Raw genomic sequence first — 56433 nt, forward strand, 5'->3', positions numbered from 1 at the left:
TGCCTATATCGAGCCCCGGCATCGCTTCGGCCTCTTGACCGACGAGCTGATGAGCAAGATCATCGCTGCACGCAACCAGTTCTATGGAAACCTGCCGGCCGAGCTGGAGAAAGCTGTCGAACGGTTTGACCCTGACAAATACATCGCCGCGGCCACCGTCATGGACAACGTCCTGTTCGGGCGTGTCGGCAACAACCATCCCGACGCGCCGGACCGCATTCGCTCCATCGTCTATGATATTCTTGACGAACTGGGGCTTTATGCCGAGCTTCTGGATGTCGGCCTGGACTTCAACGTCGGCGCCGCCGGCAGGCGGCTGACCGGCGGACAGCGACAGAAGCTCGATGTTGCCCGCGCCTTGCTCAAGCGTCCCGATTTCCTCATTCTCAATCGGCCGCTGTCGGCGCTCGACCAGCGCGTGCAGGACAAGGTGTTGCGGAATGTGCTCGACGAAGCCAGACGCGACGGCCATTCGCCGGCAATTGTGTGGGTGGTGACGAATCCGGCAATGGCGGCGATGTTCGATCGGGTTGTGGTCTTTGACTCAGGCCAATTGGTGGAAGACGGAACACACGAGACACTCTTGGCGGGAAACGGTATCTTCAAGGAACTTGTGTCATAGTCTGGCAAACGCGAATTCAGGAAGGTTTGCGACAATGCTGCTCAAGGATGAAGTTGGAATGCTGCAACGCGTTCCCTTGTTCTCTGGCATCGAGCCGACAAAGCTCAAGCTGCTCGCGTTCACGTCCGATCGCGTGAACTACAGTGCCGGCCAGATTCTTTTCCGGCAGGGCGACGAGGCAGACGCCGCCTATGTCATCCTTTCGGGCAGCGCGGATATTCTGGTCGATTCCGACAATGGGCCGATCAAAGTTGCTGAATTGCTGCCAAATTCGATCGTTGGCGAGATTGCCATATTGTGCAACAGCTCCCGTACTGCCACCGTCAAAGCGGCAAGTGAGCTGGAGGCCTTGAGAATCCGCAAGGACCATTTCCTGAGGCTTATGAAGGAGTTTCCCGAAATGACCATCGAGATATTGCGGGTTCTTGCCGATAGGCTAAGCAGTACGACCGCGGACCTGATCGACGCACGAACGGCCGAGAGCGATTCACAGTTGCACTGAAGCGGCGAGCCGCTCTGTTTCTTTGTTTTGATGCAGTTTCCGGAACCGTGTCACACCTTTCCTGGAACGACTCTGGCAGCAGTTGGTTGGCTACGATGGGCGAAAGGGTGCATGGACGACGATTTCTTCCTTGTCAGGTTTTGGGGCGTGCGCGGCAGCATTGCGGTGTCGGGGCCAGAATTTGCTCGCTATGGCGGCAACACGATCTGCATCGAGATGCAATGCGGCAAGCATACGCTTCTGTTCGACGCGGGCTCCGGCTTGCGGCCTGCCGGCAGGACGCTTCGGGCGGCGGGCGTCACCGATTTCGACCTGTTTTTCACCCATTGCCATTACGATCACATCATCGGGCTGCCGGCTTTCAAGCCTATTTATGAACGAGGCATCAAAGTTACGCTTTGGTCCGGGCATCTGGCTGGACGCATGACGACGCGGCAGATGGTCGATGAATTCATTCGGCCGCCATGGTTTCCGGTGACACTCGGTGTCTGCAAGGCGAGCCTCGACTGCCGCGATTTCGCATCCGGAGACCTGCTTCGGCCACGCGAAGGAGTTGTTGTACGAACCGGTAGTCTTACCCATCCGGGCGGCTGCATCGGCTACCGGGTCGAATGGGGGGGCCGCGTCGTGGCGGTCATCACAGACACCGAGCACGAGCCGGGCAAACTCGACCAGGCGGTGCTCGGCCTGATCAGAGATGCCGACCTCGTCATTTACGACTGCACCTACACCGAGGAGGAAATGGAGCGCTACCGCGGCAACGGGCACTCGACATGGCAACAGGGCGTCAAGCTCTGCGAGGCGGCCGGCGCGCGCGGGCTTGCGCTGTTTCACCACGATCCGGCACGCACCGACGATGAGCTGGACGAGATGGAGAAACTGGCCAAGGACAGGTTTGCCGGCGCTTTTGCGGCGCGGGATGGCCAGACGCTCACATTCCCAACTTCAGTGAACAAAAAGCGCTGAGCTATTTTCCGGCGCTGCGTTCGGTCAATGTGCTGATCGGAAGCCATGCGCAGGCTTCGGTCCGCGCGGTGATCGTGAACAGCCGTTCGAGGAAAAGCCATGCCGATTCATCATGGACGAGATGGTGGGTGAGCAGGCCGACCGGTTCGCCGCCGTCGAATGCACGCTGCAATTGCGCGACGATGGCCTGAACCAACAGACCATGATCGCGGCAGCCGCGCGTGCCATGCCAATCCATGATGTCGACATTGCTGTTGATGACCGCCAAGGAAGCCGGCCTTGGCGGCCCGAACACCGACAATGCCGCAAATCCTATCGATCCGAGGTCGGGTACCAGGCCGGCGTCGATCCGGTTCCAGGGCGGCACCAGCATCGGAACCGCACGTGCGCCGTGCAGGCCGGTTACACGCGACAGCCCGCCGGCCAGCTCATCCAGCACCACCTCGCGTGGCCGATGCGCGCCGAGCTCCTGCTTTTTTTGACCCTCGGGCGCATGATTTCGGTGCGCCCAGCCATGAATGGCGACCGTGGCATGCGGCGCGGCGTCAAGCCGGACGACAAGCTTCCCGTCGGTCTGGGCCGGAATGACGGCCAGAGTGACCGGAACCGCGAAGTCACCGGTGAGGTCGAGCAACCGATCGAGCGCCGGCGTAGGATCCACGGCGTCATCGTCGCGCAGCCAGAACTCTGCCTTGCGGCCCGCCCGTTGCCGGTGCGCCAGCTCGTCCACCAGGGGCTGCCAAATCGGGTCGGATGTCATGACAACGGGATCATCTTGAGAAGTTCCGCCAGACGGGCCTTTGCAGCACCGAGAGAGCGTTCTTCGAGAACGAAACGTCTGGCCTCTGCAGCCATGATGGTTCTTTCGTCATTGTTGGCCAGAAGCCTTGCAATTGCGGAAGCGAACGCCGCTACATCGCCTGGCGGGGTGAGAAACCCGGTCTGGCCATGCCGCACGACCTCCGGCACGCCGGCAACGTCCTGAGCCACCACCGGAAGGCCGGCGGCCTGTGCTTCAAGATAGGCAATGCCATAGGCCTCGCCGTAACCCGGCCAGACGTAGATTCCCCCGCGATAGAGGACATCCGGCACGGCGACCGGCTCAATCGCGCCAAGCCATTCGATACGGTCGGCGGGCAAGCCGGCGAATTGCGCCTTTACCTCGTCACGGGCAGGTCCGTCCCCGACGACCGACAGCGTCCAGGGGAGGTGGCCGATCAACCCGAGCGCCTGCGCCAGCATGCGATAGCTCAAGACCTTGTCGCCCGGGCGCATCATGGCGACGGTCACGAGGCGCGTCGGATAATCCAGTACCGGCATTTCGTAGAATGCCGATGTGTCGATGAAGGGTGAAAGCATACCGAGAGCGGCGTGGGGAACAGCATCCGCCAGCCCCTGGCGATCCCTTTGCGTGAAGCAGATGTTCAGCGCCGCCTGCTCTATGGCTCGCGCCACCAATGCCTGGCTATCGGCCCACGAACCGGCGTTGCGCCGTTCGGAATAGGAGGCTTCGGCCGTCACATAGGGGACGGCAAAGGCCAACGCCAGCTCGGGCCCGATCAGGTCGGGCGCCTTGTAGTAGGGATGATAGGAGAACCAGAGATCGGGCTTGCCGTCGCGGTCCCAAAGCCTTGTCAGTCGCGCGGCTTCGTCCCGGGCCTCGATCATGAGCGCATCGAAACTTTTCGGTTCCGGCTGGCGTAGATAGAAGCGCAACTCCGATGCCAGTTCGACGCTATGCCCGCCATGCTGCAGCGCCTGGACCAGCATCCGTGCCATCTGGCGGTCGCCGGAGACAACGGGATGATTGGGCGACTTCAGCGGGGCGTAGAAGGCAATTCGCATCGCGCGATCCTATCATCGCAAAGCCTGCCCAAGTCAATTTCGAGGCATGATCGACTTCACCTTCAAGCGTTGGAATGTGCTATCTGATGCTTATGGAAACAGCTGTCGCGTCCGACCCGTTCGTCGCTTCTTTGCCGGTCTTCGCAAAGTTCGAAAGCGTTGCCGATATCGACAACTATCGGCCTCTCCCCGATGGCTGGGCGCTGGCCACCGCCGACATCGTCGGCTCGACCAAGGCGATCGAAGCCGGGCGCTACAAAACCGTCAATATGGCCGGCGCCAGCGTCATTTCGGCGCTGCTCAATGCACTGGGCCGGCAAGATCTTCCCTTCGTCTTCGGCGGCGACGGCGCGCTCGTGGCGTTTCCCGGCTCGGCGCTGGAGATCGCCCGTAACGCGCTGGCTTCTGTCCAGAGATGGGTGGCGGACGAACTGGACCTGACCTTGCGTGCCGCAATCGTGCCGATAAAGGACATAAGAGCGCAAGGCCTCGACGTTCGCGTGGCGAGGTTCCAGGCCTCTGAAGCAGCCTTCTATGCCATGTTCGCCGGCGGCGGCGGCAGTTGGGCGGAAGCCGAAATGAAAGCCGGGCGCTACCGCGTCGACCCCGCCCCGGCCGGCGCGCGGCCGGATCTGACCGGCCTCTCCTGCCGCTGGAACCCGATCGAAGCCCGGCATGGCGAAATTGTCTCGATCATAGCCGTGCCCGGGGCATCGCGCGACTTGCGTGGTTTCCAGTTTCTGGCTTCCGACATCATCACCCTTGCCGGCAGGCAGGAGCGCGATGGCCACCCGGTGCCGGTGGACGGTCCGGCCTATAGTCTCTTGCCCGCCGGTCTCGATGTCGAGGCACGGGCCACGGCGCCGCCGGGGCGGCGGTGGCTGGCCAAGCTGTGGGTGATCTTCCTGATGACGCTTACGGCCGTCACCGACAAATTGGGCTGGACGATCGGCGGTTTCGATCCGAAGGTCTACAAGCGCGAGGTGGCCAGCAATTCGGATTTCCGCAAGTTCGACGACGGCTTGAAGATGACCATCGACGTCGACGCGGATGTGTTGCAGCGGATCGAGAACCGGCTGAAACAAGCGGAAGAGGCCGGCATCTGCAACTATGGCCTGCACCGCCAGAAGTCGGCCTTGATGACATGCCTCGTCATCTCGCCGCTGCAGCGCGATCATGTTCACTTCATCGATGGCGCCGCCGGCGGCTATGCAATGGCTGCCGCAAGCCTGAAGGCGAAGGCGCCGGTCTGATGACGGCTTGGGGAATCGATTTTCCGCAATGCGCCGCGGCCATGGTTCTTGGGACCCGGCGAGCCCAACGGTGCCTGAGCCGACCAATTATTTGCGCGATGTCAGGATCGGGATTGCACTTCGCCGGCAGCCTCGCCACATAGTGTTGCAGGTGATTTGTGCGGTCGACGTCTGCTTGCTTCCTGCAAGGACAGTCATTCGGGATATTCTTCGCCGGCTTCTGCCCCCGAAGCCGGCTTCATTGACTTCGAGAATTTTGCGGATCAAAGGAGATGGCTCGTCTTCGACGGGTTTCGAGATAGCATGAGCACAGCGCAAGCAGAAATTTCCAACATTCTCATGGATAAGGTTGCCGATTGGCTGACCCAATCGGCGCTGGCGGGCGACGACCTGGAAACATTGGTCAAGGGTTTTTGTGAACGGCTGGCTGCTGCCGGCCTGCCGCTGAAGCGGGTGCATTTGAGCTTTTCGATGCTGCATCCGCTTTATGACGCGCTCGGTTTCACCTGGATTCGCGGCCAAGGCCTGGAAGTGGAAGGCTTCCGGAGTGAGAACGGCGTCCATTCCGACAGATTCCTAACCAGCCCATACTACCATCTGCTCAGCAACAAGCTCGACCATCTGCGGCGCCGGCTCGACCCGTCGGTGCGGTCGGAGTTTCCTGTTTTCGATGAGCTCAGGCTTATGGGCGTCACCGATTACATGGCTTTCGTCCATCCCTTCAATGGCGATACAAGTCAGGGCATGTTGGGGTCCTGGTCCACCGACAGTGCTTCAGGCTTCAGCGACAGCATGATTTCGGCGCTGCTGCGGATCCAGAACCATCTCGCCATAGCAAGCAAGATGGCGGTGCTCACCAAGCTCGCCGACAACATGATGACCACGTATCTCGGCGGTGACGCCGGCAGGCGCGTGCTGGACGGCCAGATCAAGCGCGGCGAGGGCGACACAATCCGGGCCGCGCTGGTGATGGGCGATATGCGCGGGTCGACAAGGCTCGCCGAAACCTCCGGCCGCGAAGTCTATATCGATACGCTGAACCAGTTTTTCGATGCCATCGCAGCACCATTCAATCGCAAAGGCGGGCAGATCATGAGTTTCCTGGGGGATGGATTCATTGCCGTCTACCCCTGCGAAAGGCACCGCGCGCAGTCAGAGATCGCCTGCCAGGCTGCTCTTGCGGCTGCGCACAAGGCCAGCATGCGCATGATGGAGCTCAATCTGCGCAGAAAAGAGCAAGGACTGGGCGACATAAAATTTGGTATCGGCCTGCATGTCGGCAATGTGATGTTCGGCAATGTCGGGCTTACCGACCGACTCACATTCTCGGTCTTCGGCTCGGCTGTAAACGAGGTCCAGCGTCTCCAGACCCTGACCAAGAAATATCCGCACAGCGTTCTCGCCAGCAAGGACTTCGCCGGCTATTGCGGGGCCAACAGTTGGCTGACGCTCGGCGAGGAGGAACTGGCGGGCAGCAAGCAGAAGCTGACGGTGCTTTCACCCGATCTGTCGGGTGCTCTCGCACTCGATGAAGACGCTGCGCTGCAGCCGTTTCACGATCGGATATCGGACGCCGAGCAGGTCATGCTGCTTCATCGCGATGCCGCGCGGCTGTCGGCGGGCGACCGGAGGAAGCTCCAGTAGTCACCACCATCCGATCTGGACGCCCTGGTATGCTGTCCGGCCGCCGGTCGCCGGGGAATTCGTTTCGAATCCAAGTTGCTCTGCGCTGACAATGCGCTAGTCTTGCTTTTTTGGGGCCGGTCGGGAGGCGCCAGATTGGGGCTGGTGTGGGAATGGATGCAGGCGTTGATCTGCTGCGGATCGAGGATGTTGGCATCTCTTTTGCCATTGTCGGGGGACCGTTGCATGCCGTCAGGCGGGCAAATCTTCGCGTCCTGCCCGGCAAGGTCACCGCACTTGTCGGTGAGTCCGGTTCCGGAAAATCGGTTCTCAGCCAGGCCGTGATGGGCATCTTGCCGAACACGGCCCATGTTCGCGGCCGTATCCTGTTTTCCGATCCCAAAAAGCCCGGCACGACGCAGGATATCCTGCAGATGCCGCGCGACGGACCCGAAATCCGGGCGTTGAGAGGCAGCCGCATCGGCAAGATCTTTCAGGAGCCGATGACATCGCTGTCGCCGCTGCACACGATCGGCAACCAGGTCAGCGAATCCCTGCAGATTCATACGCACATGGATCGGACGGAGCGCAAGGCACGGACCGAGGAAATGCTCGGCCTCGTCGGGTTCCCCAATCCCAAGCGCGCCTACGACATGTATCCGTTCGAACTTTCGGGAGGATTGCGGCAACGCGCCATGATCGCCATGGCGCTTATCTGCCGGCCCGCTCTGTTGATCGCCGATGAGCCGACGACGGCGTTGGACGTCACCATCCAGGCGCAAATCCTGCAATTGCTGCGCGGGCTTCAGACCAAGCTCAACATGGCAATGCTGCTGATCACGCACGACCTCGGGGTGGTTGCCAATGTCGCCGACGAGGTGGTGGTCATGTACCATGGCGAGATCATGGAAGCGGGCCCTGTGGAGGCAATATTCCGCCGGCCAGGCCACCCTTACCTGAAGGGCCTCATGGCAGCCGTCCCGCATTTCGACCTGAAGCCTGGCGAAAGGCTGAAGGCGCTCCGCGAGGTGCCGGTGAATGTCGGGACCCTGCTGGGCAAGCAGACGGCGCCGGAAGCGAAGGGGCCGGACGACATTCTGCTGTCGGTCAGGGATCTGAAAAAGGTCTACACCATCCGCAACTCCGGATGGTTCAGCGGGAGCCATCAGACCTCTGTTCGCGCCGTGGACGGCGTCAGCTTCGACATCAGGCGAGGTGAGTGCCTGGGCCTGGTTGGCGAAAGCGGCTGCGGCAAAACCACCGTCAGCAAGATCCTGATGCGGGCCGTCACCCCTACCGGCGGCTCCGTGATCTTCAACGGCCGCGACGGACCGATCGACGTCCTGGAAGCCGAGGGAGACGCCCTGCGCTTGCTGCGGGCGAAACTCCAGATGGTTTTCCAGGATCCGGTCTCGTCGCTTTCGCCTCGCATGACCGTGGAAAACATCTTGAGCGAGCCGCTGGAAATCCATCAACGTGGCAATGCCGCGTCCCGGCTAGCCACGGTCAAGAGCCTGATGCAGGCAATCGGGCTCGATCCGCGCTTCATCCAGCGTTATCCCCACAGCTTCTCCGGCGGGCAGCGTCAGCGTATCGGCATCGCGCGCGCGTTGGCGCTGGGGCCTGAACTGCTGATCTGCGACGAGCCGGTTTCGGCGCTCGATGTCTCCGTGCAGGCGCAGATCCTGAACCTTCTGAAGGACCTGCAGAAGGAACTGGGCCTGACCTACCTGTTCATATCCCACAATCTGGCGGTGGTGGACTACATGGCGGACCGCATCGCGGTGATGTGCGGCGGGCGTATCGTCGAGCTTGCACCGCGCGAAATTCTGCTCAGGAAACCGATCCACCCCTACACGCGCTCACTGCTCGCCGCAGTCCCCTTCCCCGATCTCGACCGGCCGATGGATTTCAAGACGCTGAAGCTCGGCGGCGCTTCCGACACCAGCGCATGGGGCCCGCAATTCCGCGACGAGGGCGAAGAGGATATGCTGTCGCCGCTCGATCTCGGCGGCGGCCATCTCGTGCTGGCCCGACGTTCGGCCGATGTCAGCGAGTTACGCCATTGATCAGCCGCCGCACTGTCCTTGGTCTCATGGCTTCGGCATTTCTGCCGGGCACGGCGCGCGCCGGCGATCTGGAGCCGGATTTTCTTCAGCCGCAGCTGAAAGCCAGGGCTCTGCCGCCACTCGCGGAGCGCCTGCCCAAAAGCCCGCGCGCGTTGAACCTCGCCGCGATGGGCCGGCAGCCCGGCCAGTATGGCGGCACGCTGCGTACGATCATCGGCAGCCAGAAAGATATCCGGATGATGACGATCTACGGGTATTCCCGGCTGGTCGGCTATGACGAAAAGCTTAACTTTCAAGCCGACATTCTCGAAAGCTTCGACGTAAAGGATGATCGCGTCTTCACGTTCAAGATTCGGGAAGGCCATAAATGGTCAGACGGCAGCCTGCTGACGCCGGAGGATTTTCGTTATTGCTGGGAAGATGTGTGGCTGAACGAGGAGCTTTCGCAGGGCGGGCTCGCCCCTGCCCTGCTGGCGGACGGCAAGCCGCCACGTTTCGAGATCGTCGATCCGTTGACGGTGCGCTACAGTTGGGATGCGCCCAATCCCGACTTCCTGCCCAAGCTTGCCGCTGCTTCGCCGACACCGCTTGTTTTGCCGGCCGCCTATCTCAAGCAGTTCCACAAGAAATATCAGGATCCATTCCGGCTCGCCGGCCTGATGAAGGAGAACCGGACCGCAAAATGGACGCTCCTGCACATCCGCATGTCGCGGCAGTATCGCCCGGAGAACCCGGATCTGCCGACACTCGACCCCTGGCAGAACCGGACCAAGCCGCCGGCCGAGCAGTTCATCTTCGAGCGCAACCCGTTCTTTCATCGAACAGACGAGAACGGCCGGCAACTGCCCTATGTCGACCGGATCATCATGAATGTCAGCTCGTCGGCGATCATCTCCGCCAAGACCGGTGCGGGCGAGAGCGACCTGCAATGCATGGGAATCGACTTCAGCGATTACTCCTTCCTGAAGGACGCGGAGAAGCGCTACCCGGTGAAGATGCATCTGTGGAAACGCACACAGGGTTCGCGCCTGGCGCTGATGCCCAATCTGAATTGTGCCGACCCGGTGTGGCGTGGCCTTTTGCGTGACGTGCGCGTGCGCCGCGCCCTTTCGCTCGCTGTGGACCGGCGCGAGATCAACATGGCCGTGTTCTACGGATTGGCGCAGGAAAGCGCCGACACGGTCTTGCCGGAGAGCCCGCTCTACCGGCCGGAATTCGCGAAAGCCTGGGTCGCCCACGATCCCGACCAGGCCAATGCCCTGCTTGACGAGGTCGGCCTTCAGGCCCGTGACGATGACGGCCTGCGGCTACTTCCCGATGGACGCCCGGCGCAGATCATCGTGGAAACGGCCGGCGAAAGCACGCTGGAAACTGATGCGCTCGAACTCATCACTGATCACTGGCGCAAGATCGGCATCGCTTTGTTCATCCGGACTTCGCAGCGCGACATCTTCCGCAGCCGCGCGCTGGGCGGCCAGATCCTGATGTCGATGTCGTCGGGCATCGACAATGGCGTGCCGACCGCCGACATGAATCCATACCAGTTGGCCCCCACCATCGACGACCAGCTGCAATGGCCGCTCTGGGGCGCTTACTATCTGTCGCATGGCAAGATGGGTGAGGCGCCCGATGTTCCTGAAGTGGTCGAGTTGATGGCTTTGCTCAAGCGCTGGAACGGATCGACCCAATCCAGCGAGCGCGCCGAAATCTGGAACTCGATGCTGTCGATCTACACCGATCAGGTGTTCTCTATCGGTACGGTGAACGAAACACTTCAGCCGATTCTGGTATCCTCGCGGCTGCGCAACCTGCCTGACAAAGCACTCTACGGCTACGACCCGACCTCCTATTTCGGTGTCTACATGCCGGACACATTCTGGCTTGGAGGCTCCTGAGCGTGCTTCGATATCTTGTCTGGCGCATCGCTGTGATGGTTCCAACGCTGCTGGTCATATCGGCGCTGGTGTTCACCATCATCGAACTTCCACCGGGCGACTATTTCGACAGCTATGTCGCCGAGCTTCGGGCCCAGGGCGAAGCGGTGGATTCCGACCGCATCCAGATGATGCGCAAGGAATATGGTTTCGACCAGCCGCCGGTCATTCGCTACTTCTACTGGGTGGGCGGGATGCTGCACGGCGATTTCGGCTATTCCTTCGAATATGAGCTGCCGGTTCGCGACGTCGTCGGCGACCGAATGTGGCTGACCGTGCTGGTTTCCTTCGTCACGATCATCTTCACCTGGCTCATCGCCTTTCCGATCGGCATGTACTCCGCCACGCATCAATACAGTTGGGGCGACTACGGCCTGACTTTCTTCGGCCTTCTCGGCCTTGCCATTCCGAATTTCATGCTGGCGCTGATCCTGATGTATTTCGCCAACATCTGGTTCGGCACCTCCATCGGCCATCTCATGGACCAGCAATATCTCGGCGAGCCGATGAGCTGGGCCAAGGCGAAGTCGATCCTCGCCCATCTCTGGATCCCGGTCCTGATCATCGGCACCGGCGGCACGGCGAGCATGATCCGGCGGCTGCGCGCCAATCTGCTCGACGAACTGCACAAGCAATATGTCGTGACGGCGCGCGCCAAAGGCCTTCATCCGTTCAAGGCGCTGGTCAAATATCCGCTGCGCATGGCACTCAACTTCTTCATTTCCGACATCGGCTCGATCCTGCCGGCCATCATCTCCGGCGCTGAGATCACGGCTATCGTTCTGTCTTTGGAAACGACCGGGCCGATGCTGATCAAGGCGCTGCAAAGCCAGGATATGTATCTGGCAGGGTCATTCCTGATGTTCCTCGCCTTCCTGACGGTTATCGGCGTGCTGATTTCCGACCTGGCGCTGGCGCTGCTTGATCCACGAATTCGTTTGCAGGGTGGCAGCACCAAATGAAGCAGGACTCGCCGCTGCCCGCTCCGGGTGCTCCACTGCAACACTACATTTCCGGCGCGCCCTTCGACCTGCAGTCGGTCGAGGCGATGACGCCGGAGCAATCGAAGGTCTTTCAGGCATCGCAGTTGCGGCTGATGTGGTGGAAATTCCGCAAACACCGGCTTGCGCTTATATCCGGCATATTCCTGGCAGTGCTGTATTCCGGGATACTGATCTGCGAGTTCCTGGCGCCCTACAATCTGCACTCGCGCAACATGGACTACATCTATGCGCCCCCGCAGCACGTGCATCTGTTCCACAATGGCGAGTTCGTCGGGCCGTTCGTCTATGGCCGCCAGATGACGCTGGATATGGACACGCTCAAGCGGAACTACATCGAGAACCACGACGAAGTTCAGCGGCTCCGTTTCTTCTGCCAGGGCGACACTTATCGGTTCTGGGGCCTGATCGAAGGTGACAGGCATTTTGTCTGTCCTGCCGAGAACGGCCAACTCTTTCTGGCCGGCACCGACAGGCTGGGGCGCGACGTGCTCTCACGCATGATCTATGGCGCACGCATTTCACTGACTATCGGCCTCGTCGGCATCAGTTTCAGCTTCCTGCTCGGCATCGTCATCGGCGGGCTGGCCGGCTATCACGGCGGTATCTTCGACCTGATCGTCCAACGGATAATCGAAGTCCTGCAATCGATTCCCAGCATTCCGCTATGGCTGGCCCTGGCGGCGATCATGCCGATAACCTGGAGTCCGATCCTGATCTATTTCGGCATCACCGTCATCCTCGGGCTGCTCGACTGGACCGGACTGGCGCGGGCCGTGCGTTCAAAGCTTCTGGCCTTGCGCGAGGAGGATTACGTTCTGGCCGCGCAGTTGATGGGCGCCGGGAGCAGCCGCATCATCAGGCGGCATCTCATTCCCGGCTTCATGTCGCATCTGATCGCGACGGCGACGCTCTCCATCCCTGGCATGATCCTAGGCGAAACGGCGCTGAGCTTCCTCGGGCTCGGCCTGAGGGCGCCGATAACCAGCTGGGGCATCCTGCTCACCGAGGCGCGCAGCGTCAGCGTGATCGCGTTCTATCCATGGCTGCTTTTGCCGATGCTGCCGGTCATCCTCGTCATCATGGCGTTCAACTTCCTCGGCGACGGCTTGCGGGACGCCGCAGACCCCTACAAGTGATATCGCTGTTCCACCGCGCGGCCTGCCGAACACTCCACCCGGTATGACGCTTGTCGGTGGCCGGTTGCGTTATTGCAGGGTTCGTCGTTCGCCTTTATATGCAGCAAGCCTCGATCGGGGCTGCTGGTTCAGGACACACAATCGCATATGAGTCGCCTCGATAATTTCATCAGCAGGATGACCGCGCAGCGCGACATTCTCAATCGAATCTGCCCCGAGGTGGCGAAGATGGAGGGGCTTGTGCTTGAACTCGGCCTCGGCAATGGCAGGACATTCCACCATCTGCGCGAGCTTCTGCCCGGGCGCCGGATCGTGGTGTTCGACCGCGAAGTTGGCGCGCACACTAGCTCAATTCCCGAAGCTGAAAACCTCGTGCTCGGCGAAATACGCGAGACGGGCCGCAAGTTCATTGGCATCGAAGCCGCCCTTGTTCATGCCGACATCGGCACCGGCTATGACGATCGCGATGCAGTGACCGCTACCTGGCTTCCCGATCTGATTGCGAGCCTGCTTCGCGTCGGCGGCTTCGCGGTCAGTGGCACGCCGCTCGATCACCCGCTGCTGCAACACCTCCCGGCGCCCACTTCGGAGCCCGCCGACCGTTATTTCCTCTGCAAGCGCGTGTGAGCGGTAGAGAACTCTTCAGGGGATCGTATAAACCGCAATCTCCCGCTCGATGCCGCGCAGCGAGACCTCGTGCGGCACGGGCGTCAGCGCGTTCCTGTGCAACAGATCGGCGGTGAGATTATCGTCGACCACCGCACGCGTGGCGAAGATCGCCTGTGCGTTGGCGAGGTTCTGGACCCGCGAAGCAATGTTGACCGTCTGGCCGAAATAATCCTGCCGCTCGTTCATGGACACGGCTATGCAGGGGCCGGCATGAACACCGATCTTGAGCAGAAGGTCCTCGCGCCCGCTTTTGTCATTGAGCGCCCGCATGGCGTCGCGCATCCGCAGCGCCGCGGCAATCGCACGGTCAGGCGTCGCGAAGGTCGCCATCACCGCATCGCCGATCGTCTTCACAACCGCCCCTGCCTCCGCCGCGACGATCTCGTGCAGAACCTGGAAGTGCTCGCGTACGAGATCGAAGGCTGAAAGATCGCCCACCCGCTCGTAAAGCTCGGTCGATCCGCGCAGATCGGTGAACAGGAAGGTCAGGCTGGTGATCTTCAGGCGCTGGTTGATGTCGAGCGTATCCGTGCGATAGAGATCCCGGAACGTCTGGTTGGTGAGCAGGCGCTTGGCGGTCACGAAGGGCCGGCGCTTGCCCAGGAAATCATGCAATACCGGGCAGGCGATGAAGACCGTCGGCAGCACGCGCGTGTCGGTCCTGTTTTCCAGCGAAATGCGCAATGGGCCGGGTTGCATCTCCAGCGTCTGGCTCTGGACATGGTCGCGGTCGAAGGCCAGAGAGAGGTTTCGCCGCTCTTTTGCCGGTTCGCCCTTCGCGTCGATGAACTGGGCCGAATGCGTGACCGGCTCGAAGATGATGATGAATTGAGGCGGAAGCTGGATGTGCAGAACCGCCTTTTCACCGGGCGCAAGCTCGATATCTTCCAGCGAGAACGCTTCCATCTTTTCCGCCAGATCCTCGTCCGGCAGATCGGCCCCGGACGCCCAGTAGATCTGGCGGTAATATTCCACCAACGGCAGTTCGTGTGGATTGTGGGCGGCAATCCTGCGCACGCGGGGACTGACGGTGAATGTCACCTCGACCATCTCGTCGAGGGTCGGCGAATAGCCCTGGGAGCACAGCGCGCAGGTGTATTCGTCCTTCTGCATGGTTTTCAGCGTGGCGTTGGTGTCGAGCACGCCGCCACAGCCGGGGCACAGAACATTCCAGGAAATGTCGAAGATGCCCACCCGCGCCGCATGGAGAAAGGCGCTTATGGTGCGTTCCTCGTCGAGGCCACGCTTGCTGGCGAAGGCCAGCGCATTGATGCGGCAAAGTTCGCGGTCCTTGCCCTCGGCGATGGTTTGCCGGATTGCGTCGATTGCCTGCGGATCGACATCGGTCGATTGCCGCAGAAGCGAGAACAGATCCTGAGCTTCGGTCATCGTGCAGGCTCCGGAAATTGCGCCGCTAGAGCATGATGCCGAAAAGTGCGAAGCGGTTTTCGGACGACATCATGCTCTATTTCCTGATTTAGAGGCGGATTCAGATTTCAGGTCGGACAGACCTGAAATCATCCGGCTCTAGGCGTGTTGGCCGAACCGATCTTCGACCCGAACGCTCCATCATACTGCGAAACGGACCGTACGGCCATTCGAATGGACAAGCCTGGTGACAGGTCAATTTCCATTTGTTGAATTCCAAACTATGATAGCCCATGGGGCATTCATCTCTGGGGTTTTCTCCATGCCGACACGCGACAACCCGCCATTTCCGGCGGCCCTGCGCCTTTTCTCGGCGGGGGTCATCATCGTCCTGATCGTCGGGGCCGGCCTGTTTTTCGCGCCCGCGCTGGTCAAGCCGCGCTGGCCCTGGGCCGTCACGCCGTTCAATGCCCGCTTCCTCGGCGGCTTCTACACCGCCGAAATGGCAGTGATGGCGGCGCTGCTGGTCTGGAATCGCTGGTCGCCCGGCAGGCTTGTGCTGGTCATGGCCTTCATCTTCACCGTCATCGTGTCGGCGGCTTCGTTCATCAACCTTGGCTATTTCAACTTCGAGCGCAAAGCCCCCTGGCTCTGGTTTCTGGTCTATCTTGCGTCAGCCGCGGTATCCGGGCTGTTCCTGTGGCGGGCAAGGGCCCGCCCTTCTGCAAAAGGCGTGATCTTGAACCCCGCATGGCGCGCCTACCTACCGGTGGAAATGACGATCCTCGGGGCCTACGGCGTCGGCCTGTTGCTGTTTCCCCTGACATTCGGTGGTTTCTGGCCATGGCCGATCGATGCCTTCCACGCCCAGGTCTACAGCGCCATCTTCCTCGCCGGCGCCGGCGGCACCTATCTCGTCTGGAGAAGTGCACCGCGTGAGGAATTGCTGGTGCTCGGCCTGGCGCAGTTTCTGGTTGGCCTGCTTGCTGTTCTTGGCCTCTTCATCACCGACGCTGCCGTGCACCGGATCGACTGGACGGCGGCCGGGACATTGTGCTGGCTCGCCCTTTTCGGCTGGATCGGCATCAGCGGTATCCTCAAACTCTGCGCCGCCCCCCGGCATTTTGCCGCGCAATCGGCATAGGTCGCAGAGACGGCTGGATTTTCAGGTGACCTCCGGTGCATCGTGCCGGGCATATTGCCTCTGTCGCTTTGTTCTGACGCAATTCCGGACGGAAAACCGCTCACACTTTTCCTGAAATTGCGTTAGGCGGAAAAGCCATGACCAGCACGACCTCCTTATCCGAGAAAATCCAGCCGCAGCTCCGGGCCGTCCGGCCAAGCGATGCCGAGGCGCTGTGCGCTATCTTCAATATGCCGGGGTTCCGCTGGGGCACGCTCAGGATGCCGTTCGAGATGGTGGAGCAGGTGGAGCGGCGCATCGCCAAGTCCGGCCCGGAAACCACCTGGATCGTTGCGGAGCTGGACGGCAAGGTTGTCGGCCATGGCAGCCTGGTCGCGCAGGGTTCGCCGCGCCGCTCGCATATCGGCGAGATCAATATCGGCCTTGACGATGGTTTTGTCGGCAGAGGCATCGGCTCTGCCATCCTAGGCGCGCTGCTTGACGTGGCCGACAATTGGCGCGCCCTTAAGCGGGTCGAGTTGACTGTCTATGCCGACAACGAACCGGCCATCCGTCTCTACACAAGCCATGGCTTCGAGGTCGAAGGCCGGCATGTGAAGGCCGGTTTTACCGACGGGCAGTACCACGACCTCCTGAGCATGGCCCGGCTGCGGTTCTGATGACCACCGTCCCTGCCCTTGCCCCTCCGGTGGACATTTTGGCCGTGCTGTCGCTGCTCTGCCCGGAGGTCGTGCGTGACATCGAGCAGAACTGGAATGCACCGGTTTCCGATTATGCCCGCCATCTGTGGCGGCCGGTGGCAAGGCCTGGATCGGCCCCGTCGATTGCTGCCCGCTCGATCCTGCGCGACGTCCTGCAGCAGCGCCTCGGTGCGATCATGCAGCCTGAAGCGATCGGCAAGGCCCTCAACGAATTCGACCACAGACCGGTTATCCAGTCCGGCCTGCACTGCCTGCTTCTGATGGATCGCATCACCTTCGATGCCCTGCTGCTTGCCTGGCTCGGCGCGGTCGAAAACAGGCTGTCGGCTTTTTTCGGCTTCATGGGAACGACCATGACCATGGAGACAACCGGCCGGGAGGGGCCGGGATGGCTCGATGTCGGCGACGACAAGGTCAATTTGTTTGGCATGGGGCGCCACAAACTGTGCCGCAAAAGCGCCTGCGCGGCCGGTCCCGTCGCCCTCAACGGGCGCGCGCTCGAAACGGTGGGCAATGAGACGGATGCCAGAAGCTGGCTGGGCACGCTGCTTGCCAGCCAGGACAAGGTCTTTGCAACCGCCGCCGATGCGCTGACAGAACTCAACGAGGATCTGGTCGCCGATTGGGATCGTTCCGGCATGGCTCGGCCGGTTTTCATCGATGATAGGCTGGCCGCGACTGTCGTGTCGCGGCATCTGGAAGATGAAGGCAGCCTTCTTTCCAGGCTGCTCCTCGAGCCCGCAAGGCGCCGGCGTCTCGACCATGCCTTGCAAGAAGCCGCATCGGGCCCATTTGGCAGGTTCCTGCCCAATGCCACGGACTATTTCTGGGGCATCCGCGAGCAGCGCGTGCGCAAGCTCGTCCTCGAGAACGGGCGGCTGATCGAGCCTGACAGGCCGCATGGTCTTTCCATCCCGTTCGAGCGGCCGCATCTCCAGCAGGCACTGCTGGACGGCCTGCTTTTGCCGGACTTGTTCCTGATGTTCCTTGCCCTTGCCATATTGCCGCGCGTGCGGGTTGTGGGCGGCCTGAGACAGATTGGCTATGTCGCGCTTTTCCACTCGATCCTGCTGGCTGCGCTTGATGAAAACGCGCCAGAAGAGCGCGATCTGGCCGCCGAGCTGCAGGTTCGGGAAAATGCCTGGGGCATGCGGGTCATCGATGAAAAGATCTCGGTCCGCGAGCAGCTTGCCGGACTGCCGGAAGGGGCGCTGTTCCCGGACCTGCTGCGGCAATACCGGTTGCGGACATTTGCCGAGACGACCGATGACCTGAAACCGGTTCGCGAAAACGCCCGATGGCGCAAGATCGGCCGGGCCTCGGGCCTCTGATCCGGCCGGGCTTTAGCCCGTCATTGCACCACGCCGGCCTTGCGGAGCCCCTCTACCATCAGTTCGAAATCGGCAGGGTTCTTGTAAGGCAAGACCTTGCGACGGTGTTCCAGCGAATAGGCGGGATTGACGCGAAGCAGGTCCTGCCATGCCGTATGGGCCTCCTCCAAACGGCCCAGATGGCCGTAGCATGCGGCCAGAAGCGCACGCGAGACGTCGGTGACAGCGTTGCGAGCCAGCCGTTGCAGCAAGAGGTCGACGGCCTCTTCGTACCTTCCCAGTTGAAACGATGTCAAAGCCTGGAAGTGCAGAAGCACATCCGGAAAGTATGGATTCAAGGTCTTTCCCCGGGCGAAACTCTCTAGCGCCTCCGCGGGTCTACCCGAATAATACAGCGCCTCGCCGCGGGCGACGTGCGCTTCGGCGAAGTTCGGATTGAGGGCTATCGCGCGCTCGACCTCGCCGATGGCTTCATCGTGCCGCCGTGTGTAAAGCTTGGCCGATGCCAGCGCCCAGTGCGCCCAGGGATCGCTGTCATCCAGCGTTACCGCTCGCGTTGCTGCCTCTTCCGCTTGCGCCATCGAGTCCGACGCACCCCACCTGTTGAGGTAATCGAGCCCGTACGTGAGGGCTAGGAAAGCGTGGGCAGAGGCAAATTTCGGGTCCAGTTCGATGGCCCGCTGCAAGAGCTCGCGGGCCGCGACGTTCGTGTCCTTCGTCAGCCGGTGCCACAGCTCCCGGCCCCGCAGGAAACAGTCATACGCCTCCGGGTTGCGCTGGTGTTCGGGCGCCAGCCGCAGACGGTCATCCTCGGTCAGATTGAGCGCCAGCGCACCGACGATGTGCTGCGTCACGTCATCCTGCACGGCGAATATGTCAGTCAGATCGCGATCGAACCGCTCCGCCCAAAGATGGCCGCCTGAGATTGCATCGATGAGCTGCGCGGTGATGCGTACCTTGTTCCCCGACTTGCGTACGCTGCCTTCAAGGACATAGCGCACGCCGAGCTTCGTGCCGACATCCTGCACATGGACGTTCTGGCCCTTGAAGATGAACGACGAATTGCGAGCGATGACGAAGAGCTGTGACAGTTTGGACAGCGCCGTGATGATGTCTTCGGAGATGCCGTCGGCGAAGTAGTCCTGTTCGGCATCACCGCTCATATTGGCGAACGGCAGCACGGCGATCGACAGTTTCGGCGGCGCTGCCGCAGCCGGAGGGCTCGTCGGGGTTTGCGAGGTCACGGCCACCTTGGCCCCGGCGCCGACCTGCAGCGAATACACCCGGATCGGCTCGGCGATGTTCTTGAGCTGTGTGCTGCCGAGATCGCTGACCGAGAGGTCAAGCCTGGCCTTGACCTGGCGATAGGCATCCTCGGACAGGCAGATGGCGCCGGGCGCCGCAACGCCCTCCAGACGCGAGGCGATGTTGACGCCGTCACCCATCAGGTCGCCATCGCTCTCTTCGACCACGTCGCCCAGATGGATGCCTATCCTGAACTCGATGCGGCGCTCCTGCGGTACGCCGGCATTGCGCTCAACCATACCGTTTTGAATCTCAACGGCGCAGCGCACGGCATCGACCACACTGCGAAACTCAACCAGTGCCCCATCTCCGGTACGCTTGATAACCCGCCCGTGGTGCACTGCAATGATCGGATCGATCAGGTCGCTGCGCAGTGCCCGCAACCGCGCCAAGGTACGATCTTCGTCCGCGCTCGCGAGCCGGCTGTATCCGACCACATCTGCAGCCAGGATTGCGGCCAGCTTACGGTTCTCGCTCATGGGTCGCCTCCTCATCTCCATCATAGCAGGAAGACGGCGGGACGAGGGAATTTTCGCAAATCACGGCCACGCGGCCGCCCGTATCGGCAGTGCTCCACCGCCGAACCCAGACCGATGCCCATTTGCGCTGCCGCTTGCCGGTTGACGACTATCGGTTCATCCTTGTGAATACCCCGGCCGTGACGAGCGTGGCGAGATCACGCGTCATGGCCCAAGGTCAAAGAGATAGAGCATGATGTCGTCCGAAAACCGCTTCACACTCTTCGGCATCATGCTCTGGTGAGGTGTCCATGAACTGCTCGGGCTGCGGTTTCGAGATCGAGGGCGGTTACGCCTTCTGTCCGAAGTGTGGCCGCCGCCAGCCCGTGCCATGCGCCAGTTGCGGCTACGCCTGCGCACCTGATTTCGAATTCTGTCCTAAATGTGGGGCAAGCGTCGGTGCGTCCGCAAAAGCTGCCGAACGGCCTGCTCCGACACCAAGCCGCACCATTGCGCAGCCCTCTCGAGCTCCGTCGCCGAACATCGAAAGCGAAGAGGGGCCGCATTCCGTCTCCGACGCCGATCGACGAACGGTAACGGTGCTGTTCGCCGATCTCTGCGGCTTCACGACACTCAGCGAGCAGCTCGACCCCGAGGTCATGCAGGCGCTGCAGAACGAACTGTTCAAGGAATTGACGGCGGCCGTGCAAGGCTTTGGTGGTTTCGTCGACAAATTCATCGGCGACGCTCTGCTCGCCTTGTTCGGTGCGCCGGTCGCGCATGAGGACGATCCGGAACGTGCGCTTCGAGCCGCTCTCGACATGATCGCCCGGACGGCGCGGCTCGGTGAAAGCACCCGCCACTCCGGCTCGCCGCTGCTGCTCCACATAGGCATAAACACGGGTCCGGTCGTTACTGGCGGATTGGGCATCGGCACCGCCAAATCCTATTCGGTGACCGGCGACACGGTGAATACGGCGCAACGCCTGCAATCGCTGGCTGCACCGGGTGAGGTGCTGGTGGGCGAACTCACGCACAGGCTGACCCGGCATGCCTTCTCGTACGAGTCGCTGGGCGATGTCGTGTTTCGCGGCAAGGCTGGCAGTGTGCTCGTCCACCGACTGGATGCACCGCTTGCGGCGCCGCGTGCAGCGCGCGGGCTCGAGGCGCTCGGCCTCAGTGCGCCCATAATAGGTCGTGATGCGGAGCTCAACAGAATGCTGGCGAGCCTTGACTTGGCGTGCGGCGGCTCGGCCCAGCTTGTCCGCATCGTCGGCGAAGCCGGTATCGGGAAGTCGCGGTTGGTGAAGGAGTTCGTCGCCCGCGTCGGCGACGAGGATCGTTTTCGCAACGTCGCCGTGCGGCAGGCCACGTGCTCACCGCTGGGTGAACAATCATTTGGCGCCTTGGGTGCAGTGGTGCGCAGCGCTGCCGGGATGATGCAAAACGACAATGGGGACGAAATGCGGGGCAAGCTCGCAGCCTTGCTTGCCGATCTCGGCCTGCAGGGCGAGGAGGCGAAGCGGCTGATGCCTTTGCTCTACCATGTGCTTGGCCTCGGCGACCCCCATGCCACCTTGCAGCATGTCGAGCCCGAGCAGCTGCGGCGGCAAATTCTCTACGCGGTCCGCACAATCATGGAATGGCGGCTTGCGTTGTCGCCGCTGTTGATTGTCGTCGAAGACCTGCACTGGGCCGACTCCGTCTCGCTCGAGGCACTGCGTTTCGTGATGGACAGACTGGAACGCACGCGGCTGATGTTGCTGGTCACGCATCGTCCGGCGTCGGACAACGACCAACTCGACTCAAGTCGGGTCAGCCACACAGCGCTCAGGCTTTCGCCGCTCGACAGCGATGACGGACGCCGCCTGGTGGCGGCGCTTTTCGGCGATAACTGGGTAAACGCCGCAAGAGGGCTTCTCGACCAGATCCTCGAGCGCGCGGGCGGCAACCCGCTTTTCTTGGAGGAGATCGTTCGCGGCCTTATCGATCGCGGTGTATTGGTGCGCGAGGGCCAGCAATGGCGGACCGTGGCAGGCGAAGTCGCAACCGGCATCCCCGCCACGATCCAGGCAATGTTGCTTGCTCGCGTCGACCGGCTGCCGCAAGGGGTGCGCCGGTTGGCCCAGGAAGCCGCGGTAATCGGCCCGCGCTTCGATGCCACGCTTCTGAAAGCCGTGGCAGCCGACCCCGGCCGACTGGAAGCGGGCTGCGAACTGCTTTGCGATGCGGAAATCATCGAGGAAGTTGCCGGATCAGGCTCGGTCTCGTCGCAAAGCTACCGCTTTACACAAACATTGCTGCAGGACGTGATCTACCAGAATCTGCTCCTGCAACGCCGGACCGACATCCACGGCCGGGTAGGTGCCGCCCTGGAGCAACTGTGCGGCGACAAGCCGGAACGGTTCGAAGATCTGGCCGTGCTCGGTCACCATTTCGCTCAGAGCGCCGAGCGGGAGAGGGGCGCGCATTACCTGCAGGCGGCGGGAGATCGCGCTCGCATGATATACGCCAATGACGACGCCCTTCGTTTCTACGAGCGAGCACTGACTGCGTTGGGCGCGATCGGGCAAACACCGCTCAAACTGGCAATTGCAGAGCGCATTGCCGATTTGAGCGGCCCGGCAGGCCGCCGCGAGATTGCACACCGCCACTACGAGGCGGTGCTGCAGGCCTATCGCGAGTCAGCCGATCGTGTCGCGGCGGCGCGCGTTTTGCGCAAGATCGGTCGGCTGTTTTGGGACGTGGGCAAGCGGGACGACGCGGAATCGCGCTACGCTGAAGCGGCAGCGCTCCTCGATGGAGCGGATGCCCCGATCGAGCAGGCGCATCTCTGGCAAGAACGTGGCCGACAGGCGTTCCGCAGCGGAGATCACACTCTCGCGGCAAAATGGGCAGACGCGGCGCTGGATTGCGTACGCTCTCTGACAACGGAACATGTCTCCGATGATGCCACCCTCGTGACCGCCGAGGCACTTAATACCAAGGCTGTTGCGCTGGCTCGCCTTGGGCGAAACCATGAAGCCGTGCGTGAGGTTGAGCGCAGCATTGAATTGGCCGAAGCCGCCGGTCTGCTGGGCGCGGCCTGCCGCGGCTACACCAATCTCGGGGTGCTCTACACGACCATCGATCCGGCGAAGGCGATGGAGGTCTGTCGGCGCGGTCTTGAAGTGGCGCGCCGTATTGGCGATTTGGGTTTCCAGGCGCGCCTCCTCGCCAATCTGGCGGTAGCTTGTTGTACTTTCACGGATCGCTGTCCAACGGAGGGCGTGCCTGCTGCCGACAAGGCCATCGAGATTGACCGGGCGCTCGACCAGCGCGAGCACCTGCCAGTGCCGTTGATCGTGCTTGGGCAGATCCACCAGTGCAACGGCCATCCGGAACTGGCGATCGGCTTGTTCCACGAAGCACTGGAGGTAGCCCGCGAAACGGGCGAGCCCCAACTGCTGTTTCCGTGCTATGATGGACTCGCAACGCTTAATCTCGACCTCGACAATCTGGCCGAGGCCGAACGCTACTTTTCCCTGGCGCAGGGTATATGCGCCCAGCACGGGCTCGACCCGGAAGCGCTTGTGGTGCTGCCTTTTCTCGACTAGCCGGGATAGGGGGTTGGACATGTCCGCGCCTAGTGGATTGATACCGCTTCAACCGGGCGACCGGGCGCCGAACCTGATACTCGACGCCATTACCCAGGAAGGCAAGATTGCGCTTGACGACTTTCGCGGGCAAAAACCGGTGCTGGTCGGCCTGTTTCGAGGTCTGCATTGTGCGTTTTGCCGGCGCCACATCGCCGCTCAGGCGCGTCTCGATCCGGAGCTGCGCGAAAAGGGCGTGGAGAGCCTGACGGTGGTCAACACGCCGATCGAACGGGCGCGGCTCTATTTCCGCTACCATCCAATGCCGAACCTGCTTGCGGCGTCGGACCCGGAACGCGCTTCACATCGTGCTTTTGGACTGCCCAATCTCGAATTCACCGAGAACGAGACGAACTGGCCGTACAAGGTCGCGATGGCAGCGGCACAGGACATGCGGGTCGACATACCTGGCGAATTGCCCGGTCCCATGGATCCGATGACAGCCGCCGCAATCCTCGACAAGAAGGACCACTACGAACTGACCGAAGCCGACGAGCAGATGATGGCCACGGGACACGGACAACTGGTTGGTCAGTTCCTGCTGGACCGGCAGGGGATCGTCCGCTGGAGCTTCACGGAGGTCCCGGAGGGTGGGCGATACATGTTTGGCGCCCCAAACCCGAAGGAGCTGATGTCAGCCGTGTCGCAAGTCGCCCAATAATGAACTGACAAGTTCACCGTTTATCCGAGCACGGCCTCCACAGTGGCGACAAAGTCATCGAGCGAGCGGTCGCCGCGAATCTCGATGCGCGGAAGGTCGATGAGATCGCTATCGAGGTCCGCCGGCCCGTGCCTGCGGCCGAAGCCTACTCGATAGCCGCACTCCCTGGCCAGCCGGCCAAGCCGTCGGTCGGTGACGGAGAAGGGTGCCGCGAACGCCGTGGTTGGACGGCCGGTCCAGCGTTCGATGAACAGACGAGAGCGCAGGAGCTCGGCGGCCAGGTCAGCGCTCGACAGACCATCGATGGCGCGATGCGTCGCCATGTGGCTGCCGAAGAAGGCGCCTTCGGCAGCGAGGCGTCGCACCGTCCCGGCGCCCATAAGCGGCGTCGGCGGACCGATGTCGGTGTCCCACTTTGCACTTTCGCCCACCAGGTCCGTCACCAGGAACACTTCCGCGTTCAGGTCGTTGGCGCGCAAGATCGGCCAGGCATGGTCGGCGAAGTTCTGGAAGCCGTCATCGAAGGTGATGAGCACCGGGCGGCCGACGAAAGGCTGACGGTTGGCGATGGATGCTTCCAGCTGCTCGGAGCCAATGGCGTGAAAGCCATTGGCGCGCAGCCATCCCATCTGGCTGGCGAATGCGGCGGGCGTGAGCCGAAAGCGAGCGAGCGCGGCCGGACCTTCATCGGCAACGCCGTGATACATGAGGACAGGGATATGCCGGCGCTGCTCGTTACGTGCGACGTCGCGGCGCAAGGCTCGCGCCCCACCCCAGACGATATTTCGCGCGACGCCGATTTCGATGGGCGCGCGGATCGGCACATGATCGATCACCGGGTCCGTCGCCACATCGCCCGGCGATAGGCGGCGGAAGCGGTCTATGCGGTAGAGCTCGGTCTGGATCGATTGCTCGAGCACCAGGCCTTCGGTCGCTGCCAGCGTCTCGGAGATCGCCTGGGCACCGAATGTGTTCCAGTCGAAGCCGGTCTTTTCGACATTGTCACGCAGCACGAATGCGTGTGCGCTGATGAAACTACCGCCAGGCGCCAACGCCTCGGCAAATTTCTTGGCGATGCGCCGCAACTCGGCGAGATCGTCCAGATAGTAGAGCACCTCCGAACAGAAGATCAGATCCATCTCACCCGGCAGCGTGTCGGCAGCGAAATCGAGTACGCCGAACTCGACATTCGCCTGATTGTTGCATCGGGCGCGGGCTCGCTCGACGGCTATGGCGGAAATGTCGGTTGCGGTCAAATGGCCGACGCGAGGCGCCAGCTGCCGCGTGAAGTGGCCCTCCGCGCAGGCCAACTCGAGCGCCCGCCCGATGGGACCGGGAGGCAGGATTTCGAGCTGGCGCTCGTATTTTTCCTGCTCATAGGACGAACCGTAGTTCCACGGATCCTCGGTCGCGAAATAGCTGTTCCAGAACGCCGTGCGATCCTTGTCGTGCTTGTCCGCGACCCGTGCGCGGCGCGGCGTAACAGGCTCTGACGGTTCAGCGCTCGACCGAACCAGGTCATGCGCCTGTGCGGCCAATTGCGCGAGTTTGCCGAAGTGGCTGTCCTGATCGGGCTCGCTTCCCGCCATGGCAAACGATACCTCGGCTGCAGGCGTGTTTGACGTGGTCGCGCCGGCGCCCTTTTGCGGTCCAGGCGATCCTCCCGCAAGCCGCTCAGCAGGCACTACATCCAGGATCAATTCAATCCAATGATCGCTCGTCACCGTCCCGAGTGCACCGAACTGCACGACAGCCTCGATCCGGCCATCCAGCATCAGATGGGCATAGATCTGATCGATGCCTTCCGGCAGTTCGGTCGCGGTCGGATTGCGAGCGTCGACGCGAATTCCGAGCGTTCGCGCCAGCCTGCGCGGCGTGGCAAGATCGTCGGGTTCGAGAAGCATTTGCTCAAGCTGGTACTGGACGCGGCGAGCCGCTGCGGGATTGTCCCAGTCCTTGCCGAGTTCGATGATCAATGCGGTGGTTGCGCTGCCGAACCTCGCCCATCCGGCAGCCAATTGTGCCGGCACCGACAGGCTTCCTGCCATGAGGCCATCGAAGATTACCTTGGCAATCTCATGCGCCCACTTGCGTCCCGCCGGGAGTGCGCGCAGGGGCTGCGGGTCGACCAAGCGCGAGCCTGAGCCGCATTCGGACGCGGCGTTCCGCAACGCCAGCCAAGCAAGCGCTTCGGATGCGCTGCCGCCGTTCGCCGAACTGGAAACCAAGGGATTATGCGCCACGCCGTACTACCCGCGCCTGGTTCTGAGGGAGAACAAGTGTCCCGCAACGCGCTTACATCGCCGGTCTGGAAAAAGCAAAAGGCGCCCCGAAAGGCGCCTCTTCATCGCTTGATTCCCCTAGAGGAAACTGGAGCGGGTGAAGCGATTCGAACGCTCGACCCCAACCTTGGCAAGGTTGTGCTCTACCCCTGAGCTACACCCGCTCACACGGCCCTTTGGCCGCAAGCCGGGCCTATATGGCTGAAGAGCGCGGCGATTGCAACAGGGAAATGACGGGCTTTTTGGTCGCGCCAAATCGCTTGGCGGAACCTTGTCGGCCACGCGGGTGGTTCATCGACTTCCCGCATGACGGTCTTGTCTCGGCGGCATCATTGGCCGTAAACGGCTTTGTCGCGCGCCGATACAGGGGAAGACCACCAATGCCGAAGACCGAAGCCGAGCTTTTCGCCTTTCTTGCCGATCTCGGCATATCAGTGTCGACCGTGCGCCATCCGCCGCTCTATACGGTGGCCGATTCGCAGTCGCTGCGCGGCGAGATACCGGGCGGGCACACGAAAAATCTGTTTCTCAAGGACAAGAAGGACAATTTCTTCCTGGTCAGCGTCGGCGAGGAGGCGGTCGTCGACCTGAAGCAGATCCACACGATGATCGGCGCCGCCGGCCGGGTGTCGTTCGGCAAGCCGGAGATGCTGATGGAGCTGCTCGGTGTCATTCCGGGCGCGGTCACCGTGTTCGGGCTGATCAACGACACCGAAAGACGGGTCAAAGTGGTGCTCGACCAGGATTTGATAGCACATGCGACAGTCAACGCGCATCCGCTGACCAATGAGGCGACGACGTCGATCGCGTCCGCCGACCTCATCAGATTCGTCGAGGCAACCGGACATGATGCTGCTATCTTGAAAGTCTCGGCTTGATCGCCACATGGATGGCGAAAACTGACCTCTAGTTAAGGACGTCGCGCTGCTCCGCTGGGCGCGACCGGAAGGGCGACGACATGAGCGACAACAACAATCCGTTTGGCGGCCAATTCGGCGGCAATTCGGGCCAATACATCACTTCCGTGCAATATGGCGGCGCCGAGCCGGCCAAGTCGGCACTTGGCCCGACACCCGGCGCAGCACCTGCCGCTGGCGAGCTGATCAAGGACACCACGACCGCCACTTTCGCCGCTGACGTCATCCAGGAATCGCGCAAACAGCCGGTACTGGTCGATTTCTGGGCGCCGTGGTGCGGGCCCTGCAAGCAGCTCACGCCGCTTCTGGAAAAGGCGATCAGGGCCGCCGGCGGCAAGGTCAAGCTGGTCAAGATGAACATTGACGATCATCCCTCGATCGCCGGCCAGCTCGGCATCCAATCGATCCCGGCGGTCATCGCCTTCAAGGACGGCCAGCCTGTCGACGGCTTCATGGGCGCCATCCCCGAGAGCCAGATTGCCGAGTTCATTACCAAGGTCGGCGGCAAGGGCAATGGCGCGCCGCCCGTCGCCGAAGCACTGGCCGCGGCGGCGGAAGCGCATGCGGCGGGCGATGCGCAGACCGCAGCCGACATTTACGACGCCATCCTGGCGCAGGCGCCGGAGACGATCGAGGCGATTGCCGGGCTGGGCGAGCTTCTGTTCGAGGCCGGCGACAGCGACGGCGCCGAGGCGCTGCTGGCAACGGCGCCGGAGGCCAAGAAGAATGCGCCGGCACTTGCCGCGCTGCGTGCCAAGATGACGCTGGCTGCGGAAGCGGCAGCACTTGGCAATCCAGCTGAATTCGAGCAGCGACTGGCCGCCAATCCCGGCGACCACCAGGCGCGTTTCGACCTCGCCATGAGCCAGAACGCCAAGGGCGAGCGCCATGCGGCGGCCGACAATCTTCTGGCGATTATAAAAGCCGACCGCACGTGGAACGAGGACGGCGCCAGGGCGCAGTTGCTGAAACTGTTCGAGGCCTGGGGCATGACCGACGAGGCGACGCTGGCGGCACGGCGCAAATTGTCGTCGCTGCTGTTTTCCTGAGCCGTTTGCCGGCGAAATTACCGGCGGAACGGCTGTCGGGCCTTGCGGCCGGCGGCGGCTGCGCCAGATTAGGGCGATGCTGAAGATGCCGGGCTGCGGTGGGTCGCATGCCACGAAGCGATCGGAGGACTTAAGTGCAGGTCGGAAACGCATACTACCGGGTCGGCAAGGATCTGCCGTCGACCATCCCGGTGTTTCCGCTTGCCGGTGCGCTGCTTCTGCCCGGTGGCCGCATGCCGCTCAATATTTTCGAGCCGCGCTATCTCCAGATGGTGGATGAGGCGATCGCCGGCGCGCGGCTGATCGGCATCATCCAGCCCAGCCTCGATGGCGCGTTGCGCGCCGACGGCGAGCCGGAACTGTGCAATGTCGGCTGCGCCGGGCGCATCATCTCGATGGCCGAGAGCGGCGATGGCCGCTATCTGATTTCGCTGCAGGGCGTCTGCCGTTTCCGCATCACCAGCGAATTGCCGGTGAAGACGCCGTTCAGGCAATGCAAGCTGGCGCCGTTCCTCACCGATCTCGCCGAAGACCAGGCGGCAAGCGAGATCGACCGGCCGGCGCTGTTGAAAGCGTTTCGCGCCTATCTGCAGGCCAACGATCTCGAAGCCGATTGGGAAAGCGTCAGCCGCGCCGAGAACACCATGCTGGTCAATGCGCTGTCGATGATGGCGCCCTACGGACCGGCCGAGAAACAGGCGCTGCTGGAGGCGCCCGACCTGAAAGCCCGCGCGGAGACGCTGATCGCCATCACCGAAATGGCGCTGGCGCGCGAGAATGAGGACTTTGGTTCCAGCCTGCAATAAGGGCTGAGCCGATGGCTGAAGGGGGATCCAATGGCTGCGGATGGGCGTGACGGCAAGTCGGTCAATGTCGATCCAAAATTGCTGGAGCTGCTGGCCTGCCCGCTGACCAAGGGGCCGCTGGCCTGGGACCCGGTGCGCGGCGAGTTGATCTCGCGGCTTGCCAAGCTCGCTTATCCCGTGCGCGACGGCATCCCGATCATGCTGCCCTCGGAGGCGCGGACTATCTCGGCGGAAGACGTGCTGTCGCCGCCGCGATTGGGTGGGCCGGGCTGAAGGGCCAGGGGTGGTTCAAACGGACCTCAGCCTAAGAAGCCATTCTGTTGGCGATCCTTCGCGCCCCCCTCTGCCCTTGCCGGCATTAATGTCAAGGGCTCCCGACCGCCATGCACTTGCCTACTGAAAATTCCGCCCCTTGGGCATGACCCTTTCAGCTTTGTCCGAGAGGGTGGCAATGTCGGGCCGGGCAGCCGGCGTCATCTCTTCCAGCAGCACCGTCAGCCACGGCGTCAAATCCTCGATCTTCTCGGCGACGATGTGGATGACGTCGGATTCCGACTGCAGCTTGCCGGTGACCTTGACGAAGCGCGCGCCCATGACGATGGGCCGGAAACGGGTAAAGGTCCGCTCCCAGAAAATGACGTTGGCGACGGCCTTGTCGTCTTCCAGCGTCAGGAAGATCGCATTGCCCTTGCCGGGCCGCTGCCGCACCAGCACCAGGCCGGCGACCGAGACCCGCCTGCCGTCGCGCACCGAGCCGAGATTGGCATTGGGAATGACGCCGGCGCGGTCGAGCCGCTCGCGCAGGAAGGCGACCGGATGCGCCTTCAGCGACAGGCCGAGCGCGCGGTAGTCGTGGATGACGTGCTCGCCGAGCGGCATTGTCGGCAGTTTTGTCTCGGGCTCGAGTTCGCGCAGCCGGATCGCCGGCTGGTCGAACAGCGGCAGCCGTTCGGCGGCGCTCTTGCCATCCAGCGCGCGCACCGCCCACAAGGCTTCACGACGGTCGAGGCCGAGCGAGCGGAAGGCGTCAGCCTGCGCCAGTCTTTCGATTTCGCCGACATCGAGGCCCGAGCGCAGCCACACATCCCTGACGCTTGTATAGCCGGCGCCGCGCCGCGCGGTGAAAGCTTCCATACGCTTCTCGGCCAAGCCCTTGATCTGACGGAAGCCAAGCCGGACGGCGCACCGGGTCTTGATGACACCGCGCATTTCGGCATGGCGCGCCAGGATGCGGCCCGGATCGAATTGGGCTTTCTCCAGGGTGCAGTCCCAGTCGGAAAAATTGACGTCGACGTCGCGGATATCGACGCCATGGTCGCGCGCGTCGCGCACCAGCTGGGCCGGCTGGTAAAACCCCATCGGCTGCGAATTCAGGATCGCGGCGCAGAACACGTCGGGATAAAAGGTCTTGAACCAGCAGGAGGCATAGACGAGCAAAGCGAAGGAGGCGGCGTGGCTTTCGGGAAAGCCGTATTCGCCGAAGCCTTCGATCTGCTTGAAGCAGCGCTCGGCGAAGTCCTTGGTGTATCCCTTGCCGACCATGCCGTCGATCATGCGCTGGCGGTAATTGCCGATGGTGCCGGTGCGCTTGAAGGTGGCCATGGCGCGGCGTAGTTCGTCGGCTTCGCCGGGTTTGAAACCACCGGCGACGATTGCAATATTCATCGCCTGTTCCTGAAACAGCGGCACGCCGAGTGTCTTCTTGAGAATAGCCTCCAGCTCTGGCTTTTGATATTCAGCCGCTTCCTTGCCCTGCCGACGGCGCAGATAGGGGTGCACCATGTCGCCCTGGATCGGGCCGGGCCGCACGATCGCCACCTCGATGACCAGGTCGTAGAATTCGCGCGGGCGTAGACGCGGCAGCATCGACATCTGCGCGCGCGATTCGATCTGGAAGACGCCGAGCGTGTCGGCGCGGCAGATCATGTCGTACACGTCGTTCTCTTCCGGCGGCAGGGTGGCCAGCACATAGGGTCGGCCGTAATCATCCCGGGCCTTCGGATAATGGTCGGTGAGCAAGGTGAAGGCGCGCTTCAGGCAGGTCAGCATGCCAAGCGCCAGAATATCCACCTTCAGGATCTTCACCGCGTCGAGATCGTCCTTATCCCACTCGACCATCTTGCGCGCCTCCATCGCCGTCTTGACGATGGGGACGATCTCGTCGAGCCGGTCGCGGGTAATGACGAAGCCGCCGACATGCTGCGACAGATGCCGGGGAAAGCCCATGATCTCGTTGGCGTGGGCGATCACGTGACGGGTCGAGGTCTCGTTGCGGTCGAGGCCGCCGGCATGCGCCTCCTTCTCGCCGAGCTCCGAGGTCGACCAGCCCCAGATCGAACTGGAGAGCGCAATGCGGACATCGTCCGACAGGCCCATGGCCTTGGCCACCTCGCGCAGCGCCGAGCGGGCGCGATAGCTGATGACGGCGGCAGCCAGCGCGGTGCGCTTGGCGCTGTATTTGGAGTAGATGTACTGGATCACCTCCTCACGCCGCTCATGCTCGAAATCGACGTCGATGTCGGGCGGCTCGTTGCGCTCCTCGGAAATGAAGCGCTCGAACAACGTGTCGATGCGCTCGGGGCCGACCTCGGTGATGCCGATGCAGTAGCAGACGATCGAGTTGGCGGCCGAGCCTCTGCCCTGGCACAGAATGCCCTCATTGCGGGCGAACTGGACGATGTCGTAAACGGTCAGGAAATAGCGCGCATAATTCAGACGCTCGATCAGAGCGAGCTCCTCACTGATGCGCTGCAAGACGGAAGCGGGGACGCCCGCCGGATAGCGCGTGGCGGCCCCCTCCCTGGCCAGACGCTCTAGCTCGGCCTGCGGCCCAAGCCCTGATTGCGTCGGCTCGTCGGGATAATTGTACTGGAGGTCGCTGAGCGAGAAGGTCAGTTCGCCGGCAAAGCGCAGCGTCTCGGCCAGCGCCGGTGGATGGCGGCGGAAGAGACGGGCCATTTCCAGCGGCGGCTTCAGATGGCGCTCGGCGTTGGCCGTCAGCTCCAGCCCGACCTCGGCGACCGGCAAATTGAGGCGGATGGCGGTGAGCACATCTTGCAGCGAGCGGCGCTCGGCGCTGTGATAAAGCACGTCGTTGGTCGCCATCAGCGGCACGCCGGCGATGTCCGCCATGCCCGCCGCCTGCTCGATGCGGAAACGGTCATTGCCGCGATAATCCGGCGCCATGCCTAGCCGCAAATTAGCGCCGAAACGGTCTTTCAGTTGACGGACCAATGCCAGGGGATCGTCGGCATTCGCCGAGAGATCCGGCAGCACCGCCAGCGACAGCAGGTCGCCCCATTCGAGCAGGTCGCTGCGCTGGAGAAGGGTCGCGCCCTTCTCGTTTTCATCGCGCAAATTGGCTTGCGTCAGCATGCGGCAGAGATGGCCCCAGCCCTTGCGGTTCTGCGGATAGGCGAGAATGTCCGGCGTGCCGTCGCCGAACACCAGGCGGCAACCGGGGTGATAGGCGAGCTTCTCGACCTTGGCCTGCTGCCAGGCGCGCACGACGCCGGCCACCGTGTTGCGGTCTGCCAGTCCGATCGAGGAAAAGCCGAGGAATTTGGCCGCCACCACCAGCTCCTCCGGCTTGGAGGCGCCGCGCAGGAAGGAGAAGTTCGACTGGATGCCGAATTCCGCATAGGGGATGACGGTCAGCGCGTTCATGCGAAGACCCCATGCATGAACCAGCGCGGCGGCACCTGCGGGTTGCCATAGAGGCCTTGCCGGTAGAGCCAGTAGCGGCGGCCGTCGGCATCCTCGATCCGGAAATAGTCACGCGTCGATGTGAGCGGATCGCTTGACGTTTCACGCCACCATTCCGGCGCGATGCGTTCCGGCCCCTCGGCGCGCGCGACCCGGTAGAGCGCGCGGCGCCAGCGGAAATTCATCGGCGGACCCTCAGGCATTTCGGTGGCCGGCACCTCGATCGGCTCGGGCGAACGGAACAGCCGGATCGGCCGTTCCGGCGGGAAGATGGTTGCGCGCGGCGCGTCTTTCGAGCCCGGCTTCCTGAGCGGTGTTTTGCGTTGTGGCGCTTCCGAGAACGGGATGGTGGCAATGGCGCGCTCCGGCAGATGGCTCTCGAGGGCGACCGGTTTCAGCACCGCACTGTCGCCGAGCCTGGCGCGGATGCGGTCGGCAAAGAGTGCCATGTCGGCGCCGTAATCCTCGGTCTCGCCGGTCAAATCGGCCTGCTGCATGTCGAAGCCGGCGGCCGCCAGCACCGAAAGCCGCACCAGGTCGAAGCCGTAGCCGGCATCGATGTCCTGTTCGAGCGCGGCCAGCCGCTCATGGAACAGGCGCTGGATAAGCTTGGGTTCGCGCAACGGTCGCGAGGTACCGACAGCGATGCGGCTGACGGCGCCGTCGACGCGAAACAAAAGCAGCGCCAGCATCCTTGCGCCTTCGCCGCGGCGTTCGAGATCGGCCTTCAGCGTCACCGCCAGCAAGAGCACCAGCCGTTCGATCTCGGCGGTCAGCACGACCGGCTCGGCCAGGTGGCGTTCGACCGAAAGCGGGGCCACGGGCAGGCGCGGCGATACCGCCTCGTCGAGGCGGCCGAGCGCCTGGTCGAGCCGCAACAGCAAGGTCGCGCCGAAGCGACGGGCGAGCGGCGCGCGCGGCGCTGCCATGACCGCGCCGGCGGTCCGCAGGCCGACGCTTTCCAAGCTGGCGCGGATATCGGCCTCGATGCGCAGTGCCGCCAGCGGCAAGGGGGCGAGCAGCGCTTCCTCCTCGCCGGAGACAACGATGCGGTTGCCGCAGAAGCGCGCCGCCGCCCAGGCTGCACCCGGCGTCGCGGCCAACCCGGCGCGGACATCGAAACCCTGCTGGAAAAACCGCGCAAGGATGTCGTCCAGCATGGCGCGCTCGCCGCCGAACAGATGCGTGCAGCCGGTGACGTCGAGATAAAGGCCATCAGTACCGTCGAGCGCCACCAGCGGCGTATAGCGATCGCACCAGTCGGCGAGGCCTTCGAGCAGCCGGCGATCGGCGTCCGGATCGGCCTCGACGATGTCGATCGAGGGATGCATGGCGCGCGCATCGGCAATGCCCATGCCAGGCTTCAGATGCAGCGCCTCAGCCCGCTCGTCGAGGGCCGATATGCGCTGGGCGTTGCGGTCGCGATGGCTGATCACGAGCGGTGGGTGAGATGGCGGCAGATGATCCGAAGGCCGGGAACGCCACGACCGTCCCAGGCGCTGGCGCAGGATCCGTTCTGCCGCCAGATGCGGGAACCACAGCGACAGAATTCTCTGCCCGTTTTTCGCGGGGCTTTCTTTCTTCGAATGCGTGTTCATCGGGGTTCCACTCCAGTGTGAATTGTCCAGGCAGAGCGGTGCGGCTCTTGCCGATGCTGACGGTGAAGGCAGGGTGGCCGATCGAGCCGGCAAGCGGCCCGGCGATCGTCCGGCGCGATTTCGCTGGTGCAGCCGACACGATGAGGCGCACCGGGGCGGCGGTCGGCTCGGCTTCGCCGGCCTGGCGCAGCAGGAACACCGGCCGGCCGGCGTTTTGGGCGCGCGCGTGCAGCCGGCGCGTCGCGGTGAGGTCGAGCCGCTGCGGGCTGCCACGGATCTCGAGAATGATTGCGGCGAGCGCCGTCATCTTGGCGGCCTCCTCGGCTACCCACAGCGCATCGGTGAGTTTCGGCGCCTCGGAAAACAGCAACTGCTCCGGTGCGATACCGAACATGCCCTGCAATCCCCTGGCATAGGGAAAGCCGGCCTCGCGAAAAATCTCCGATGTGCCGATCCACAGCACGGGCAAGGGCTGGCCCTTGAGGATCAGGCTGACCAGCGACAGTACAAAGCCGGCGACGGCCCCGGCATTGCGGGTCTCAAGGCCATGGATTTCGCTCAAGGCGGCTTTCGGCAGGCCGCCGCTCAGCGCCGCATCGAGGTGCTCGACGCCGGTCGCCAGGAAAGCATTCGGCGAAGCCACGGCAAGCCCGCGCCGGATGATGGTGACATCGGCATTAGGTTCGGGCGCACCGCCGATAGCGCTGTCAGCGCGCGCACGAGGTCGCTCGCCGGCCGGCGCGGCCAGGCGCTCGGGCAGCGTTCCCTCGATCTTCGCGATCTGGCGGCGCAGGGCAAAAACAGTCTCCCGCGCCACGGCTGATGTCGCCATGACGGTCAATTTCTCTCATAATTGTTCCTGTTATGTTCTTATAGATTCCAGAGGGTGCCGAAAGAGTCAAGCGGAGTCAGAAGGAATTTATTCCTTGATCAAAGGTGGCGAGGCCAACCTTGGACTTTGGTCGCAGCCATTCGGCGCAAAGAATTGGCCAGGTACCCGTCCATTTGCCGAGTCCGGAGGGAAAGCCTATATGCCGGATCAAAGGACAAAGCATGGCCCGCATCTACAAGACCCGCACCTGGCACGATGAACTCTCGCCTTCGATCGAGGAGATCGAGTTTCTGGCGCTGGAGGCGTACGCACATCTGCCCGACGATTTTCGCAAGCTGACCGGCGAGATCGTCATCATGATCGCCGAATTCCCGACCGACGAGATCATGGACGATCTGTCGCTGGAGACGCCGTTCGACCTGCTCGGCCTGTTCGAGGGCCGCGGCATCGCCGAGCGCTGGAACCCGCAGACCGGCGAAGGCCCGAACCGCATCACCCTCTACCGCCGCGCCATCCTCGACTACTGGGCCGAGAACGAAGAGACGCTGGGCGACATCGTCACCCATGTGCTGATCCACGAGATCGGTCACCATTTCGGCCTGTCGGACGACGATATGGAAAAGCTTGAAGAGGCGGCGGAGTAAGGCTGTGCGATATTCAGGTGGCGAGCCTGCTTGTGAAATTATACAAGTTTTGATATAAAGCCTGTATGCCCACCAAGCGACTGGAGTTTCTTGGAGATTCTCTTGCCAAGCTCCGGGCTTTTCCAGAGGCGGTGCGCAAGGAAACGGGCGTTCAACTGCACAAGGTTCAACTCGGATTTGAGCCAAGCGATTGGAAGCCGATGACGACGATAGGCCTAGGCGTACGGGAAATCCGTGTCCGAGACGATGCTGGCGCGTTCCGGGTGCTTTACGTCGCCAGCATAGGTGACGCCGTCTTTGTCTTGCACGCCTTCCAGAAGAAGACGCAACAGACGGCGAAACGAGACCTGGCTCTTGCCGCATCGCGGTTCAGGCAAATTCAGTGAGACATGCTCATGGAACGTCAAAGCTTTGAAAATGTCTGGGATGCGCTGGAAGACACCCCGGCTCAGTCCGCCAACATGACTATGCGCTCCAATTTGCTGATCGCGATCGAACAGCGGGTGCGGAGTTGGGACGTTACCCAAGCCGAAGCAGCCAACCGACTCGGGATTACCCAGCCACGCCTTAGCGATCTTCTGCGGGGCAGGATCGCGAATTTTAGTCTGGACACCTTGATCAATCTGGCCACACAGGCCGGACTTACAGTGCGTCTTGATATTGCCGAGGCAGCCTAGCGCTGTCTTAGACAACAGGCTGGCAAAGCTCGGCTACCAATCACTCAGCTTCGTATCCGGCCCGTATTCCTGGCCGTCGATATCCTTCACCACCGCCTGGCCGCAGCGCATCGATTTGGTCTTCTTGTCGTAGGCGTAGGTCGGCGAGCCGTACAGGTGCCAGCCCTTGTTCAGCGCCGCGGTCACCTTGTGGCAGAAGGTTGAATCGTCGGGGGCGGACAAAAAGCGGTAAAGTCTCATGGGTCAGATCCTGTCGTGAGTTCGTCTTTTCGGGGCGGATCATGCGCCGATGGCGGCGGCCTTCGCCAGCAATTTCTCGGCCTGCGCCAGGTGCAGCCGCTCGACCATCCTGCCGTTCAAAGCAATCACGCCCTTGCCGGCATTTTCTGGCAAGGCGAAGGCATCCTTCACCGCGCGCGCCTCGGCCAGAGCTTCGGGCGCGGGCGCAAAGGCTCGGTTGGCGGTTTCGATCTGGGCGGGGTGGATCAGCGTCTTGCCATCGAACCCCATGGCAGCGTCTTCCGTGCATTCGCGCGCAAACGCGTCGAGGTCGCGAAAATCGTTGGAGACGCCGTCGAGCATGTCGATGCCGCCGGCCCGCGCCGCCAGCACCATCTGCATCAGCCAAGGCACGAGGTAGCGCCGATCAGGCGTCGCCAGAATGCCGGTTTCCTTGACCAGATCGTTCGTTCCGGCAACGAAACAAGCTAGGCGCGAGGCCGGGTCGCGGCCGAGTTCGGCAATGGCGCCGATGTTGAGCATGGCCTTGGGCGTCTCGATCATCGCCCAGAGCTTGACGCTGTCGGGGGCAAAATTGTCGTCGAGCACGTCGCCGACTTCGAGGATATCGCGCGGCGTGGCGACCTTGGACAACAGGATGCCGTCGGGCTCGAATTTTGCCGCGGCGAGCAGGTCTTCAGTGCCCCATTCGCTGGACAGCGCGTTGACGCGCACGATCATCTCGCAGCGGCGTTTCGGTCGGCTGGCGAAAATGCCGGCCAGTTTGTCCCGCGCGGCGATCTTGTCTGAGGGCGCGACGGCGTCTTCGAGGTCGATGATCACGGCATCGCAGGCCAGCGTCGCGATCTTGGCCAGCGCCTTGTCGTTGGAGGCGGGGACGTAAAGCACCGAGCGGCGCGGGCGGTAAGGTTCGCTTGTCATGGCCGATCTATGCCGCGTGGGGGCGGGTGAGGCAAGCGTCCGACCGGTACCTGATGACGAGCCAACCGCGAAAGCGTGCACTGCCCCGCCCGTCCCGCAGCAGTTGCGGAAGGGGGGCCTTTCCTCTCCCCCGTCGATCGGGGGAGAGGTGTCGAGCGAAGCTCGACGGAGCGGGGATCGACGGAGTGGATGTCGACCCTTGGGGCGCAAGGCGAGGCGATGTTTGCACCGAATGCCCTTCCTGTGTCCGTTCGCGGCGATTGCCAGGTGGTTCCCCCACTCCGTCTCGGCTTCGCCGAGCCACCTCTCCCCCCCTCCGGAGGGAGAGGAAAGGAGCCTGGCTGGGACAGCGCCAACGTCCGGAAAGATGGCGGGCAGCGCCCCGGCCGTAAGCGCAGGTCCTGCACGAAAACTGCACATCCCTGCGGAAAACCTCCTCCGCTCCGCCCCGCCGTTTCCATGCGAGCCCGCGACAACAGCGGCATGCAACAGCGAAACGCTCACCGTTGGTCCCTGCCCTATCGCCTGCGCAGCGAAAGCTGGTGGTTGGTGGATCCGCCCCGGACGGAGGCCCGCCCTTACCTGGAAGCGAGCCTGCTCCCTTTTATCCGCCCACCGGCCGAGCGGACCAAGCCCGTCAGGAAAATCCGCGCATGACATCGTTTGCAAGCTTTTCCAGCCGCTTTGGCATCGCCGTCCTGCTCGTCGCCCTGGCGGATTTTTTCTTCTATGGCCAGCCCGCCGGGATCACTGTCCTGCTGTTTGCCATCCTGATCGCCGGCGCGGTGGTCGCTGTGCATCCTGCCGCGCTGAATTCCACCCGACCCTTGCTCAAGCCGGCCGCTTTGTTCGTCGCGCTGCTGCCGCTGGCCGAGAACGTCAGCCCGCTGTCGGTGGCGATAGCTGTCGTGGCGCTGGTGGTGTTTGCGCTGTCCCTGTCCGGGCGGCTACGGCACGGCATCGCCCGCATTGCCGGCCAGGTCGCGCTGTTCCTGCTGGCGGCGCCGCTGCGCCTTATCCGTGACTTTTTCCACTGGCGCCGCACGGTGCGCCGGCTTGGCGGCCGCCGCATCCGCCTGGCGTCCATCATCGTCTGGGTCATGCCGGTGACGCTGGGCGCGGTGTTCCTGTTCTTGTTCGGCGCCGCCAATCCGGTGATCGAATACTGGCTGTCGCTGATCGACCTGATGAAGCTGCTCGATCTCATCCAACTGGCGCGGATCGTCTTCTGGCTGTTCGTGATCGCCGGCGTCTGGGCTTTCCTGCGGCCTCGCCTGCCGCGTTTCCCGCGCCGCCTTCCACCTTTGACGCCGCCTGCAGCCGTGGCCGCACCGGCCGCGACTAAACCAGCGACAACGATCGAGGCCGTCGTCTTCGGCAAGGCCGCGGTCCTGCGCGCGCTGATCGTCTTCAACGCCTTGTTTGCGCTGCAGACCGGGCTCGACGCAGCCTATCTCTGGGGTGGGGTCGCCCTGCCGGACGGGTTGAGCTATGCCGCCTATGCGCATCGCGGTGCCTATCCGCTGATCGCCACGGCGCTGCTGGCCGCCGGCTTCGTGCTGGCGGCGCTGCGGCCGGGCAGCGAAACCTCAGGCGATCCGCTGATCCGCCGGCTGGTCTATGCCTGGGTGGCGCAGAACATCGTGCTGGTCATCTCGTCGATTCTCAGGCTCGATCTCTATATCGGCGTCTATGCACTGACCTACTGGCGCATCGCCGCCTTCGTCTGGATGGGGTTGGTGGCGTCAGGGCTTGCACTGATCATTGTCCGCATCGCGCTTGGAAAATCCAACGAATGGCTGCTCTCCGCCAATCTTGCGACGCTATCGGCGACGCTTTATGCCTGCTGCTTCATCAACTTCGCCGCAACGATCGCCAATTTCAATGTCGACCATTCCCTTGAAGTGACCGGCGACGGCACGCCTATCGATACGGAATATCTGCGCTCGCTCGGCGCTGCCGCCATGCCGGCGCTGGACCGCCTCTACATGCACCAATTCGGAAACCAAACCACCTATCTGGCCGACCAAATGATGATCGACGACACTATCGCCGAGCAGAAGCAGTGGCGCGCCTGGAGCTTTCGCGGCTGGAGGCTCGTGCAGGTTCTCGACAAGAGAGGTCCGCTCGTGCTTCCTCCACCTACCCAGCCCTCGCAACCTTCAGTGCCGGACCGTTAGATCCATGCCGCATCAGATCCTGGTCGCCGACGACGATCCGCACATACGCGAGGTCATCTGCTTTGCGCTGGAAAAGGCCGGGATGAAGACGCAGGCCGTGTCCGACGGCGCCGCGGCCCTGCAGGCGATCGAGCGCCGCGTGCCCGACCTCGTCGTGCTCGACATCGGCATGCCGGAGATGGACGGGCTGGAAGTCTGCCGGCGGCTGAGGCAGCGCTCCGACGTGCCGGTTCTGTTCCTGTCCGCGCGCGACGAGGAAATCGACCGCATCCTCGGGCTCGAAATGGGCGGCGACGACTACGTGACGAAACCGTTCAGCCCGCGCGAACTGGTGGCGCGCGTGAACGTCATCCTGCGCCGCGCCCGCCCGGTGGCGCCCGACCCGGTCGACGACAAGAACTTCGCGCATGGCAAGCTCAGCCTGGTGCCGGCCAGCCACGGCGCCAGTTTCGACGGCAAGGCGCTGGCGCTGACGGCGATCGAATTCTCGATCCTGAAAGGATTTCTGGCGCGGCCGGCGCATGTGCTGGGGCGCGACCTGGTGGTCGCTAGCGCCTATGCCGCCAACATCCATGTCGCCGACCGTACCGTCGATAGCCACATCCGCAACATCCGCGCCAAGCTGGCGGCGGCAGGCTGTCTCGACGCCATCGAAACCGTGCATGGCGTCGGTTTCCGGCTTGGCCGATGCGGCGCCTGAGCGACGCCAAATGGATCGGCACCAAATGGCGGCCAAGGCTGGCCACGGTGGTCCTCGCCATCCTCATCATGGTGCTGGCGCTGCCGCTGGTCGGCTTGTTCTTCTTCCGGCTTTATGAAAACCAGCTGATCCGCCAGACCGAGGGCGAGTTGATCGCGCAAGGCGCCGTCATCGCCGCCATCTATGCGCAGAATATCAGTGACGCCGCCATTGCCCCGGAGAAGCTTGGGGTGCCGATGCAGGCTGACAGCGGCGAAGCCAGCCGCGGCGACGACACGCCTTACCAGCCGATCGAGCCTACCCTCGATCTCGCCTCCGACTATTTGCTGCCGACCCGGCCCGCCGGCGTCGCTGCCGCCACCGATCCGGCCTTTGCAGCGATCGGCGCGCGGCTGTCGGGCATTCTCGACACCACGCAGAAAACCACCCTGGCCGGCTTCCGGCTGCTTGACCCGCATGGCGTCGTCATTGCCGGGCGCGACGAGGTCGGCCTGTCGCTGGCCCTTGTAGAGGAGGTGCGCACCGCCCTTACCGGCCACTATGCCAGCGCGCTCAGGCAACGAATTCCCGACCAGCCGCCGCCGCCGCTCTATTCGGTCAGCCGGGGCACCAAGGTCCGCGTCTTCGTCGCCATGCCGATCGCGGTCGACGGCCATGTCGCCGGCGTGATCTACCTGTCTCGAACGCCGAACAACATCGTCAAGCATCTCTATGGCGAACGCGGCAAGGTGACGCTGGCGGCCATCGCCATGCTGTTCGGCACGCTGCTGATCGCGCTGGTCTTCCTGCGCACCGTCAGCCGGCCGCTCTACGCGCTGATGGAGCGCACGAGGCGCATCGCCGCCGGCGACCGCGACGCGATCCGGCCGCTCGACCATCACGGCACGCGCGAAATGGCCGAGCTGTCCGCCGCCTTCCTCGACATGGCCGAAAAGCTGCAGGCGCGCTCCGACTCGATCCAGACCTTTGCCACCCATGTCTCGCACGAGCTCAAATCGCCGCTGACGGCGATCCAGGGCGCGGCCGAACTCTTGCGCGATTCCGTCGAGGCGATGGACGCGGCAGAGCGCAAGCGGTTTTCCGGCAACATCGTCAACGATGCCGGAAGGCTCAATCTGCTGGTACGGCGCCTGCTCGATCTGGCGCGCGCGGAAAACCTGGCGCCGAGCGGCGAAAGCACATCGCTCGATGCGGCGCTGGCATTGCTGCCGGTGGACGGCAGGCTGGCTGTGACCATCGAGACGGGCGGCGAAACCGGTCTGCGCATCTCGGCCGAGAATGCGGCGATCGTGCTTGCCAACCTGATCGACAATTCCGCCAGGCACGGCGCGACCCAGGTTTTGCTGGCGGCTGCCAGCGCCGACGGCAAAGTGACGATTGCGATCAGCGATGATGGCGCCGGCATTTCGCCGAGCAACAGGGCGCGCATTTTCGAGCCGTTTTTCACCACGCGGCGCGAGTCCGGCGGCACCGGCCTGGGCCTCGGCATCGTGCTGGCCCTCCTGAAAGCGCATGATGGCACGATCGCGCTGGTTGACTCCGGGCGCGGCACGCGCTTCGAGATTTCCTTGCCAGCCGCGTGAGGGCTGGTGGATCGGAGAACAAAGTGCGCTACGACATCGTCATCATCGGCGGAGCCATCGTCGGCTCCTCGGTCGCCTACTACCTTCGCGAGGAAGGCTTTTCCGGCTCCATCGCGCTGATCGAACGCGACCCGCAATTCGCCCATGCGGCAACGACGCTGTCCATGGCCTCGATCCGTCAGCAATTCTCGATTCCGGAAAATATCCGGCTGTCGCAGTTCACGCTCAACCTGTTCCGGCGGCTGAAGGAGACCTTCGGCACCGACGCCGATATCGGTTTTCGCGAAGGCGGCTATCTCATCCTGGCCGGCGACGCCGGGTTGCCGATCCTGAAAGCCAACCACGAGGCGCAGGTCGCCGAGGGCGCCGACATTCTGCTCGAGGACGCCGACCAGCTGGCAAAGCGCTTTTCATGGCTGTCGACCGAAGGCATCAGCGCCGGCGCCTTCGGCCGTACCGGCGAGGGCTGGTTCGACGCTCATGCCATGTTGACGCTGTTTCGCAAGGCATTGCGTGACAGACAAATAGATTTCATCGCCGCCGACGTCACCGGCATTGAGAGGCAGGGCAACCGCGCCACCGGAGTGGACCTCGACAATGGCGAAAGACTGCAAGCCGGCATCGTCGTCAACGCCGCCGGGCCGAATGCCGGCAAGGTGGCCGGCATGGCGGGGCTCGTGCTGCCCGTCGAGCCGCGCAAGCGCAACGTTTTCGTCTTCGAGGCGCGGGAAAAATACGTCGACATGCCGCTGCTGGTCGACCCATCCGGCATCTATGTCCGGCCTGAAGGCTCGGTCTATCTCACCGGCGGCGCCGAACCGGAGGAGGGCGATGGCCCCGCCGACCCCAGGGATTTCGACGTCGACTGGCCGCTGTTCGAAGAGGTGATCTGGCCCGTGCTGGCAACCCGTATCCCTGCCTTCGAGGCGATCAAGCCGACACGCGCCTGGGCCGGCCACTACGACTACAACACGCTCGACCAGAATGCGGTGATCGGCCCGCATCCCGAGGTCGGCAATTTCATCTTCGCCAACGGATTTTCAGGCCACGGCCTGCAGCAGGCGCCGGCCGTCGGCAAGGCGCTGGCGGAGTTGTTGGTGCATGGCGGGTATCGGACGGTGGATTGCTCGGCGTTTGGGTACGCCAGAGTGGCTGAGGGAAGGGCGTTCCGGGAATTGAATGTGATTTGAGGCGGCAAAAGCTCACTGTCGAGTTCCCGCCCACCCCCCTCTGCCCTGCCGGGCATCTCCCCCGCAAGGGGGGAGATTGGCAGCTTCGGCGAAGGCGCCATTCTTGCAACGTCGGCGATTGGCGAAAGCGGTCGCGGCATCTGATCTCCCCCCTTGCGGGGGAGATGGTCGGCAGGCCAGAGGGGGGTGCTGTCCCGCGAGAGTCTAAGCAACCATCGCACTGACAGCCATCGCGTTGCCCAGTGCATGCCCGGCGGCCGTGTTGTCGAAAATGCCCCAGACCTCGGCACCGGAAGCGGCCGCTGCTTCCACTTGCCGCGCAAACCGGTCTAGCGTTTCGGCATCGTAACCCGAATAGTAGATGCGCGGCGCGCCGTGCCAGCGGAAATAGGCAAGGCCGGGCGAGCCACCCGGCCCTGCTGCCTCCGGAACCGAAGCCGGGTCGGCGGCGACCCGTGCGACCTGGTGACCGGCGAGCAGTGCGTCCGCCTCGGCACCGAACCAGCTGGGATGGCGCGGCTCGCATGCCAGCCTTGCCAGGCTACGCCTGCCCAACATGTCGAAGAAGCCGCCGGCGACCTCCGGCTCGAAGGGCAGGCTTGGCGGCAGCTGCACCAGAAGCACGCTCAGCTTTTCGCCGAGACCTTCGACCTGCCCGAGAAAGTCCTCTGTCAGCCCCTCGCAATCGGCGAGGCGATGCTCATGGGTCATGCTCTTCGGTGCCTTGACCGCGAAGCGGAAGTGCTCCGGCACGGCGTGCGCCCAGCGCTCATAGGTCTCGCGGCGGTGCGGTTTGTAGAAGGAGGTGTCGATTTCCACGACCGGAAAGCATTTTGCGTAACGTTCGAGATGCGACCCGGGCTGCGGAAAGTCAGCCTTGTATCGAGACGGAATTCCCCATCCGGCGGTGCCTATCAGAGATCGGCGATTTCCCATGCTGCGGATTTGGACCGGATGAAGCGCGGGTCAAGGGCGACAAGGAGGCGTTGCTCCGCGGGGTCCTGAACACCGTTCCGCATTGCCCGAGAACCTTGCCCGCCGCCCGGTCCCTATCGGCGATTGCTTCTGACGCGACGTCAGCCCTTGCGTGAGAACCAGAACGCGTCGGGCATGCGCTTCATGCCGATACGCTCATAGAAGCCGACGGCGTCAGGCATCGAGATCAGGCTGATGGCGACCGAAGGCCCAAGCTGCCGGCGGGCCTCGTCCATCAGGCCCTTGCCGATGCCGACGCCTTGCGCCGATTGCGACACGGCGAGCTCTGAGACGTAGCACACCCAGGAAAAATCGGTGATGGCCCTGATAACGCCGATCAGCGGCCTGCCTTCGATGTCGAGCCGCGCCGTGAGCACCAGGTTCGCGCCCGAAAGCATCGCCTGCAGCCGGGCGTCGTCATCGACGGGGCGTGTTTCGCCGAGCGTGGATTCGACCAGCACGCGGCGGAACTCGGCGACGTCGAGCTCAGGCTCCCTGGCATAGATAATCTTCGATTGTGCGGTCATGGGCGCAAGGTGCACCAACGGCAGCCGGTTTTAAAGACGTTTGCCGCCGATCTTTCGATCGGGCCGCGCACCAACAGTTGCCTTTTATTTGCCGGCGGCTTTGTGTAAACCGGGCGCAGCAAACCCTGACGCAACGAATTATCGATCAAGAACGGGCAAAAGCCATGGAAAAATTCACCAAGCTCACCGGCGTCGCCGCACCGATGCCGATCGTCAATGTCGACACCGACATGATCATCCCCAAGGATTATCTCAAGACGATCAAGCGCACCGGGCTCGGCAGCGGCCTGTTCGCCGAAATGCGCTACAAGGACGATGGCTCGGAAAACCCCGACTTCGTGCTCAACAAGCCAGCCTACCGCAAGGCGCAGATCCTGGTCGCCGGCGACAATTTCGGCTGCGGTTCGAGCCGCGAACACGCGCCGTGGGCGCTGCTCGATTTCGGCATTCGCTGCGTCATCTCGACCTCGTTCGCCGACATTTTCTACAACAACTGCTTCAAGAACGGCATCCTGCCGATCACCGTCAGCGCCGAAGACTTGGAGAAGCTGATGGACGACGCCTCGCGCGGCTCCAATGCGACGGTTTCGGTCGACCTCGAGGCCAAGGAAATCCGCGGCCCCGACGGCGGCGTGGTCACCTTCGACCTCGACGACTTCAAGCGCCACTGCCTGCTGAACGGTCTCGATGATATCGGCCTGACCATGGAGAAGGCCGGCGCCATCGCCTCGTTCGAGAAGAAGAACGCTGCCGAGCGTCCTTGGGCCTGAGTGGTACGAGATGGCCCGGCCGCCACAAAGCCGGGTTCGTGGCGGCTGAACGGAGGGGACAGTCATGACACGTTTTCTTCTTGCCGGCGCCTGCGCGCTGGCGTGGATGCTGATGCCGGTGGCCGGCGCGCAAGCACAGACCGACACGGTCCTCGTGCCGGCAGAAGATCCGTCCGCCGCCGATCCGGGCGCGTCGAGCAATGCGGCCCTGGCGGACGATGACAGCCAGGGGCCGGTCCCGTTCGAGGGCGGGCAGCTGACCATTACCGAGCCAGAGCAGGATGGCGAAAAGGTGCTGGCCTATGACGGCAAGCAGCTGGCCAGCAATTACGACGTGTTCTTCGACAGAACAGTCAAGGTCGGCGGCGTCAACGTGGCGCTGGTCGATGTCGGCGACGGCGGCAACCAGTGCGGCCCGGCCAAGGTCATCGTCTGGAAGCCGGAAGGCGGCGAGATACAAAGCCTCAAGGTCGAACAGGACGAATGCGGCGCGCCGCCGGCGGCGGTGGCCGACAACGCCATCTATTTCGTGCCGTATCTGTTGCCGGGCGATACGAAGCAAGCGCTGCAATGGTCACCCAGCGACGGGCTGACGATCTCGGGCGACCTGACCTACGCGCCGGAGCCGGGTACGGACTAGAAGGACGTCGATCCGGCCAAATACCAGAACATCATCGACGCCTTCCACAATGAGGCCGTCTACAAGGCGGCGCAGACGCTGCTCGGCGACACCATGCCCGACATGGCGACCAGCCTGCTGGTCGGCGGCGGCACCGAAAAGACGGCGTCGGGCGCCTTCTACGCCACCGGCTGCGTGCCGCACGCATGCGGCAGCAATGACGGTTTCATGGCGGTCGACCCGGCCAAGCACACGCTCTACTTCGCCCGCCGCGGCGACAATGGCGAGCCGCAGGCCTGGCCGCCGGTGGCGGACTGGCCGGCGGATGTGAAGGAAGCAATGGACAAGGCGCAGGAGTCGGGGAACTAGGGTTTGCGGCAGCGCGGCGAACACTCGGTGTTCATGCTTGTTCCGTCGCGATCCGTCACACCCCCCTCTGCCCTGCCGGGCATCTCCCGCTCAAGGGGGGAGATCAGACGTCACTCTGGCTTTCGCCAATCGCAAATGTGGAAAGCGAGAAAGGCGTCCGAACTGCTAATCTCCCCCCTTGAGGGGGAGATGGCCGGCAGGCCAGAGGGGGTGCTGTCCCGCCGACGACCAAGATTTGCACCTGACTTGGCCCATGGTCTGGCCGGCTCTTTTCCTGCAAAGTGTCCGAAACCACAGCGAGGCTCCATGCGCACACTCATCTCCACCGGTTCGCCCTTCGAAAAAACCGCCGGCTATTCGCGCGCGGTGGTGCAGGGCGACTGGTGCTTCGTCTCGGGAACCACCGGCTATGACTATGCGACGATGGCCATGCCGGAAACGGTGGAGGCGCAGACGCGCAATTGTCTGGCGACCATCGCCGAGGCGCTGAGGGATGGCGGCTTCGACATGGCCGATGTGGTGCGGGCGCATTACTACATCACCGACCAGGCCTTCGTGGACGTGGTCTTCCCCATCCTCGGCGAGGCTTTCGGCGAGATCAGGCCGGCGGCGACGATGATCGTGTGCCAGCTCAACAAGCCGGAAATGAAGATCGAGATCGAAGTCACGGCGCTGCGGCGTACGGCTTGAGGAGGCAAAGCCATGACGGTCCGGCGCATCGTGGCCAATATCGGGACACCAGACGCGGCAGCGGCGAAACGCTTCTATCAGGACGTGCTTGGCCTCGATGTGCTGATGGATCAGGGCTGGATCGTCACCTACGGGTCCGACGAACGGATGCAGGTGCAGATCAGCTTCATGGCCCAGGGCGGCTCCGGCACGCCGGTGCCGGACCTCTCCATCGAGGTCGACGATGTCGATGCGGCGCTGCAAGGCATGAAGGCCGCCGGCTTTGCCGTCGAATACGGTCCGGCCGACGAACCCTGGGGCGTACGGCGGTTTTATGTGCGCGATCCGTTCGGCCGGTTGGTGAATATTTTGTCGCACAAGTGATTTGTTCCTCTCCCCCGCCTCTGGCCACGGCGAGGAACCCAGGTCTTGAGACGCGGGCGCCGTCGTAGCGTTCTTCATCCCCTTGCGCCGCAAGCTCTTGGCGTTTAGCAAGGCCGCGGTTTCTCCAACAGCATTGGGACGGTTCTCCATGGCTTCGAAAAATCTTCTCCTGCTCGCCGGCGACGGCATCGGCCCCGAGGCGATGGCCGAGGTGAAGAAGCTGATCGCGGCCATGAACGCAAAGCTCGGCAGCGGTTTTGCCACTGATGAAGGCTTGGTCGGCGGCTGTGCTTACGACGCGCATGGCGCGGCGATTTCCGACGCCGACATGGCAAAGGCGATGGCTGCGGATGCGGTTCTGTTCGGCGCCGTTGGCGGGCCGAAATGGGACAAGGTGCCTTACGAGGTGCGTCCCGAGGCCGGGTTGCTACGGCTGCGCAAGGATATGGAGCTGTTCGCCAATCTCCGGCCCGCCATCTGCTATCCGGCGCTGGCCGCGTCCTCTTCGCTGAAGCAGGAGGTGGTCGAAGGCCTCGACATATTGATCGTGCGCGAGCTTACCGGCGGCGTCTATTTCGGCGAGCCCAAGCAGATCATCGATCTCGGCAACGGCCAGAAGCGCGGCATCGACACGCAGGTCTACGATACGTTCGAGATCGAGCGCATTTCGGGCGTCGCCTTCGAGCTGGCGCGCACCCGCAAGAACCATGTGACATCCATGGAGAAGCGCAACGTCATGAAATCCGGCGTGCTGTGGAACGAGGTCGTCACCCAGACCCACACAGCCAGATATGCCGACGTCAAACTCGACCACATGCTCGCCGATGCCGGCGGCATGCAGCTGGTGCGCTGGCCAAAGCAGTTCGACGTCATCGTCACCGACAATCTGTTCGGCGACATGCTGTCCGACATCGCCGCCATGCTGACCGGATCGATCGGCATGCTGCCGTCGGCCTCGCTCGGCGCGCCCGATGTGAAGACCAGGAAGCGCAAGGCGCTGTACGAGCCGGTGCATGGCTCGGCGCCCGACATTGCCGGACAGGGCATCGCCAACCCGATCGCCATGATCGCGTCGTTTGCCATGTGCATGCGATATTCCTTCGGCATGGTCGATGAGGCCGACAAGCTCGAAGGCGCAATAGCCGCCGTGCTCGACGACGGGCTCCGGACGAAGGATATTTTGTCCGAGGGCATGACCGAAGTCGGCACTGTCGCAATGGGCGATGCCATCATCGCCAAGTTCCTGGCTTAGCGGCCGACTCAGCGGATCTCGCCGGCCAGCCGTTTCAGCAGGCCGACGAGTTGCGCCTCATCCACGGTTGAGAAAAAAGCAGCGTCGGCGGCTTCGACGGCGACGATAGCGCGCTGGACTGCGGCCGTCCCCGTCGTGGAGACGCGGATCACCTTGGCGCGGGAATCCCGCGGGTCGGTGTCCCGCACAATCAGTCCCTTTGCCTCAAGCCGGGCGACGACGTCCGACGTCATCTTCACCTCGGTGCCGGCCTGCGCGGCGAGTTGGACCTGGTTGGGCGGCTCGCCATAGCGGCCGAGCCACATCGCCGAAGCCAGCAGCACGAACTGGACATGGGTAAGGTCAAGCGGGGCCAGCGCCGCCGTCATGACGCGCTGCCAGCGCATGGTGGTTCGCCAGAGCAACAAGCCGGGGCTCTCGGATGGTCCGCTGAAGCGCGTTTGCAGATCCCCCCGATCAGCCACCGTTCGCCAACTCCCTTGCCTGCTCGAACAGTTTGGCCATCGAAGTGTCGAAATCGCCGCTGATCTGCGGCCCGAGCTCTGGTCCGACCTCGGCGGCCGATGGGCCGGAAATCTCGAGGCGATGAGTCACTTGAGTGCCACCCTCGACCGGCGTCAGCGTATGCCTGAACAGCAGTTTCGTGTCGCCGAACGAGGTCTCGTCGGCATAGGTTACAGCGTCGACGAGGTCGACGACCGTCGATTCGAAGGTGTCCTGCCCGACGGGCGTTACAGAGACGCGGGTGCCCTTGGCGAACGGGCCGTGCAGCACGAAGGTATCGGACCCTTCGTAGGTGAGGCGGCCTTCGTGCAGCGCCTTGAGCGCGTTCCAGATGGCCTGCGCCGAAAGGGGGGAAATTGCGGTGTACTCGTTGGTCCACATTTGTCTTGGCTCCATCATCCGTTTTCGATCGTCGATTTGATGAGTGCACAGATTATCTGTGTGCAGACTAAATGGCAAGAGAAATATTTTGTTCGTCCGGTCAAAACAGCAGCTGCCTTCCTGGCTGCGACCTAAGCCATTGTTAAAGCACGGCTGTCCGCAAACAGCCGGCAGTTCATTTCTGGTGCGGTCTAGGCTCCGCCTCCTCCAGGCACCGGCCCCCACTGGTTTACGTGGGCCTGGGTCGGGATCAATCCGAGGATCAGCGCGAGGATCAGCGTAGCCGGAGCGAACATGAAGGTGATTGCGAAGTAAGGTATTGCCAGCCAGCCGGTCAGGCCGATGTCGTGCAAGCGGCGCACGACGAGCCCGACCCAGGGCAGGAACGTCGCTAGCCAAAACAGCCCCCAGACGCCGATCATCACAATCGGCCAGTTGCCGGCATCGAAATTGCCGACGGCCTGGTCGGCGAGGGCGCCGGCAATTCCGACCAGGATGAAGCTGACGGTCCAGAACAGGCAGTAGCCCCAGAATTCCTTGCGGCGGGCGCGTTCGGCGAAGTTGATGTAGTTGCGCGTCACGCCTCGCCAGAAATAACCCGGCAGTCCGCTATCGCGAACCGCGCCGTCTTCCGCCAGGCGGCCGAAATGCTGTGGCGCGGCTGAAGCGGCAGCCGCCTTGGGCGGCGCGGCGCTTGCCGCTGGCGCAGCGGTGGCGGGACTGGCGGGCTGGGCGCGGATTGAAAAAACGTCGCGCGCCTGACCGCTTGCCGGCAGAAACTCGACCACTGCGCCGTTCGCGATCACGGTATCACGGCGCAGATCCTCGCGCGCGAAGGTGTAGCGGTTGCCGTCCGCCCCGGTGATGAAGCCGAAACCCTGGGCCTCGTCATAGTGAAGAACTTCGCCGCGCATTTAGCCTCGCCCCCGTGCAGGCACAGACTGTTCAAAGTTGCGGCGGACTGCAAGGGGGTGGACGAAATGGAGGGCAAACGGTTCAGGCATGAGTTGCTTATTTTCCGGTGCGTTGGCGCTGCCCCTCACCTGCCTGCCGGCATCCTCTCCCGTATAGTGACGGGGAGAGGGGTCGCTGTTATCGACGATTCCGCCAATCACCAACGCTGCAAGAAGAGCGCCAAGGCTGCGGTCCGCCCTTTCTCCCGTCACTATACGGGGAGAAATGCCCGGCAGGGCAATGAGGGGCAGCGCCTGCATTTGTAATTGGCCGATAAGAGCCTCAAACCGGCCGCTTCTTCGGCTTCTTGTTCTTCGGCCGTCCCGCCTTGTCGAATTTCGGTTTCCCGGCCCAAGGCTTTGCATCGCCGGCGGGCCGTTCCCGCTTCTCGAATTTCGGCTTGTGTGCGCTTTGCGGCGCCTCGAACGGGCGCTTGCCGCGATGCGGTTTCTTGTCCGGCTTCGGCGCCTGGTAGCCGGCCCGCGACAGGTCGGGCGTGCCGTCCAGGCGCTTCACCACGATGTTGCCCTGCAGCTTCTTGTCGGGGCCGATGGCGGCGAGGAAGCGATCGGCCCAGTCGGCCGCGATCTGCACGTAGGTCTCATCCTGCTGCATCTTGATGGAGCCGATCTCGCGCTTGGAGATGTTGCCGGTGCGGCACAGCATCGGGATCAGCCAGCGCGGCTCGGCATTCTGCTTGCGCCCGATCGACAGCGAGAACCAGACACTGTCGCCGAAATCGTCGCGCCGGCCTGGCGCTTCATCGCGGCGCTCGAATTTTTCGCCCGCCGGTTTGTCACGCGAAGGCGTGAACGGTGCGACCTCCGTCAGTTCCTCGGGCGCCGAGCGGCTGGCGCGGCATTGGCGCACGAAGGCGGCGGCCACCTGTTCGGCGCCATGCCTGGCCAGAAGCGCGTCGATGAAGCCGCGCTCGTCCTCGGCAATCGGCTCTTCGAAGGCTGGATCGGCAAGGATGCGCTCGTCGTCGCGCTTGATGACGTCGTCGGCGGAGGGCGGGCTCGCCCATGTCGCCTTCAGCCCGGCATTCTGCAGCAGCCGTTCGGTGCGCTTGCGGGCGCCGTTGGGCACGATCAGCGCGCTGACGCCCTTGCGTCCGGCTCGGCCGGTTCGGCCGCTGCGGTGCAGCAGCGTTTCGGGATTGGTCGGCAGATCGGCGTGGATGACCAGTTCGAGATTGGGCAGGTCGATGCCGCGCGCCGCGACATCCGTGGCAATGCAGACCTTGGCGCGGCCGTCCCGCATCGCCTGCAGCGCGTGGGTGCGTTCGTTCTGGCTGAGCTCGCCCGACAGCGCCACGACGGAAAAATTGCGGTTGTTGAAGCGCGCCGTCAGATGATTGACGGCGGCGCGGGTGTTGCAGAACACCAGCGCGTTCTTCGCTTCGTAAAACCGCAGCACGTTGATGATGGCGTTCTCGCGGTCGGGATAGGCGACATTCAGCGCCCGGTACTCGATATCGAGATGCTGCTTTTCCTCGCCGCCGGCCGAGATGCGTACGGCATCGCGCTGGTAGCCCTGCGCCAGCGTGGCGATCGAGCGCGGCACGGTGGCCGAAAACATCAATGTACGGCGCTGGGTGGGTGCGGCATCGAGGATGAATTCGAGATCCTCGCGAAAACCGAGATCGAGCATTTCGTCGGCTTCGTCCAGCACCACGGCCCTCAGCGCCGACACGTCGAGGGAGTTGCGGGTGATGTGGTCGCGCAGACGGCCCGGCGTGCCGACGACGATGTGGGCGCCGCGCTCCAGCACGCGCCGTTCGGAGCGCATGTCCATGCCGCCGACGCAGGACGCGACGGTGGCGCCGGTCGGCGCGTAGAGCCATTGCAATTCGCGCATCACCTGCAAAGCGAGCTCGCGCGTCGGCGCCACGGCCAGCGCCAGCGGTGCGCCAGCCTGGTCAAAACGTTCGGCGCTTCCAAGAAGGGTCGGCGCCAAAGCGAGGCCGAAGGCGACGGTCTTGCCTGAGCCGGTCTGCGCCGACACCAACGCGTCGGACTCGCCGAGCTCCAGCACGGCCTTCTGCACTGGCGTCAGCTCGGTATAGCCGCGTTTTTCCAGCGCTTCTGCCAGCGCAGGAACAATAGCTTCGAAATTGGACATCTCACTCTTTCGGAATTCAGGGTCTGGGCTCATCATGGAGCACATGCCGGGGCTGACGCACGCCAGCCAAACACTATTTGGGCGTTCGTACTTCTTGCGGCCGCCATTGTACAGGGCAGGCGTGTGCCTGGCCGCAATTGACTCCTGACGCAAACCGCGTAAAAGCCGGCATCGAACGGGATCATTTTCGATGCGCGGCCTTCTGATGGCTCTTCTTGCATTCGACTTCCCCGGCCACAATCATGGGGCCGGGCGCGTTGGCGCGTCTTACCGTTCCAGCAAAACTATGGCCAAAACCACCACCAAAACGGTGTGATTCCCTTGGCCTAACCACCCTCTCCCGGGTCCGGCCCGGGGGACGAAACCCGCATTGGCCGGCGGGTTTTCTCCAAAAACCAAGCGGAGAGGGACAGGAGATTTCTGATGAGTTTCAAGGTTGCGGTAGTCGGCGCCACGGGCAATGTGGGTCGCGAAATGCTCAACATACTGGAAGAGCGCGGCTTTCCGGTAAGCGAAGTCGTGGCGCTGGCCTCGCGGCGCAGCCAGGGCACCGAAGTGTCGTTCGGCGACCGTTCGCTGAAGGTCAAGACGCTCGACCAGTATGATTTTTCCGACACCGACATCTGCATCATGTCGGCCGGCGGCAACGTCTCGAAGGAGTGGTCGCCGAAGATCGGCAAGCAGGGCTGCGTCGTCATCGATAACTCGTCGGCCTTCCGCTACGACCAGGACGTGCCGCTGATCGTGCCGGAAGTGAACCCGGATGCGATCTCGCTGTTCACCCGCAAGAACATCATCGCCAATCCGAACTGCTCGACGGCGCAGCTGGTCGTGGCGCTGAAGCCGCTGCACGATGTCGCCACCATCAAGCGCGTCGTCGTCGCCACCTATCAATCGGTATCCGGCGCCGGCAAGGAAGGCATGGACGAACTCTTTACACAAACCCGCGCGGTGTTCGTCGCCGATGGCGTCGAGGTCAAGAAGTTCACCAAGCGCATCGCCTTCAACGTCATTCCGCACATCGACGTCTTCCTCGACGACGGCTCGACCAAGGAAGAGTGGAAGATGGTCGCCGAGACCAAGAAGATGCTCGACCCCAAGATCAAGCTGACGGCGACCTGTGTGCGCGTGCCGGTGTTCATCGGCCATTCCGAAGCCGTCAACATCGAGTTCGAAAAGCCGATCACCGCCGACGAGGCGCGCGATATCCTGCGCGAAGCGCCAGGCTGCCAGGTCTTGGACAAGCGCGAGGATGGCGGCTACATCACGCCGCTGGAATCGGCCGGCGAGGACGCCACATTCATCTCGCGCATCCGCGAGGATTCGACCATCGACAACGGCCTGTCGATGTGGATCGTCTCCGACAATCTGCGCAAGGGCGCGGCGCTGAACGCGGTGCAGATCGCCGAGCTGCTGGTCGAGCGCGGCCTGATCCAGCCGAAGAAGAAGGCGGCATAGTTTATTCGCTCACGGGCCGTATCGCCGCTGCCGCGGCGGGCCCTCCGCGGGGGCGCCGGAAAGCCGGCGGCCCGCAGTCGCGGGCTCGGCCTTCGGCCGAAGCCTTCCTTCTCCCCGTTCACGGGAGAAGGTCCCGGCAGGGGATGAGGGCAGCGCTGACCTCTGTTGAGAAAAGCCTTTGAACGATCCCACCAAAATCGTGCTGCGCCCCGCCACGGCTTTGGATGCCGCGACCATCGCCATTGTCATGCGGGCCGCACTTGGCTCGTTCTCCTGGATGCCGGTCATCCCGCGAGATCGTGCTGTCCCGGCAGCAGGTGACGGTCGCCGAGGCCGGCACCGGCATTGTCGGCTTCATTGCCCTGAGCGGCGATTGGGTGGAACAGCTCTATCTCGACCCCGCCTGGACGGGGCAAGGCATCGGCAGCCGGCTGCTGGTGCAAGCGACCGCCGCGCTACGGATCGTCAAACTGCATTGCTTCCAGGCCAACACCGGCGCGCGTCGCTTCTACGAGCGCCATGGCTTTCGCCCCGAGGTGTTCGGCGAGGGCACCACCAACGAAGAAGGCCTGCCGGATATCCTCTACGTGCGTCGAGCTTGATACTCAGCCGTCGCTGTCCTTGGCCAGTTGGCGCAATAACTCCATCGCTTCCTCGGCCCGCTCAGCGGGCACGAACAGATGGTCATGATAGAAAGCAGAGACCGGATTGACGCCCATGCCGGCGGCGGCCAGCCGGGCGGTGATGGCGGCGAGGAAGCCGACGGCTTCCAGCGAGGAGTGGACGTTCAGGGTGATCATGCGGCAGCGGAAGGCGGCCTGCAGCCCGGGGGCCTGGTCTTCGGGCAAGATCAGCGTCGTGCCCTCCTTCTCGCGAAACAGCATCACCGGATTGAGCGTCTCGGGAACCGGTGCACCGGGGACCAGGGTGGCGAAGACATGGACGCCGGGAAGCAGTTCCGGCGTCATCGCCGCCAGCAGCTTTTTCAGATCAATCTCGCCGGCCATTCGCTCGTCTCTCGCCCAGCCCTACCAATAGCCGTGACTGGTGGATGTCGATAGTCCGTCAAGGTCGAGGGACAGCACCCCCCTCTGCCCTGCCGGGCATCTCCCCCGCAAGGAGGGAGATCGGCGGTTTCGATGCTCCGCTCATTCATGGAACATTGCCGAAGCGGTCGAGCGTGTAATCTCCCCCCTTGCGGGGGAGATGGCCGGCGGGCCAGAGGGGGGTGTGAAGGATCGCCACGCAGCGGCTTTTGCTTGCTGCTACCCAAAAAGAATCCGCACCCTGTAGGATCGCCGCCCCATCGCTCGTCCTTGGTCCGAAGCCAGCAAACGGTTCGAACCGCTTAGGAGGGAACACCCGTGAGTATTTCTCAAACCATGCCCGTCTCATCGGGCGCCCTGTGGACCGGCCGCGTGCTCAGCGGCCTCATCATCCTGTTCATGATCTTCGACGGCGTCATCAAGCTGCCGCCGCTCGATGTCGTCACCCAGACCATGGTGCCGCTCGGCTGGCCGGCCGATGTCAATGTCGCGCGCACGCTCGGCATTATCGGGCTGATCTCGACCGCGCTCTATGCGCTGCCCCGCACCTCGGTGCTCGGCGCCATCCTGCTCACCGGCTATCTCGGCGGCGCCATCGCCACAAATATGCGCGTCGGCAGCCCGTTGTTTTCGCACACGCTGTTTAGCGTCTATCTCGGCATCATCCTGTGGGGCGGTCTCTATCTGCGCGACCCAAGCGTGCGCGCCCTGATCCCGTTCAGCCGTTAAGCGAGGAGAAAAACATGCTCAGCACCATTCTCATCCTCCTGGTCGTCATCATCGCCGCCGTGCTCATCTATGCGGCGACGAGGTCGAATGATTTCGTCACCGCCCGCACCGCCAGGATCAAG

Annotated in this window: 51 protein-coding genes, 1 tRNA gene and 1 pseudogene (2 of these 53 cut by a window edge); 35 read left to right on the plus strand and 18 right to left on the minus strand. The window is 63.2% G+C overall.

Annotation, left to right across the window (positions count from 1 at the left end):
• The 3 genes from NKI96_RS23310 to NKI96_RS23320 form a co-directional block, all read left to right on the plus strand.
• Window positions 1-622: the end of an ABC transporter transmembrane domain-containing protein gene (locus NKI96_RS23310; RefSeq protein WP_023698117.1), read on the plus strand. It extends 2093 nt beyond the left edge of the window; the window shows 622 of its 2715 coding nt (coding positions 2094-2715); its start codon lies beyond the left edge, outside the window; the stop codon is at window positions 620-622.
• A 34-nt stretch (window positions 623-656) separates the two neighbouring features.
• Window positions 657-1124 (plus strand): cyclic nucleotide-binding domain-containing protein, encoded by a 468-nt coding sequence (locus tag NKI96_RS23315; protein WP_023672144.1) that lies wholly within the window; start codon window positions 657-659, stop codon window positions 1122-1124.
• Between the two features lie 111 nt (window positions 1125-1235).
• On the plus strand, window positions 1236-2090 hold the full coding sequence (locus NKI96_RS23320) for an MBL fold metallo-hydrolase (protein ID WP_023692895.1): 855 nt from the start codon (window positions 1236-1238) through the stop codon (window positions 2088-2090).
• Between the two features lies 1 nt (window position 2091).
• On the opposite strand, the gene NKI96_RS23325 is transcribed toward NKI96_RS23320, so the two are convergent.
• Window positions 2092-2850, minus strand: coding sequence for a polysaccharide deacetylase family protein (locus NKI96_RS23325; RefSeq protein WP_023687625.1), 759 nt, complete (start codon window positions 2848-2850; stop codon window positions 2092-2094).
• Window positions 2847-3935 carry a glycosyltransferase family 4 protein gene (locus NKI96_RS23330; protein ID WP_023732840.1) on the minus strand — a complete coding sequence of 363 codons (1089 nt, stop codon included), beginning with the start codon at window positions 3933-3935 and terminating at the stop codon, window positions 2847-2849. Before NKI96_RS23330 ends, NKI96_RS23325 begins: the two co-directional genes overlap by 4 nt.
• 74 nt (window positions 3936-4009) lie before the next feature.
• Here NKI96_RS23330 and NKI96_RS23335 point away from each other — a divergent pair, with 74 nt between their 5' ends.
• The 7 genes from NKI96_RS23335 to NKI96_RS23365 all read left to right on the plus strand — a co-directional run bounded on the left by NKI96_RS23335 (window position 4010) and on the right by NKI96_RS23365 (window position 13581).
• Window positions 4010-5188, plus strand: coding sequence for a DUF3095 domain-containing protein (locus tag NKI96_RS23335; RefSeq protein WP_027050460.1), 1179 nt, complete (start codon window positions 4010-4012; stop codon window positions 5186-5188).
• A 303-nt stretch (window positions 5189-5491) separates the two neighbouring features.
• Window positions 5492-6832 carry an adenylate/guanylate cyclase domain-containing protein gene (locus NKI96_RS23340; protein WP_023672139.1) on the plus strand — a complete coding sequence of 447 codons (1341 nt, stop codon included), beginning with the start codon at window positions 5492-5494 and terminating at the stop codon, window positions 6830-6832.
• 152 nt (window positions 6833-6984) lie between these two features.
• The gene (locus NKI96_RS23345) at window positions 6985-8880 is read left to right on the plus strand and encodes an ABC transporter ATP-binding protein (RefSeq protein WP_023672138.1); all 1896 of its coding nucleotides are present in this window, start codon (window positions 6985-6987) and stop codon (window positions 8878-8880) included.
• Window positions 8877-10775 (plus strand): ABC transporter substrate-binding protein, encoded by a 1899-nt coding sequence (locus NKI96_RS23350; protein ID WP_023736728.1) that lies wholly within the window; start codon window positions 8877-8879, stop codon window positions 10773-10775. Before NKI96_RS23345 ends, NKI96_RS23350 begins: the two co-directional genes overlap by 4 nt.
• Before the next feature lie 2 nt (window positions 10776-10777).
• Window positions 10778-11776: an ABC transporter permease gene (locus tag NKI96_RS23355; RefSeq protein WP_023672136.1), complete on the plus strand. Its 999-nt coding sequence runs from the start codon at window positions 10778-10780 to the stop codon at window positions 11774-11776.
• The gene (locus NKI96_RS23360; RefSeq protein WP_031249370.1) at window positions 11773-12954 is read left to right on the plus strand and encodes an ABC transporter permease; all 1182 of its coding nucleotides are present in this window, start codon (window positions 11773-11775) and stop codon (window positions 12952-12954) included. The genes NKI96_RS23355 and NKI96_RS23360 overlap by 4 nt, the downstream gene beginning before the upstream one ends.
• A 147-nt stretch (window positions 12955-13101) precedes the next feature.
• Window positions 13102-13581, plus strand: a complete 480-nt coding sequence (locus NKI96_RS23365) for a class I SAM-dependent methyltransferase (RefSeq protein WP_023672134.1) — start codon at window positions 13102-13104, stop codon at window positions 13579-13581.
• Between the two features lie 15 nt (window positions 13582-13596).
• On the opposite strand, the gene NKI96_RS23370 is transcribed toward NKI96_RS23365, so the two are convergent.
• Complete coding sequence (locus tag NKI96_RS23370) at window positions 13597-15012, minus strand: adenylate/guanylate cyclase domain-containing protein (RefSeq protein ID WP_023692889.1); 1416 nt, start codon at window positions 15010-15012, stop codon at window positions 13597-13599.
• A gap of 301 nt (window positions 15013-15313) precedes the next feature.
• Here NKI96_RS23370 and NKI96_RS23375 point away from each other — a divergent pair, with 301 nt between their 5' ends.
• The 3 genes from NKI96_RS23375 to NKI96_RS23385 all read left to right on the plus strand — a co-directional run bounded on the left by NKI96_RS23375 (window position 15314) and on the right by NKI96_RS23385 (window position 18167).
• Window positions 15314-16135 carry a hypothetical protein gene (locus NKI96_RS23375; RefSeq protein ID WP_023685079.1) on the plus strand — a complete coding sequence of 274 codons (822 nt, stop codon included), beginning with the start codon at window positions 15314-15316 and terminating at the stop codon, window positions 16133-16135.
• 137 nt (window positions 16136-16272) lie between these two features.
• Window positions 16273-16794 carry a GNAT family N-acetyltransferase gene (locus NKI96_RS23380; RefSeq protein WP_023685080.1) on the plus strand — a complete coding sequence of 174 codons (522 nt, stop codon included), beginning with the start codon at window positions 16273-16275 and terminating at the stop codon, window positions 16792-16794.
• Window positions 16794-18167, plus strand: coding sequence for a hypothetical protein (locus tag NKI96_RS23385; protein WP_031195611.1), 1374 nt, complete (start codon window positions 16794-16796; stop codon window positions 18165-18167). The genes NKI96_RS23380 and NKI96_RS23385 overlap by 1 nt, the downstream gene beginning before the upstream one ends.
• A gap of 20 nt (window positions 18168-18187) precedes the next feature.
• Here the strand turns inward: NKI96_RS23385 and NKI96_RS23390 are convergent, their stop codons facing one another.
• The gene (locus NKI96_RS23390) at window positions 18188-19951 is read right to left on the minus strand and encodes an adenylate/guanylate cyclase domain-containing protein (RefSeq protein ID WP_023687631.1); all 1764 of its coding nucleotides are present in this window, start codon (window positions 19949-19951) and stop codon (window positions 18188-18190) included.
• A gap of 290 nt (window positions 19952-20241) precedes the next feature.
• Between NKI96_RS23390 and NKI96_RS23395 the strand changes: the two genes are divergently transcribed.
• Window positions 20242-23526, plus strand: coding sequence for an adenylate/guanylate cyclase domain-containing protein (locus NKI96_RS23395; protein WP_023822320.1), 3285 nt, complete (start codon window positions 20242-20244; stop codon window positions 23524-23526).
• 19 nt (window positions 23527-23545) lie between these two features.
• Complete coding sequence (locus NKI96_RS23400; RefSeq protein ID WP_023672127.1) at window positions 23546-24226, plus strand: redoxin domain-containing protein; 681 nt, start codon at window positions 23546-23548, stop codon at window positions 24224-24226.
• 20 nt (window positions 24227-24246) lie between these two features.
• On the opposite strand, the gene NKI96_RS23405 is transcribed toward NKI96_RS23400, so the two are convergent.
• Both NKI96_RS23405 and NKI96_RS23410 read right to left on the minus strand, forming a co-directional pair.
• A complete protein-coding gene (locus NKI96_RS23405) occupies window positions 24247-26274 on the minus strand; it encodes an SAM-dependent methyltransferase (RefSeq protein WP_352806402.1) in 2028 nt (675 codons plus the stop codon).
• A gap of 323 nt (window positions 26275-26597) precedes the next feature.
• Window positions 26598-26672, minus strand: a tRNA-Gly gene (locus NKI96_RS23410).
• A gap of 216 nt (window positions 26673-26888) precedes the next feature.
• On the opposite strand from NKI96_RS23410, the gene NKI96_RS23415 reads away from it, so the two are divergent.
• The 4 genes from NKI96_RS23415 (at window position 26889) to NKI96_RS23430 (ending at window position 29553) form a co-directional block, all read left to right on the plus strand.
• Window positions 26889-27386 (plus strand): prolyl-tRNA synthetase associated domain-containing protein, encoded by a 498-nt coding sequence (locus NKI96_RS23415; protein ID WP_023672125.1) that lies wholly within the window; start codon window positions 26889-26891, stop codon window positions 27384-27386.
• Between the two features lie 80 nt (window positions 27387-27466).
• Window positions 27467-28474, plus strand: a complete 1008-nt coding sequence (trxA, locus tag NKI96_RS23420; RefSeq protein ID WP_352806405.1) for a thioredoxin — start codon at window positions 27467-27469, stop codon at window positions 28472-28474.
• 134 nt (window positions 28475-28608) lie between these two features.
• Entirely contained in the window at window positions 28609-29280 is a 672-nt protein-coding gene (locus NKI96_RS23425; RefSeq protein ID WP_352806408.1) for an LON peptidase substrate-binding domain-containing protein, read from the plus strand.
• Window positions 29281-29310: 30 nt separating this feature from the next.
• Window positions 29311-29553, plus strand: a complete 243-nt coding sequence (locus tag NKI96_RS23430; RefSeq protein ID WP_023672122.1) for a Trm112 family protein — start codon at window positions 29311-29313, stop codon at window positions 29551-29553.
• A gap of 120 nt (window positions 29554-29673) precedes the next feature.
• Here the strand turns inward: NKI96_RS23430 and NKI96_RS23435 are convergent, their stop codons facing one another.
• The 3 genes from NKI96_RS23435 to NKI96_RS23445 are packed head-to-tail and all read right to left on the minus strand — an operon-like array spanning window position 29674 to window position 35415.
• Window positions 29674-32946: an error-prone DNA polymerase gene (locus tag NKI96_RS23435; protein ID WP_352806411.1), complete on the minus strand. Its 3273-nt coding sequence runs from the start codon at window positions 32944-32946 to the stop codon at window positions 29674-29676.
• Window positions 32943-34421, minus strand: a complete 1479-nt coding sequence (locus NKI96_RS23440; protein ID WP_023726695.1) for a DUF6504 family protein — start codon at window positions 34419-34421, stop codon at window positions 32943-32945. Before NKI96_RS23440 ends, NKI96_RS23435 begins: the two co-directional genes overlap by 4 nt.
• Window positions 34363-35415: an ImuA family protein gene (locus tag NKI96_RS23445; RefSeq protein ID WP_023694564.1), complete on the minus strand. Its 1053-nt coding sequence runs from the start codon at window positions 35413-35415 to the stop codon at window positions 34363-34365. The genes NKI96_RS23440 and NKI96_RS23445 overlap by 59 nt, the downstream gene beginning before the upstream one ends.
• Before the next feature lie 221 nt (window positions 35416-35636).
• Between NKI96_RS23445 and NKI96_RS23450 the strand changes: the two genes are divergently transcribed.
• The 3 genes from NKI96_RS23450 (at window position 35637) to NKI96_RS23460 (ending at window position 36736) form a co-directional block, all read left to right on the plus strand.
• Window positions 35637-36059, plus strand: a complete 423-nt coding sequence (locus tag NKI96_RS23450; protein WP_023673918.1) for a metallopeptidase family protein — start codon at window positions 35637-35639, stop codon at window positions 36057-36059.
• A gap of 65 nt (window positions 36060-36124) precedes the next feature.
• Window positions 36125-36445 carry a type II toxin-antitoxin system RelE/ParE family toxin gene (locus NKI96_RS23455; RefSeq protein ID WP_023673919.1) on the plus strand — a complete coding sequence of 107 codons (321 nt, stop codon included), beginning with the start codon at window positions 36125-36127 and terminating at the stop codon, window positions 36443-36445.
• Between the two features lie 9 nt (window positions 36446-36454).
• Complete coding sequence (locus NKI96_RS23460; protein WP_023673920.1) at window positions 36455-36736, plus strand: helix-turn-helix domain-containing protein; 282 nt, start codon at window positions 36455-36457, stop codon at window positions 36734-36736.
• Between the two features lie 33 nt (window positions 36737-36769).
• On the opposite strand, the gene NKI96_RS23465 is transcribed toward NKI96_RS23460, so the two are convergent.
• Window positions 36770-36976, minus strand: coding sequence for a DUF1737 domain-containing protein (locus NKI96_RS23465; RefSeq protein WP_023673921.1), 207 nt, complete (start codon window positions 36974-36976; stop codon window positions 36770-36772).
• A 39-nt stretch (window positions 36977-37015) separates the two neighbouring features.
• A complete protein-coding gene (locus NKI96_RS23470; protein ID WP_023694563.1) occupies window positions 37016-37897 on the minus strand; it encodes an HpcH/HpaI aldolase/citrate lyase family protein in 882 nt (293 codons plus the stop codon).
• 653 nt (window positions 37898-38550) lie between these two features.
• Between NKI96_RS23470 and NKI96_RS23475 the strand changes: the two genes are divergently transcribed.
• Genes NKI96_RS23475 through NKI96_RS23490 form a run of 4 tightly spaced genes read left to right on the plus strand, consistent with a single transcriptional unit; the run spans window position 38551 to window position 43550 of the window.
• A complete protein-coding gene (locus tag NKI96_RS23475; protein WP_352806416.1) occupies window positions 38551-40077 on the plus strand; it encodes a DUF4153 domain-containing protein in 1527 nt (508 codons plus the stop codon).
• Between the two features lie 4 nt (window positions 40078-40081).
• On the plus strand, window positions 40082-40777 hold the full coding sequence (locus NKI96_RS23480; protein WP_023730280.1) for a response regulator transcription factor: 696 nt from the start codon (window positions 40082-40084) through the stop codon (window positions 40775-40777).
• Window positions 40765-42360 carry a sensor histidine kinase gene (locus NKI96_RS23485; protein WP_023821934.1) on the plus strand — a complete coding sequence of 532 codons (1596 nt, stop codon included), beginning with the start codon at window positions 40765-40767 and terminating at the stop codon, window positions 42358-42360. Before NKI96_RS23480 ends, NKI96_RS23485 begins: the two co-directional genes overlap by 13 nt.
• 23 nt (window positions 42361-42383) lie before the next feature.
• Window positions 42384-43550 carry an NAD(P)/FAD-dependent oxidoreductase gene (locus NKI96_RS23490; protein ID WP_023730278.1) on the plus strand — a complete coding sequence of 389 codons (1167 nt, stop codon included), beginning with the start codon at window positions 42384-42386 and terminating at the stop codon, window positions 43548-43550.
• Window positions 43551-43754: 204 nt separating this feature from the next.
• On the opposite strand, the gene NKI96_RS23495 is transcribed toward NKI96_RS23490, so the two are convergent.
• A complete protein-coding gene (locus NKI96_RS23495) occupies window positions 43755-44486 on the minus strand; it encodes a DUF72 domain-containing protein (protein WP_023715738.1) in 732 nt (243 codons plus the stop codon).
• Between the two features lie 140 nt (window positions 44487-44626).
• Entirely contained in the window at window positions 44627-45052 is a 426-nt protein-coding gene (locus tag NKI96_RS23500) for a GNAT family N-acetyltransferase (RefSeq protein WP_023730276.1), read from the minus strand.
• A 164-nt stretch (window positions 45053-45216) separates the two neighbouring features.
• Here NKI96_RS23500 and leuD point away from each other — a divergent pair, with 164 nt between their 5' ends.
• The 5 genes and pseudogenes from leuD to leuB all read left to right on the plus strand — a co-directional run bounded on the left by leuD (window position 45217) and on the right by leuB (window position 49115).
• Window positions 45217-45822, plus strand: a complete 606-nt coding sequence (leuD, locus tag NKI96_RS23505; RefSeq protein WP_023730275.1) for a 3-isopropylmalate dehydratase small subunit — start codon at window positions 45217-45219, stop codon at window positions 45820-45822.
• Between the two features lie 64 nt (window positions 45823-45886).
• Window positions 45887-46810: pseudogene (locus tag NKI96_RS23510) on the plus strand (Ivy family c-type lysozyme inhibitor).
• Window positions 46811-47116: 306 nt separating this feature from the next.
• Entirely contained in the window at window positions 47117-47500 is a 384-nt protein-coding gene (locus NKI96_RS23515; RefSeq protein ID WP_023702580.1) for a RidA family protein, read from the plus strand.
• A 12-nt stretch (window positions 47501-47512) separates the two neighbouring features.
• A complete protein-coding gene (locus tag NKI96_RS23520; RefSeq protein WP_352806422.1) occupies window positions 47513-47863 on the plus strand; it encodes a VOC family protein in 351 nt (116 codons plus the stop codon).
• A 148-nt stretch (window positions 47864-48011) separates the two neighbouring features.
• Window positions 48012-49115 (plus strand): 3-isopropylmalate dehydrogenase, encoded by a 1104-nt coding sequence (gene leuB, locus NKI96_RS23525; protein WP_023821936.1) that lies wholly within the window; start codon window positions 48012-48014, stop codon window positions 49113-49115.
• 8 nt (window positions 49116-49123) lie between these two features.
• Here leuB and NKI96_RS23530 read toward each other — a convergent pair whose 3' ends face one another.
• From NKI96_RS23530 to NKI96_RS23545, 4 genes are all read right to left on the minus strand, one after another.
• Window positions 49124-49501, minus strand: coding sequence for a MarR family winged helix-turn-helix transcriptional regulator (locus NKI96_RS23530; protein WP_023683823.1), 378 nt, complete (start codon window positions 49499-49501; stop codon window positions 49124-49126).
• A gap of 70 nt (window positions 49502-49571) precedes the next feature.
• Entirely contained in the window at window positions 49572-50000 is a 429-nt protein-coding gene (locus NKI96_RS23535; RefSeq protein ID WP_352806426.1) for an SRPBCC family protein, read from the minus strand.
• A gap of 191 nt (window positions 50001-50191) precedes the next feature.
• Window positions 50192-50914: a DUF805 domain-containing protein gene (locus NKI96_RS23540; protein ID WP_023821939.1), complete on the minus strand. Its 723-nt coding sequence runs from the start codon at window positions 50912-50914 to the stop codon at window positions 50192-50194.
• Between the two features lie 322 nt (window positions 50915-51236).
• On the minus strand, window positions 51237-53078 hold the full coding sequence (locus NKI96_RS23545; protein WP_023821941.1) for a DEAD/DEAH box helicase: 1842 nt from the start codon (window positions 53076-53078) through the stop codon (window positions 51237-51239).
• 423 nt (window positions 53079-53501) lie between these two features.
• Here NKI96_RS23545 and NKI96_RS23550 point away from each other — a divergent pair, with 423 nt between their 5' ends.
• Complete coding sequence (locus tag NKI96_RS23550; protein WP_023671698.1) at window positions 53502-54536, plus strand: aspartate-semialdehyde dehydrogenase; 1035 nt, start codon at window positions 53502-53504, stop codon at window positions 54534-54536.
• Window positions 54537-54835: 299 nt separating this feature from the next.
• Window positions 54836-55138, plus strand: coding sequence for a GNAT family N-acetyltransferase (locus tag NKI96_RS23555; protein WP_352806429.1), 303 nt, complete (start codon window positions 54836-54838; stop codon window positions 55136-55138).
• A 3-nt stretch (window positions 55139-55141) separates the two neighbouring features.
• Here the strand turns inward: NKI96_RS23555 and NKI96_RS23560 are convergent, their stop codons facing one another.
• Entirely contained in the window at window positions 55142-55543 is a 402-nt protein-coding gene (locus NKI96_RS23560) for an ACT domain-containing protein (RefSeq protein ID WP_352806432.1), read from the minus strand.
• Window positions 55544-55900: 357 nt separating this feature from the next.
• On the opposite strand from NKI96_RS23560, the gene NKI96_RS23565 reads away from it, so the two are divergent.
• Window positions 55901-56311 carry a DoxX family protein gene (locus NKI96_RS23565; protein WP_023687655.1) on the plus strand — a complete coding sequence of 137 codons (411 nt, stop codon included), beginning with the start codon at window positions 55901-55903 and terminating at the stop codon, window positions 56309-56311.
• Between the two features lie 14 nt (window positions 56312-56325).
• A protein-coding gene (locus NKI96_RS23570) for an SRPBCC family protein (protein ID WP_352806435.1) crosses the window boundary here: on the plus strand, window positions 56326-56433 show its start. Its footprint extends 420 nt past the window's final position; the window shows 108 of its 528 coding nt (coding positions 1-108); the start codon lies at window positions 56326-56328; its stop codon lies beyond the right edge, outside the window.

It is taken from the genome of Mesorhizobium sp. M0292 (genome assembly GCF_040321695.1).
Taxonomy (GTDB): domain Bacteria; phylum Pseudomonadota; class Alphaproteobacteria; order Rhizobiales; family Rhizobiaceae; genus Mesorhizobium.

Excerpts from the sequence above, each read along its gene's own strand:
- NKI96_RS23545 (WP_023821941.1), bottom strand. The coding sequence starts at position 53,078 with ATGTCCAATTTCGAAGCTATTGTTCCTGCGCTGGCAGAAGCGCTGGAA.
- NKI96_RS23385 (WP_031195611.1), top strand. The coding sequence starts at position 16,794 with ATGACCACCGTCCCTGCCCTTGCCCCTCCGGTGGACATTTTGGCCGTG.
- NKI96_RS23485 (WP_023821934.1), top strand. The coding sequence starts at position 40,765 with ATGCGGCGCCTGAGCGACGCCAAATGGATCGGCACCAAATGGCGGCCA.
- NKI96_RS23375 (WP_023685079.1), top strand. The coding sequence starts at position 15,314 with ATGCCGACACGCGACAACCCGCCATTTCCGGCGGCCCTGCGCCTTTTC.
- NKI96_RS23465 (WP_023673921.1), bottom strand. The coding sequence starts at position 36,976 with ATGAGACTTTACCGCTTTTTGTCCGCCCCCGACGATTCAACCTTCTGC.
- NKI96_RS23535 (WP_352806426.1), bottom strand. The coding sequence starts at position 50,000 with ATGTGGACCAACGAGTACACCGCAATTTCCCCCCTTTCGGCGCAGGCC.
- NKI96_RS23520 (WP_352806422.1), top strand. The coding sequence starts at position 47,513 with ATGACGGTCCGGCGCATCGTGGCCAATATCGGGACACCAGACGCGGCA.
- NKI96_RS23450 (WP_023673918.1), top strand. The coding sequence starts at position 35,637 with ATGGCCCGCATCTACAAGACCCGCACCTGGCACGATGAACTCTCGCCT.
- NKI96_RS23365 (WP_023672134.1), top strand. The coding sequence starts at position 13,102 with ATGAGTCGCCTCGATAATTTCATCAGCAGGATGACCGCGCAGCGCGAC.
- trxA (WP_352806405.1), top strand. The coding sequence starts at position 27,467 with ATGAGCGACAACAACAATCCGTTTGGCGGCCAATTCGGCGGCAATTCG.
- NKI96_RS23435 (WP_352806411.1), bottom strand. The coding sequence starts at position 32,946 with ATGAACGCGCTGACCGTCATCCCCTATGCGGAATTCGGCATCCAGTCG.
- NKI96_RS23335 (WP_027050460.1), top strand. The coding sequence starts at position 4,010 with ATGTGCTATCTGATGCTTATGGAAACAGCTGTCGCGTCCGACCCGTTC.
- NKI96_RS23475 (WP_352806416.1), top strand. The coding sequence starts at position 38,551 with ATGACATCGTTTGCAAGCTTTTCCAGCCGCTTTGGCATCGCCGTCCTG.
- NKI96_RS23460 (WP_023673920.1), top strand. The coding sequence starts at position 36,455 with ATGGAACGTCAAAGCTTTGAAAATGTCTGGGATGCGCTGGAAGACACC.
- NKI96_RS23340 (WP_023672139.1), top strand. The coding sequence starts at position 5,492 with ATGAGCACAGCGCAAGCAGAAATTTCCAACATTCTCATGGATAAGGTT.
- NKI96_RS23345 (WP_023672138.1), top strand. The coding sequence starts at position 6,985 with ATGGATGCAGGCGTTGATCTGCTGCGGATCGAGGATGTTGGCATCTCT.
- leuB (WP_023821936.1), top strand. The coding sequence starts at position 48,012 with ATGGCTTCGAAAAATCTTCTCCTGCTCGCCGGCGACGGCATCGGCCCC.
- NKI96_RS23445 (WP_023694564.1), bottom strand. The coding sequence starts at position 35,415 with ATGGCGACATCAGCCGTGGCGCGGGAGACTGTTTTTGCCCTGCGCCGC.
- NKI96_RS23550 (WP_023671698.1), top strand. The coding sequence starts at position 53,502 with ATGAGTTTCAAGGTTGCGGTAGTCGGCGCCACGGGCAATGTGGGTCGC.
- NKI96_RS23405 (WP_352806402.1), bottom strand. The coding sequence starts at position 26,274 with ATGGCAGGAAGCCTGTCGGTGCCGGCACAATTGGCTGCCGGATGGGCG.
- NKI96_RS23560 (WP_352806432.1), bottom strand. The coding sequence starts at position 55,543 with ATGGCCGGCGAGATTGATCTGAAAAAGCTGCTGGCGGCGATGACGCCG.
- NKI96_RS23415 (WP_023672125.1), top strand. The coding sequence starts at position 26,889 with ATGCCGAAGACCGAAGCCGAGCTTTTCGCCTTTCTTGCCGATCTCGGC.
- NKI96_RS23495 (WP_023715738.1), bottom strand. The coding sequence starts at position 44,486 with ATGGGAAATCGCCGATCTCTGATAGGCACCGCCGGATGGGGAATTCCG.
- NKI96_RS23480 (WP_023730280.1), top strand. The coding sequence starts at position 40,082 with ATGCCGCATCAGATCCTGGTCGCCGACGACGATCCGCACATACGCGAG.
- NKI96_RS23390 (WP_023687631.1), bottom strand. The coding sequence starts at position 19,951 with ATGAGCGAGAACCGTAAGCTGGCCGCAATCCTGGCTGCAGATGTGGTC.
- NKI96_RS23330 (WP_023732840.1), bottom strand. The coding sequence starts at position 3,935 with ATGCGAATTGCCTTCTACGCCCCGCTGAAGTCGCCCAATCATCCCGTT.
- NKI96_RS23470 (WP_023694563.1), bottom strand. The coding sequence starts at position 37,897 with ATGACAAGCGAACCTTACCGCCCGCGCCGCTCGGTGCTTTACGTCCCC.
- NKI96_RS23430 (WP_023672122.1), top strand. The coding sequence starts at position 29,311 with ATGGCTGCGGATGGGCGTGACGGCAAGTCGGTCAATGTCGATCCAAAA.
- NKI96_RS23530 (WP_023683823.1), bottom strand. The coding sequence starts at position 49,501 with ATGCGCTGGCAGCGCGTCATGACGGCGGCGCTGGCCCCGCTTGACCTT.
- NKI96_RS23325 (WP_023687625.1), bottom strand. The coding sequence starts at position 2,850 with ATGACATCCGACCCGATTTGGCAGCCCCTGGTGGACGAGCTGGCGCAC.
- NKI96_RS23360 (WP_031249370.1), top strand. The coding sequence starts at position 11,773 with ATGAAGCAGGACTCGCCGCTGCCCGCTCCGGGTGCTCCACTGCAACAC.
- NKI96_RS23515 (WP_023702580.1), top strand. The coding sequence starts at position 47,117 with ATGCGCACACTCATCTCCACCGGTTCGCCCTTCGAAAAAACCGCCGGC.
- NKI96_RS23455 (WP_023673919.1), top strand. The coding sequence starts at position 36,125 with ATGCCCACCAAGCGACTGGAGTTTCTTGGAGATTCTCTTGCCAAGCTC.
- NKI96_RS23540 (WP_023821939.1), bottom strand. The coding sequence starts at position 50,914 with ATGCGCGGCGAAGTTCTTCACTATGACGAGGCCCAGGGTTTCGGCTTC.
- NKI96_RS23315 (WP_023672144.1), top strand. The coding sequence starts at position 657 with ATGCTGCTCAAGGATGAAGTTGGAATGCTGCAACGCGTTCCCTTGTTC.
- NKI96_RS23400 (WP_023672127.1), top strand. The coding sequence starts at position 23,546 with ATGTCCGCGCCTAGTGGATTGATACCGCTTCAACCGGGCGACCGGGCG.
- NKI96_RS23500 (WP_023730276.1), bottom strand. The coding sequence starts at position 45,052 with ATGACCGCACAATCGAAGATTATCTATGCCAGGGAGCCTGAGCTCGAC.
- NKI96_RS23395 (WP_023822320.1), top strand. The coding sequence starts at position 20,242 with ATGAACTGCTCGGGCTGCGGTTTCGAGATCGAGGGCGGTTACGCCTTC.
- NKI96_RS23320 (WP_023692895.1), top strand. The coding sequence starts at position 1,236 with ATGGACGACGATTTCTTCCTTGTCAGGTTTTGGGGCGTGCGCGGCAGC.
- leuD (WP_023730275.1), top strand. The coding sequence starts at position 45,217 with ATGGAAAAATTCACCAAGCTCACCGGCGTCGCCGCACCGATGCCGATC.
- NKI96_RS23380 (WP_023685080.1), top strand. The coding sequence starts at position 16,273 with ATGACCAGCACGACCTCCTTATCCGAGAAAATCCAGCCGCAGCTCCGG.
- NKI96_RS23370 (WP_023692889.1), bottom strand. The coding sequence starts at position 15,012 with ATGACCGAAGCTCAGGATCTGTTCTCGCTTCTGCGGCAATCGACCGAT.